Origin of the sequence: Streptomyces flavusporus, assembly GCF_046267975.1 — a bacterium.
GTDB lineage: Bacteria > Actinomycetota > Actinomycetes > Streptomycetales > Streptomycetaceae > Streptomyces > Streptomyces flavusporus.
The window spans coordinates 7,552,325-7,608,100 of record NZ_CP176503.1 but is presented as its reverse complement, the minus strand read 5'-3'; the positions used below and the strand labels follow the sequence as shown (position 1 = coordinate 7,608,100).

Here is a 55,776-nt window from a genome sequence, read left to right as displayed (position 1 = left end):
CCACGTACATGCGGATCCTGTCGTTCAGGTCCCCTGCGGAGCTGGAGGAGCTGGAGAAGCAGACGGAGGAGCGTCCGCAGGCCCGGGCCGCGCAGCGCGCGCTCGCCGAGGAGCTGACGACGTTGGTGCACGGTGCCGACCAGACGGCCGCCGTGATCGCCGCGTCCAAGGCACTCTTCGGCCAGGGCGAACTGACCGGGCTGGACGCCAAGACGCTGGCCGCGGCCCTGTCCGAGGTGCCGCACATCCAGGTCGCCGAGCTGACTCCCGCCGTGGACCTGTTCGCCGGGGTGGGCCTGGCGCCCAGCAAGTCCGCGGCGCGCCGCACGGTCAAGGAGGGCGGCGCCTACGTGAACAACGTGAAGGTCGACTCCGAGGACGCGATCCCCGCCAAGGAGGACCTGTTGCACGGCCGCTGGCTGGTGCTGCGCCGGGGCAAGAAGAACCTGGCGGCGGTCGAGGTCACGGGCGCCTGAGCGGCCCCCTGCGCCGTAGGTCTGTCAGGCCCGCCGTTTGCCGCCCCTCAGCTGCATGTACGCCATGTCGCCGAGGAAGACGATGATGACTGCGGCGACGAGCTGGAAGATATGGCGGCTCCAGTCGATGCCGGGCGTCTCGCCGACACCGAAACCCCGGGCGATGGCGTTGCCGGCGATGGCGCCGAGCATGCCAAGGATGGTGGTCAGCCAGAGAGGGATGTGCTGTTTACCGGGAATGACCGCCTTGGCGATCAGACCCAGCACGAATCCCACGATGATCGCCCACAACCAGCCCATGACTGCCTCCTCGTACGGCTCGACGTGAGCATTACACCCAGTTTCGGCCGGTCCGCCGTACGGCGCATGTCGGGGGGACCGTACGCGCTCCTGCGGATGCCGTTCGCGCAGGCAGGGCGGGTACCCGGTCTCGTAGGCGGCGCAGGCGCGGCGTAACGTGGAGGCTGTCCGGCCCCGGTTCCCGACCGGTGCGGAGCTGGGACGGGCCAGGGAGAGGTCCGATGCGGACGGATGGTGGAATGTGATGCGGAAGCATGGTGACGGCGGTAACGCCCAGGTGTTCCGGATCACCGGAGCCCGGCAGGGCCTCCAGGAGGACGTCCGCGGCCGGCAGCGCCGGTACGTCATCTCGATGTCGGTCCGTACGGTCTCGGTGATCCTGGCCGCCACGCTCTGGAACGTGGAACGGCACGTCGCGATCGTGGCGTTGGTGCTCGGCGCGGTGCTGCCCTATATCGCGGTGGTGATCGCCAACGCCGGGCGGGAGAACGCGCCGTCACTGCCGTCGACGTTCGTGGCCGTGCAGCCCCGGCCGATGCTCGCGCCGCCGCGTGACGAGGACGACGGGTTCACGGAACCCGTCACGGAACCCGCCCCTGAATCCGTCCCTGAAGACGTCGTGGGCGATCCGGCGCGCGGACGGCCCGAATAGGGTCTGCGCCAAGCTCAGTAAAGCTCAGATCAATCATGTTGTTCCAGTGCACGGCAAGCGGTTACCCGTGACATACTTCGTACGCGCTCCGCATCCCCCGTCGGAGCGACGGACCGACGCCGGGCAGCTCCCCCCGTGGCTGCTCGGCGTCGCCTTTTCTGCGCAGTGGTGAGACGAACCTGTGAGTGACGAGACCCCGATCTGTTCCGCCAAGGGCTGCCGTGCGGCTGCCGTATGGGTGTTGGCCTGGAACAACCCGAAGATTCATACGCCGGAGCGGCGGAAGACGTGGCTCGCGTGCGAGGAGCATCGGGAGCATCTTTCGCAGTTTCTCGGGGTTCGGGGTTTTTTGAAGGACGTCGTCAAGTTCGAGGACTGGGAAGCGCCCCCGGGCGCGTAAGGCCCAAGGCCTCAGCCGCCGATGGCCGACATCGGCCGGTCCGGCTGGACGAAGGTCGGGTCGTCCAGGCCCGCGCCCGCCTTCTTGCCCCACATCGCCAGGCGCCAGATGCGGGCGATCTCCTCGTCGGGGGCGCCGGAGCGCAGGGCGGCGCGCAGGTCCGTCTCCTCGCGGGCGAACAGGCAGGTGCGTACCTGGCCGTCGGCCGTCAGGCGGGTGCGGTCGCAGGCCGCGCAGAACGGGCGGGTGACGGAGGCGATGACGCCGACGCGGTGCGGGCCGCCGTTCACCAGCCAGCGTTCGGCCGGGGCCGAGCCGCGCTTCTCGGAGCCCTCCTCGGTCAGCTCGAAGCGGGTCCGCAGCGAGGCCAGGATGTCGCCCGCGGTGATCATGCCGTCGCGCTTCCAGCCGTGCTGGGCGTCCAGCGGCATCTGCTCGATGAAGCGCAGCTCGTAGTCGTGCTCCACCGCCCAGGCGAGCAGGTCCGGGGCTTCGTCCTCGTTCAGCCCCGGCATCAGGACCGAGTTCACCTTCACCGGGGTCAGGCCCGCCTCACGGGCGGCGCGCAGGCCCTCGATGACGTCCCTGTGGCGGTCCCGTCGGGTGAGGGTCTTGAAGACCTCGGGGCGGAGGGTGTCGAGGGAGACGTTCACCCGGTCCAGGCCCGCCGCCTTCAGGGCGGCCGCGGTGCGCCTGAGGCCGATGCCGTTGGTGGTGAGGGACATCTGGGGGCGAGGGTCCAGGGCCGCGACGCGCTCGACGATGCCGACCAGGCCGGGGCGCAGCAGCGGCTCCCCGCCGGTGAAGCGGACCTCCTCGATGCCCAGGGAGGTGACCGCGATGTCGATCAGGCGGACGATCTCGTCGTCCGTGAGCAGGTCGGGCTTGGCCAGCCACTGCAGGCCCTCCTCGGGCATGCAGTACGTGCAGCGCAGGTTGCACCGGTCGGTCAGCGAGACCCTCAGGTCGGTGGCCACCCGGCCGTAGGTGTCGATGAGCACGTGGCCCCTCCCTCGCAGCGGATCACACACAGCGGAGCACATTGTCCGACACCTGTGAGCCTACGCGACGGCAGTGACAACCACAGCGGCCTGATCACACAGGTACGGCGCGGCCGCGTCGTAGGGACCTCCACAGAGGCCTACGACGCGGCCGCGTACCGGGGTGGGATCAGTGGGCGCCGGTGCCGGTCAGGGACCGTACCTCCAGCTCGGCGTACTTGCCGGTGTCGGGCTCCTCCTTGGACAGGACCGTTCCGAGCCAGCCCATCAGGAAGCCGAACGGGATGGAGATGATGCCCGGGTTCTTCAGCGGGAACCAGGCGAAGTCGACGTCGGGGAACATCGCCTTGGGGTCGCCGGAGACGACGGGCGAGAACAGCACCAGGCCGACGGCCACGATCAGGCCGCCGTAGATCGACCACAGGGCACCCTGGGTGGTGAACCGCTTCCAGAACAGGCTGTAGAGGATGGTCGGCAGGTTGGCGGACGCGGCGACCGCGAAGGCCAGGGCGACCAGGCCGGCCACGTTGAGGTCACGGGCGAGGGCGCCGAGGGCGATGGAGACGATGCCGATGAAGACGGTCGCCCAGCGGGCCGCCTTCATCTCCTCCTTCTCGGTGGCCTTCCCCTTGCGGATGACGTTGGCGTAGATGTCGTGCGCGAAGGAGGACGACGAGGCCAGGGTGAGGCCGGCGACCACGGCGAGGATCGTCGCGAAGGCCACCGCCGAGATCGTGGCCAGCAGGATCGCGCCCCAGGCCGAGTCGACGCCGCCCAGGTGCAGGGCGAGCAGCGGGGCGGCCGTGTTGCCGGACGGGTTGGAGGCGATGATCTCGTCCTGGGAGATCAGCGCGGCGGCGCCGAAGCCGAGCGCGATGGTCATCAGGTAGAAGCCGCCGATGATGCCGATCGCCCAGTTCACGGACTTACGGGCGGCCTTGGCGTTGGGCACCGTGTAGAAGCGGATCAGGATGTGCGGCAGACCGGCGGTGCCGAGCACCAGGGCGATGCCCAGGGAGATGAAGTCCAGCTTGGTGGTGCCGGTCGCGCCGTACTGGAGGCCGGGCTCCAGGAAGGCGGCGCCCTTGCCGCTGTTCTCGGCGGCGGTGCCGAGCAGGTCGGAGATGTTGAAGTTGAACTTCAGCAGCACCAGGAACGTAATGAGGATCGTGCCGCCGATCAGCAGCACGGCCTTCACCATCTGCACCCAGGTGGTGCCCTTCATACCGCCGATGGAGACATACACGATCATCAGGACGCCGACGAGGGCGACGATGAGGATCTTGCCGAAGTCCGAGGTGATGCCGAGGAGCAGCGAGACGAGGACGCCCGCGCCCGCCATCTGGGCCAGCAGATAGAAGATCGACACGACGATCGTGGACGTACCGGCCGCCGTGCGGACCGGGCGCTGGCGCATGCGGTACGCGAGCACGTCGCCCATGGTGTAGCGGCCGGAGTTCCTGAGCGGCTCGGCCACCAGGAGCAGGGCGACCAGCCAGGCGACCAGGAAGCCGATGGAGTACAGGAAGCCGTCGTATCCGAAGAGGGCGATCGCGCCCGCGATACCGAGGAACGAGGCGGCCGACATGTAGTCGCCGGAGACCGCGAGGCCGTTCTGGAAGGCGCTGAACTGGCGCCCGCCCGCGTAGAAGTCGGCCGCGTCCTTGGTCTGGCGGCCCGCCCAGACGGTGATGCCGAGCGTCGCCAGGACGAACAGCGCGAACAGGGTGATGATCAGCGGCCGGTGCTCGCTGGCCTCGTTCGCGGCGAGGAAAGTCTGCTGTACGGGGCTCATGCGCCGCCCTCCATCCGGGACTTGATGGCCTCGGCCTTGGGGTCGAGCTTCGCGGCGGCGTGCCGCGAGTACCACCAGGCGATGAGGAACGTGGTGACGAACTGTGCGACGCCGAAGACGAAGGCGATGTTGATGTTGCCGAACAGCTTGGTGCCCATGAAGTCGCCCGCGTAGTTCGACAGCAGGACGTACAGCAGGTACCAGGCGATGAAGGCGACGGTCAGGGGGAAGGCGAAGGAGCGGTAGGAGCGGCGCAGTTCACCGAACTCCGCACTCTCCTGCACCTCGACGAACTCCTCGGTCGAGGGGAGTCGGTGTTCTGACTTCGAGGGGGGCGGTGCGTCGGTTGCCACGGAGTCTCCTCGCCTTGCGGATGCGATGATGAGGGTAGTGATGTGGATCACGTGAACCGGGCGGCGATGTTAGTGCCCTTCGGGCGTGATCCAAAAGGGGGCTCGATCGTGCTCGCGCTCCCTGTTCAACTCACGGCGGCACGCGCGGTCCGGTTCAACCTGTCCGACTTCTTTCGAAAATCGGTACGTCAGGAACACGAAGTCATCGTCGGAAGCCATTGCTGGCCAGCGAGTTCGGGAGATAGCTTCGGCCTGCACACCCGTCATGCACCTGCCCGAGCACCACCTGTGCCTCGGGCCGGTTTCGTTTCCGGATGATGTGGAGACCCCATGGCTCATCTGCGTTCCAGACGTCGGCTGGCGCTCGCCGTGCCCGTCGTGCTGTCGCTGACCGCCTCGATCGGCTTCCTGCCGGCGGCCGCCTCGGCCGCCCCGCGCGTGGAGTCCGGCGCGCAGACGGCGGACGCACCCAACCTGGCGTATGTCGTCAACACCAAGACGGACCGGCGCACGATCGCGTCGGTGGAGAAGGCGATCGCCGCGGCCGGCGGCACCGTCGTGACGACGTACGACAAGATCGGCGTGATAGTCGTCCACTCGGCGAACCCGGACTTCGGCGCGCAGATACGCACGGTCCGCGGGGTGCAGTCGGCCGGTGCCACGCGCACCGCCCCGCTGGTCGCGGCGGGCACGACGGACGAGGGCGCGGCCGACTACCTGACGGACGGGGAGGCCGCCAAGACCGAGGCCGCTGCCACGCCCGGAAGCGAGCCCCTCGAGGCCGACCAGTGGGACCTGCGCGCGATAGGCGCCGACCAGGCCGCACAGATCAACCCGGGCAGCAGCAAGGTCACCGTCGCCGTCATCGACACCGGCGTCGACGACACCCACCCGGACCTCGCCCCGAACTTCTCCGCGAGCCAGTCCGCCAACTGCGTCGGCGGTGTCGCGGACACCAGCGAGGGCGCCTGGCGGCCGTACACCGCGGAGGACTACCACGGCACGCATGTCGCCGGTGAGATAGCCGCGGCCCGCAACGGCGTCGGTGTGGCCGGCGTGGCGCCCGGTGTGAAGGTGGCCGGCATCAAGGTGAGCGACCCGCACAACGGTCTCTTCTACCCGGAGAGCGTCGTGTGCGCGTTCGTGTTCGCCGCCGACCACGGCGTCGAGATCACGAACAACAGCTACTACGTGGACCCGTGGCTGTACAACTGCATGGACGACCCCGACCAGAAGGCGATCGTCGACGCGGTCAACCGGGCCCAGCTGTACGCCCAGAAGAAGGGAACCCTGCACCTGGCGTCCGCGGGCAACTCCAACCACGACCTGGACTCCGACGCCATCGTCGACGACTCCAGCCCCGACGACTCCACCCCGGTCGAGCGCACCATCGACCCGCACGAGTGCTTCGACGTGCCGACGCAGCTCCCGGGGATCGTCACCGTCAGCGCGACGGGTGTGCAGAACCTCAAGTCGTACTACTCCTCGTACGGCAAGGGCGTCGTCGACATCGCGGCGCCGGGCGGCGACCGGCTCTACCAGATCCCGGACACCCCGTCGAAGAACGGCCGCATCCTGTCCACGATGCCGAACAACCAGTACGCCTTCCTGCAGGGCACCTCGATGGCCTCGCCGCACGCCGCGGGCGTCGCCGCGCTGCTGAAGTCCGAGCACCCGTGGGCGGGCCCGGCGCAGCTCCAGGCCCTGCTCAAGGCGCAGGCCGACAACCCGGGCTGCCCCGAGTCGTACGACCAGGACGGCAACGGCACGCAGGACGCGGTGTGCGAGGGCGGCGACCGCGTCAACGGTTTCTACGGCTTCGGCATCGTCAATGCGCTGCGTGCGGTGAAGTAGGCCGCCGTCAGGCTTGCGGCGCGGCCGGTCCGGCCGCGCCGCTCGGACGTCCCGCACGGTCCGTCGTACCGCGAACGAACTGGAGACATCCTCACCATGACAGTGCCTCACCCACGCCACCGCCGCGCCCTGGTGATCCCCGTCGGGATGGCCATGGCGACGGCTGTCGCATTCCTGCCGAACGCCACGGCGTCCGCGGCTCAGCCCGCGCCGACGGCGTCCGCCGACGCGACCTCGTTCAGCTACGTCGTCAACGTCCGCCCCGGGCACGGTCCTTCGGGACATGTGAAGAAGGCGATCGCCGACGCCGGCGGCACGATCGTGATGTCGTACGACCGGATCGGCGTGATCGTCGTGCACTCGTCGAACGCCGACTTCGCCAGGACGATCCGCACGGTGCGCGGGGTGGAGTCGGCCGGTGCCACCCGGACCGCCCCGCTGCCCACGCAGTCCACCACCGACGTGGGGACGCCGAAGGTGCTCAGTGCGCAGGAGGTCGCCGACGCCGAGGCCGCCGAGGGACAGGACCCGCTCCAGGGCCTGCAGTGGGACCTGCCGGCCATCAAGGCGGACAAGGCGCACGAGAAGTCGCTCGGCAGCAGCAAGGTGACCGTCGCCGTGATCGACACCGGCGTCGACGACACGCACCCCGACATCGCCCCGAACTTCGACCGCGAGGCCTCCGTCAACTGCGTGACGGGCAAGCCGGACACCACCGACGGCGCCTGGCGGCCCGGCGCGACGGAGAGCCCGCACGGCACGCACGTGGCCGGGGAGATCGCGGCGGCCAAGAACGGCGTCGGCATGACGGGCGTCGCGCCGGGGGTGAAGGTGTCCGGCATCAAGGTGTCCACCACGGCCGGCTACTTCTACACGGAGGCCGTCGTCTGCGGCTTCGTGTGGGCGGCCGAACACGGCGTCGACGTGACGAACAACAGCTATTACACCGACCCCTGGTACTTCAACTGCAAGAACGATCCCGACCAGAAGGCGCTGGTGGAGGCCATCACCCGGGCCTCGGAGTATGCGGAGAAGAAGGGCGCGGTCAACGTCGCCGCGGCCGGCAACGAGAACTACGACCTCGCGGCCGACGAGATCACCGACCCGGTGTCCCCGAACGACTCCACGCCCACGGAGCGGGTGATCGACCCGTCCGAGTGCTACGACATACCGACCCAGCTGCCGGGCATCGTGACGGTGGCGGCGACCGGTGCGAAGGGCCTGAAGTCGTCCTTCTCCAACCACGGTCTGGGCGTCGTCGACATCGCCGCTCCCGGCGGCGACTCCACGGCGTACCAGAAGCCGGAGCCGCCCGCGACCAGCGGCCTGATCCTGGGCACGCTGCCCGGCGGCAAGTGGGGCTACATGGCCGGTACGTCGATGGCCTCGCCGCATGTCGCGGGCGTGGCCGCCCTGATCAAGTCGACCCACCCGCACGCCACTCCGGGCCTGGTGAAGGCCCTGCTGTACGCCGAGGCGGACGCCACCTCGTGCACGGACCCTTACGACATCAACGGCGACGGCAAGGTCGACGCGGTGTGCGAGGGCCCGAAGAACTACAACGGCTTCTACGGCTGGGGCACGGCGGACGCACTGGACGCGGTGACCAGGTAGGGCTTTTGTGCAGGTGATCCGGGCCGGGCGGGTATCCGTCCGGCCCGGACGCGGCGGCCGACCACCGCAGCCCGTGGCCGCTGGTGAAGCTCTCGAGGTGACGTTGATACGACCCACTCCCGGGGTGGCCGACGCCGACGGGCCGATACGAAGACCCGGTGTCGGCCGGGCGGTCGCCGTGCTCGTCCTGGTGGTGCTCGGCGCGCTGATGCCCGTGCTGGGACCGTCCGCCGCTCTGCACGGCACCGGCGAGGCGGCGGCTCCCGGCGTCGGGGGTGTCGGGCTGCTGCGTGCGGTGCTGTTCGCGGCGCTGTGTGTGCCGGTGGGCGAGCTGTTCGTGAACCGGCTGGGCCGCTCCCTGCCCAGCGCGCCGGACGGGCGGCCGCGCAGTTGGGCGCCGTATGCGGCCTGCGCCGGCTTCGTCGCGGCGCTGGGGCTCGCGTCGGTCGTGGCGACCGGCAACCTCGTGCCGACGAGCCTCGCCCAGATCGACGTCGGCGGCCTCTACGCGTCCCGGGACGGCAGACTCGCGCTGCTGGAGGTCAACGCGTTCGTGGTGGCGGGCCTGTGCGCACTGACGCGCCGGCCGGGGACGCAGGTGTGGCCGCTGGCCGCGGTGGCCGTCGCGGAGGCGCTGCGCGCACATCCCCCGACCGAGCACAGCCCACTCGTCGGCTCCGGTCTGACGCTCGTTCACCTCACCTGCGCCGCATTGTGGATGGGCGGGTTGCTGCACGTGCTGCGGGCGCTTCGCCTGTGGGGTGCCGCTCAGACGGGTGCCGCCCTGCTGGGGCGGTACGCGCGCGTGGCGGCCGTTCTGCTGGCCGTGATCACCGCGACCGGCATCTGGAGCACCCTGCGCCGGATGCCGCCGGACACAGTGCTGGAGCAGTTGACGGCCACGGCGTACGGGCGCGTGCTGCTTGCCAAGGTGCTCCTCGTGGCCGTGGTCGCGCTGCTCGCCCTGTGGGCCAGGATCCGGCTGCGCCGGGCGGCCGACCCGCTGACCGCCTGCTTCCCCGCGCGCATGGAGGTCGTCGGGCTCGGGGTGGCGGTCGCGGTGTCGGGCCTGCTGACGGCGCTGCCGCTGCCGATCCGTTGGTGAAGGGTCACGCCGCCTCGCGCAACGGCATCGTCGGGGCACGTCGGTCCGTGCCGAGGGTGCCCCGGGTCAGCAGGAACTGTGCGGCGATGTACGTGGCCATGATCCAGAAGCCCGGCCTCGGTGGTTGCGGCCAGTCGGCGACGCCGGTCGCGATGAGCGTGTCGGAGAGCATGAAGAGCGCCCCGCCGAGACCGGCGGCCATGCCGAGCCGGATCAGGGCGCCGAACGCCATGGCCGTGAGCAGGGCGCTGTAGGCGGCGACGGGGAGGCGGAGGTCGGCGGGCAGGTCCGACCAGAGCAGGGCGACGGTGCCGGTGAGGGCAATGACGTAGCCGACGGCGAACAGACCGGCACGCGCGCGTGGAACGGCGTTCCGACCGTGCGCCCTGAAGAGGGCGAGGTAGCAGACGTGGCCCACGGCGAAGGAGGCCATCCCGGCGAGGAAGGCGGGCTCGGCGTCCGACAGGAGCAGCGTGTCACCGCCCCAGCCGAACAGCAGGGCGACGACGAGCAGCCGGGGCGCGCCGTGCAGGGCGGCCCAGGCGGCCAGCAAGGGCATCAGGAGGGGCTTGGCCACGGTGTGGCCGGGGCCGAAGCCGACCGCGAGGGACACGAGGTCGGTGACGACGGCCAGGGCGAAGGCGGCGAGCAGGACGCGGGGTGTTCTCACGCGGCCGCGGTCTCCTCGGCCGGTTCCGGCGTCGGCGCGGGCGCGGGCTGCCAGCCCGGCCCGCGGAACACCCGCCCGGCGCGCTCGCGCCAACCGGCTGCCGCCTTCATGTCCTTGGCGATGGCGACGTACTCGTGGGTGGCGACCTTCAGCGGGTTGTAGGTGTCGATGTTCTTGGTCAGCCCGTACACGGGCCGCTCGGTCTCGGCGACGAACGAACCGAAGAGGCGGTCCCAGACGATGAGGATCCCGCCGAAGTTGCGGTCCAGATAGCCGCCCTGGGAGGCGTGGTGCACCCGGTGGTGGCTCGGCGTGTTGAAGACGAACTCGAACCAGCGGGGCATCTTGTCGATCCGCTCGGTGTGGATCCAGAACTGGTAGACGAGGTTCGCGGAGGAGCAGAAGGCCAGCGCGGCCGGGTGCACGCCGAGGGCGATGAGGGGAACGTAGAAGGGCCAGACGGTCAGGGAGGTCCAGGGCTGGCGCAATGCGGTGGTGAGGTTGAACTTACGGCTGGAGTGATGGACGACGTGGCAGGCCCACAGGATGCGGATGACGTGGTGGCCGCGGTGGGACCAGTAGTAGAAGAAGTCCTGGGCGAGCAGCATCAGCGGGACGGTCCACCACAGCACGGGCACGCGCAGCGGCGTGAGTTCGTGGATCGCCGTGTAGATCGCGACGATCGGGATCTTCCAGAGGAAGTCGAAGACGAGACTGCCCAGCCCCATGGTGACGCTGGTGGCGGCGTCCTTCGCCTCGTAGCCCGCCGCGTCCTCGTCGGGATGGAGACGGACGCTGATCATCTCGATCACGGTGAGCAGCACGAAGGCGGGTATCGACCAGACCACGACATCGGGGAGGTTCGGCATGGCTGCACCGTAGGACTGCGGGTCGGCCACGGCTAGACGTTGTTACCGACAAGTATTACCGGGGGTACGCGCTTACTTGTTGGTGATCTCCACCAATGGCGTACGCGCGCGTGCGCCCGTATCCGGTACGGCCTCCCGGACAGGCGGACGGGCGTACCTGACGGACAGCGATGTCAGTCCCGGCCCGTATTCTCAGTGACCATGCTCGAAGACCGCATGACCGCAACGTCCTCCCCCACAGCGTGGCCGGCCGCCTATCCCCACGGATACGCGGTCGTCGACGTGGAGACCACGGGCCTGGCCCGGGACGACCGGATCATCTCCGCGGCCGTCTACCGGCTGGACGGACGCGGCGAGGTCGAGGACCACTGGTACACGCTGGTCAATCCGGAGCGGGACCCCGGGCCCGTGTGGATCCATGGTCTGACGAGCGAGGTGCTCGAAGGGGCACCGCTCTTCCAGGACATCGCCGAGGAGTTCGCGACCCGGCTGGAGGGCCGGGTGCTCGTCGCGCACAACGCCGTGTTCGACTGGCAGATGATCGCCCGGGAGTACGCGCGTGCGAAGAGCGAGGCCCCGGTGCGTCAACGGCTGTGCACCATTGCCCTGTCCAAGGTGCTGGAACTGCCGCTGCCCAACCACAAGCTCGAGTCGCTGGCCGCGCACTTCGGTGTCGTCCAGCAGCGGGCGCACCACGCACTGGACGACGCGCGCGTGCTGGCCGAGGCGTTCCGGCCGAGCCTGAGAGCCGCGGCCGAGAGCGGCGTACGGCTGCCGCTGCACGAGTGCCGGCCGCTGACCGAGTGGTGGGAGCCGCCCGCGCCCCGCCTCGGACAACAGGCGACGGGCGGGTACGGCGGCTACCGGCCGGGCAGTTGGCGGCCCTCCCGCAAAAGACCCGCCTGCCCGTATCCCAACCCGGGTCGGTACGAAGAGGGCAAACGCCTCAAGCAGGGCATGCGGGTCGCCTTCTCGGGGGACACGTCGGTCGAGCGCGAGCTGCTGGAGGACCGTGCGACCGAGGCCGGGCTGCATGTCTCCACGAGCCTGTCCCGGCTGACCAGCCTGCTCGTCACGAACGACCCGGAATCGGGCACGTCGAAGGTCGTCAAGGCCCGACAGTACGGCACGCCGGTGGTCGACGAGGCGGCGTTCGGACAGCTCCTCGGGGACGTGGAACCGGCGTCGGAGCCGTGAACCCGGCAGGCAGCCGTACGGACGGGTGATTGCCGGGCGACTCGCCCGGCGTCCGCTCGCCCGTGCCGCGGAGACGGCTCACCCTGTGGCGCATGGCGACATGTGAAGTTTGCGGCAATAACTACGGAATGACCTTCGAGGTGCACGCACAGGGCGCAGTGCATGTCTTCGACTGCTTCTCCTGTGCGATCCACCGCATGGCACCCATCTGCGAGCACTGCCGAGTCCAGATCATCGGCCAGGGCGTCGAGGCCGAGGGCCACTGGTACTGCGGCGCCCACTGCGCCCGCGCAGAGGGGAAGGTGGGGATCATCGACAAGGTCTGAGACGGTCCAAGCCCCGCCCGAGCCCCACCCAATCCCCCTGCGGCACACCCCAGCGACAGCACCCCGCAGCCCGAGATGTACGGTCGTGGGGTGTACCGCTTCCTGTTGTCCCGGCAGTGGGTGATCCTCACCCTTGTCGCCCTCGCGCTCATCCCCACAATGATCGAGCTGGGCTTCTGGCAGCTTCACCGGCACGAGAACAGGGTCGCGCTGAACAACGTGATCGCCGACTCACTGGCGGCCGAGCCGGTTCCGGCCGAATCGCTGACCTCGCCCGGCGCCGAGGTCGAGGACGCGGACCTGTACCGCCGGGTCACCGCGAAGGGCCGCTTCGACACCGCGCACGAGGTGGTCGTACGCCGCCGGACCAACGCGGACGACGAGGTCGGCTTCCACGTCCTGACGCCCTTCGTCCTCGACGACGGCAAGGTCCTCCTGGTGAACCGGGGCTGGATCCCCGCGGACGGCCCCAGCCAGACGGCGTTCCCGAAGATCCCCGCACCGGCGGAGGGTGAGATCACCGTCACCGGACGGCTGATGCCCGACCAGACGACCGCCGAGAGCGGCATCAAGGACGTCAGTGGGCTGCCGGACCGCCAGGTCATGCTGATCAGCAGTGAGCAGGCGGCCGAGCGTCTCGGCAAGCAGGTCCTCGGCGGCTACATCGAACTGACCTCGCCCGAACCCAAGGGCGACACGCCCGAGCTGATCCCGGCTCCGGACCACGACAGCATCGGCAACCACATGGCCTACGCCATCCAGTGGTGGCTGTTCTCCGCGGGCGTCCCGGTCGGCTGGGTCATCCTCGCCCGCCGCGAGGTCCGGGACCGCGCGGAGGCGGCGAAGCAGGAGCAGACGGAGGCGGAGCCGGCGACGGTGTAACCCCGTCACCCGCCCGGCTCTTGCCCGGATTGCCCCCACGGCCCCCCGGGAACCCGGAATCCGTGTACCCGCCCACCGAGAACCGAGCCGAGAGCAAAGCCGAGAACGGCGCCGGTATCGGCGCCGTGAACCGCATCGAGGACTACGCCATCGTCGGCGACGAACAGACCGCCGCCCTGATCGGCAAGAACGGCTCCGTCGACTGGCTCTGCCTTCCCCGCTTCGACTCGGCCGCCTGCTTCGCCAAGTTGCTCGGCGACCAGGAGAACGGCCACTGGCGGATCGCCCCCAAGGGCGCCGAGGGCCACTGCACCCGCCGCGCCTACCGCCCCGGAACACTGGTCCTCGACACCGAGTGGGACACCCCGGAGGGATCGGTCCGGGTCACCGATCTGATGCCGCAGCGGGACCGCGCACCCGACCTCGTACGCGTCGTGGAGGGCCGCAGCGGCCGGGTGACCGTACGCAGCACGCTCCGTCTGCGCTTCGACCACGGCTCGATCGTGCCGTGGGTGCGCAGGACCGACGGCCACCGGGTGGCCGTCGCGGGCCCGGACTCGGTGTGGCTGCGCAGCGAACCCGCCGTGCGCACCTGGGGCGAGGACTTCGGCACGCACTCGGAGTTCACGGTCGAGAAGGGCGAGAAGGTCGCGTTCGTCCTCACCTGGCACCCGTCCCACGAGCCGCGCCCGCCCCTCGTCAACCCGTACCAGGCACTGCGCAGCAGCGTCACCGACTGGCGGGCGTGGGCGGCCCGCTGCCGTTACCACGGCCCCCACAGGGACACAGTCGTCCGGTCGCTGATCACCCTCAAGGCCCTCACCTACGCGCCGACCGGCGGCATCGTCGCCGCGCCCACCACCTCTCTTCCCGAGGAGATCGGCGGTGTGCGCAACTGGGACTACCGCTACTGCTGGCTGCGCGACTCCACCCTCACCCTGGGCGCGCTGCTGTCGGCGGGCTACCAGGAGGAGGCGGAGGCCTGGCGCAACTGGCTGCTGCGGGCGGTCGCGGGCGGCCCGGCGGACCTGCAGATCATGTACGGGCTGGCGGGTGAACGGCGGCTTCCGGAGTACGAGCTGCCCTGGCTGACCGGTTTCGCCGGTTCCGCACCGGTGCGGATCGGCAACGACGCCGTACGGCAGTTGCAGCTGGACGTGTACGGCGAGGTCATGGACTCCCTGTCGCTGGCCCGGCTTTCGGGCCTGTCCGTCAAGCCGCACGTGTGGCGCCTGCAGTGTGCCCTGATGGAGTTCCTGCGTACGGCGTGGCGGCAGCCGGACGAAGGGCTGTGGGAGGTGCGCGGCGGCCGACGCCAGTTCGTGCACTCGAAGGTGATGGTGTGGGTGGCCGCCGACCGCGCGGTGCGCACGCTGGAACGGCATCCGGAGCTCAAGGGTGACCTGGCGGGCTGGCGGGAGATGCGCGAGGAGGTGCACCGCGAGGTGTGCGAGCGGGGGTACGACCCCGAGCGGAACACCTTCACGCAGTACTACGGTTCGCGCGAGCTGGACGCCGCCCTGCTGCTCATCCCGCGCGTCGGCTTCCTGCCGCCGGACGACCCGCGCGTGAAGGGAACCATCGACGCGGTGCGCGAGGAGCTGTGCCACCAGGGCTTCCTGCGCCGCTACAGCACCGACGGGACAGTCGTCGACGGGCTGCCCGGCAGTGAGGGCACCTTCCTGGTGTGCTCGTTCTGGCTCGCGGACGCACTGCACATGACGGGTCGTACGGACGAGGCCCGCGAGCTGTTCGAACGACTGGTGGGGATGGCGAACGACGTGGGGCTGCTGGCCGAGGAGTACGACCCCGTGACCGGCCGCCAGCTCGGCAACTTCCCGCAGGCGTTCAGCCATATCGGCCTGGTGAACACGGCCCTCGTCCTCTACGGGGCGGACGGGGCAGGATAGGGGCCATGGATCTTGGACTGAAGGACCGGGTGTACGTCGTCACCGGGGCCACTCGCGGGCTGGGCAACGCCTCCGCGCGCGAGCTCGTGGCCGACGGGGCGAAGGTGGTCATCACCGGGCGGGACGAGAAGCGGGTCACCGACGCGGCGGCGGAGCTGGGGCCGAACGCGTACGGGGTGGCCGTGGACAACGGCGATCCGCAGGCGGCGGCCCGCCTGATCGGTGCCGCGCGTGAGCGGTTCGGCGGCTTCGACGGCATCCTCGTCAGCGTCGGCGGGCCGCCCGCCGGGTTCGTCGCCGACAACACCGACGAGCAGTGGCAGTCGGCGTTCGAGTCGGTGTTCCTGGGTGCGGTGCGGCTCGCCCGCGCGGCGGCGGCGGAGCTCGAAGCCGGGGGCGTCATCGGGTTTGTGCTGTCCGGCTCGGTGTACGAGCCGATTCCGGGGCTGACCATCTCCAACGGGCTGCGGCCGGGGCTGGCGGGCTTTGCCAAGTCGCTCTCGGACGAGCTGGGGCCGCGGGGTATCCGCGTCGTCGGGGTGCTTCCCGGTCGTATCGACACGGATCGCGTGCGTGAGCTGGACTCCTTGTCCGCGGATCCGGAGGCGACGCGTGCGGCTGCCGAGTCGCGTATTCCGCTGCGGCGGTACGGGACGCCGGAGGAGTTCGGGCGTACGGCCGCGTTCTTGCTGTCGCCGGCTGCGTCCTATCTGACGGGCGTCATGGTGCCGGTGGACGGCGGAGCGCGGCACGGCTTCTGAGAGGCACGTCAACTGACCCTTTCCGCACGGTGCTTGACACCCCTCAGGCGGACCTCGGCCGGCAACGACGCCAGGCCCGCCGAATCGCGGGCGTGGGCCAGGGCCTGGGCCGTGAGGCGGTGCAGTGCATCCCCGGGGTCCACGTGCGGCTCCACCAGGAGCCGTACCCGAGCCTCCGGCGCGCGGCGTCGCCCCGTGAGCTGGACATGGGCGCGGGCGACGCCGTCCAGGGCGTCCGCCTCGCCGGTGAGTACGCCTTCCAGGGCCCGCCCGCGCAGCAGGGCGCCCTCGCCGTCGCCGGTGTCGACGAGCACCTCGGAGAGCCGACGCCGGCGCAGCACCGCGACCAGCCACCACAGGGCGAGCAGGACGAGGACGGCCAGCGCGGCGAGGACGGCCGGCCACCACCAGCCGGCGTCGCGCCAGCGGACCCGCTCGGCGTCGCCGAGCAGCACGTCGTTCCTGCCGTGATGGATCCACCAGGACGGGGGGTCGACGCCCAGCCCGACGGCGAGCACCGCCCCGCCCAGCACGACCAGCACCAGCCCGATGATCGCGAGCAGCACCCGGTTGACGGTCCTGAGCACCGCGCTCACCCCTTCCGGCCGGGCCGCCGGACGTGCACCGTCAGCGCGGGCCGCCGGGACAGGCCCAGCCCCCTGATCGTGTCGGCGAGCACGCTGTCCAGGTCGGCGCGTACCTCGTCCAGTTCACGGAAGTGCGAGACCGCCCGTACGTCGGCCCGCCTGCGGCGCATCCGGACCCGTACCGACTGCACACCGGACACCTCCATGGCCCGGTCGCGCAGCACGGTCGCGGCGGCGTCGCGGTGCAGTCCGGCGCGTACGTCGGCATGGGTGCGCCGCATCGGCAGGACGGCTCGCAGTCCGGGCGTCGTGGCCAGCACGATCAGCCAGAGGCCGAGGGCGGCGGCGACGCCGGCGCCGACGAGGACCCAGGTGTCGTCGAGGGGGCGTTCGGCGAGTTGGCGGGCGAGTTCCCGGCGCCAGTGCATGGGCGGCCGGTCGGCGCGGACGGCGGCGATGTCGTAGAGGAAGGTGCCCGCGACGACGAGGAGCAGCAGCGCGACGATGCCCGCGGGGATACGGCGGGCCGACCAGAAACGGTGGTCTCCGCCGTTGTCCGCGTCGGCGGCCGGCAGCGGTTCGTAGGCAGCCGACGAGGCGGACTGGCCGAGTTCGGGCTCGGCCGGCTCCTTCTCGATGACCGGCAGTTGCTGTGTGGTGCCGTCGGAGCCCTGGGACTCGCTCATCGCGTCCTCCCCTGCGCCGCGCCGTGCGCCGCTGCCAGATGCAGCCGCTCCACCTGGACGGCGACCTCCGGAACGTCCATTCCCACCAACGCGCCTACCCGTTCGACGACCCGGCGACGCACCTGCCCGCAGCGGGAGCCGATGTCGCTGGGGTAGTCGAGTTCGAGGTGGATGCGGACCCGGGCGGCGTCGTGGTGCACGACGACCGTGGCGTGCGGGCGGGCCGCCTCGGGCGGCAGCGTGCCGAGCGCCTCGCGGGCCGCCTGCGCGGCGATCTTCGCGACCACGCGGTCGGCGATCCAGGTCGCCCCGCGCTCGCCCGGAGGTACGACGGTGACCGGTCTGCGAGGTTCGGCGGCCCCACTGCTCACGGGCGTCACCGCCGGCGTTCGCCACGCGAACGGAAGAAGTCGCCGACCTCCAGGTCCCCCTCCAGGAACCGGCCGACGACGAACCCGACGGCCCCCAGGGCCGCCACCAGCAGGAAGGCACTGAATCCGCCGAAGTATCCGGCGAAGCCCAGGGCCATTCCGGCGATCATGCCGACCAAGGCCATACTCATCGTGCGCTCCTCAGCTTGTCAGCGGCGCGTCAGCCATATGGGTGTTCCGGTCGCTGGGGCGTCACTGGATCCGGGGTTCCCTCTCCTCCTCTTCTTCTTCTTCCTCCGGAAGCTTGACGTCACTCACCGCGATGTTGACCTCGACCACCTCGAGGCCGGTCATCCGCTCCACGGCCGAGACCACGTTCTCCCGCACGACCCGCGCGACGTCGCCGATCGACACGCCGTAGTCGACGACGATCTCCAGATCGATCGCGGTCTGCACCTCTCCGACCTCGGCCTTCACCCCGCGCGTCACGGACTTCGCCTGGCCGGGCACCCGCTCGCGTACGGCCCCGAAGGTGCGGCTCAGTCCGCTGCCCATCGCATGCACGCCGAGGACGTCGCGGGCGGCGAGTCCGGCGATCTTCTCGACGACCCCGTCGGCGATGGTGGTCCTCCCCCGGGTCTCTGGATCGCCGCCGCCACGCCTGGTGGGCTTGCGGGTCTGCACCGGGGGCTGGGTTTCGCTTTCGGGGGCCTGTGTCCGGTTCATATCGGTCATGGCCGTGCGTCCCTTTCGGTCGTCGTCCCCTTCGACCACGGTAAGCGCGGTTACTCGGGTGCGCGCCAGGAATGCGGCAGGCTGGAGCAATGACAGCGGACGGATGGACGCGGGCGGTACGGCAGCAACTGGGGCTCGGCAGACTTCTGCCGCTGGGCGGCCCGCGCGACGGCGCGTGGATCACGGAACGGGCGGCGGAGGCGGTGCTCCGGAGCGCGGCGGGCGCATTGCCCGGCGTGCGCCTGGGTGCGGTCCGGATCACTCTGGCCGATCCGGAGGGCGCCCAGGAGCCCGCCGTACCGCCACCGCCGAGCGCCCTGCCGCCCGGCCCTCTGCGTGTGACCGCCGACTTCGCGGCGACGGCCGCCGAACCGCTGCCGACGGCGGCCTCCCGGCTGCGTACGTCCCTGGCGGCGGCCTCGTCGCAGCGGCTCGGGCTGACGGTGGCGGAGGTCGACCTGCGGGTGACCGCCCTGCTGGACCAGGAGGCGGAACCCGACGCCGTACAACCCCCTCAGCCGCCGCAGGCGCGGGAGTCGACGGACGCCGAGGAAGCCCTGGTGGCCGACGCCGCCCTCGCCGTCCGGGGCGTGAGCCGTCTGACCGGGGCGCTGGGCGGTGTGGGCCGGGCGGTGCACCTCGAGGAGGAGCCGGGCGACCGCGCGCTCCCGCGCCGCCATGTGCGGATCGAACTGGCGGTACGCGCGGACCACCGGGCCGTGGACGTCGCCCGGGAGGTCCGCGCGAAAGTGGGCGAGGCGCTGCCGGATCACCCCACGGTGGCGGTACTGATCACGGCAGTCGGCTGACCGTCCTACTCGCCGATGCCCGCCAGGTCCCGCAACCGGCGTGCCTGAGCGGCGCGTTCGGCGACCCGCTGCTCCTCGTACGTACGCTCTCTCGCACCCCGCAGCAGGGCCTTGGTCTCGATGACCGCGTCCCGCGGCGCGGCAAGGAGCGCCGCCGTCAGGTCCCGTACGGCGCCGTCGAGTTCGGCCGGCGGCACGGCGACGTTCGCCAGCCCCGTACTCACGGCCTCCTCGGCCTGTACGAAGCGCCCGGTCGCACAGATTTCGAGCGCGCGGGCATAGCCGACGAGCCCGACCAGCGGATGGGTGCCGGTCAGGTCCGGCACCAGTCCCAGGCTGGTCTCGCGCATGGCGAACTGCACGTCGTCCGCGACGACGCGCAGGTCACAGGCGAGGGCGAGTTGGAAGCCCGCGCCGATGGCATGCCCCTGCACCGCGGCGATGGACACGATGTCGCTGCGCCGCCACCAGGTGAACGCCTCCTGGTACTCGGCGATGGTCGCGTCCAGCTCGGCGTCACCGCCGCGCGCGAGATCGATGAAGGACGGCTCGCCCTCGAAGCCCTCGGGCGTGAACGCCTGCCGGTCGAGCCCGGCCGAGAAGGACTTGCCCTCGGCGCGCAGCACAACCACGCGGACGGAGCCCGGCAGCAACCGGCCCGCCTCGGCCAGCGCCCGCCACAGAGCGGGGCTCTGCGCGTTGCGCTTGGCCGGATTGGTCAGCGTCACCGTGGCGATGGCGTCGTCGACGGTGAGCCGTACGCCGTCCTTGTCGAGTACCGGGTCGAGCGAAGCCATGGGGCGCCTCCGATGGGTGCGGTCATCGTGAGTGCCGTACGACGGCACTCATAAGTGACTGCACAGTAACCACCCAGCCGATCACCTGACCGACCGGGTGGCCACCATCGAAGTCGAGGGGCCTCGCCCGGGGGTCAGGCCGAAGCGGCCTTCTTGCCCCGTGTCGCCCCGCCACGCCCACGGAGCGTGACGCCCGACTCGCTGAGCATCCGGTGTACGAAGCCATACGAGCGGCCGGTTTCCTCGGCCAGCGCCCGAATGCTCGCACCGGAGTCGTACTTCTTCTTCAGGTCTGCCGCGAGCTTGTCGCGCGCGGCGCCGGTCACCCGGCTGCCCTTCTTCAGAGTCTCGGCCACCCGTGCCTCCTCATGGGAAGTGCGCTCTGGTCCCCTCATGATCACCCCTCCGGGGCTTCATGGCCACCCATTCGGCAAGGTCCGTGGGTGAGGGATTTGACGACAGGAGCACATCCCCACAAGCGGAATCTGCACTTCCACCAGGTGATGTGCATACAGCCGAACGGGTTGTTCCGTGAATCACCAGGTCAGGAACGGGGCACGGTCGACCCCTTGTCGACAAAGGGACCGGCCGCGAAACCGGTGTAGGACACACTGGGGTACGAGGAGATCTCACACAGATGATGGATCACCGATGGGCCGAATGATCCATACGCGTGGATCACGCATTCGATCAAACGGCACTGACCGCTCCCGCCGGCTCAGGCGAGTGCGACCAGATCGGCGTAGTCGGCGCCCCACAGGTCCTCGACGCCGTCCGGCAGCAGGATGATCCGCTCCGGCTGGAGCGCCTCGACGGCGCCCTCGTCGTGGGTGACGAGGACGACGGCGCCCTTGTAGGTGCGCAGCGCGCCGAGGATCTCCTCGCGGCTGGCCGGGTCGAGGTTGTTCGTCGGCTCGTCGAGGAGAAGGACGTTGGCCGACGACACCACGAGGGTGGCGAGGGCGAGGCGGGTCTTCTCGCCGCCGGAGAGGACCCCGGCCGGCTTGTCGACGTCGTCGCCGGAGAACAGGAACGAGCCGAGCACCTTGCGGACCGCGACCAGATCCATGTCGGGCGCGGCCGAGCGCATGTTCTCCAGCACCGTGCGGTCGGGGTCGAGCGTCTCGTGCTCCTGGGCGTAGTAGCCCAGCTTGAGGCCGTGGCCCTCGATCACCGCGCCGGTGTCGGGCTTCTCGACCCCGGCCAGCAGGCGCAGCAGGGTGGTCTTGCCGGCGCCGTTGAGGCCGAGGATGACCACGCGGGAGCCCTTGTCGATGGCCAGGTCGACGTCGGTGAAGATCTCCAGCGAGCCGTACGACTTGGACAGGCCCTCGGCGGTCAGCGGGGTCTTGCCGCAGGGCGCGGGCTCGGGGAAGCGCAGCTTGGCGACCTTGTCCGACTGGCGGACCTCCTCGAGGCCGGACAGCAGCTTCTCCGCGCGGCGGGCCATGTTCTGCGCGGCGACCGTCTTGGTGGCCTTGGCGCGCATCTTGTCGGCCTGCGCGTTGAGTGCGGCGGCCTTCTTCTCCGCGTTGGCCCGCTCCCGCTTGCGGCGCTTCTCATCGGCCTCGCGCTGCTGCTGGTAGAGCTTCCAGCCCATGTTGTAGATGTCGATCTGGGCGCGGTTGGCATCCAGGTAGAACACCTTGTTGACGACCGTCTCGACCAGGTCGACGTCGTGGGAGATCACGATGAAGCCGCCGCGGTACGTCTTGAGGTAGTCCCGCAGCCAGATGATCGAGTCGGCGTCGAGGTGGTTGGTGGGCTCGTCGAGCAGCAGCGTGTCCGCGTCGGAGAACAGGATCCGGGCCAGCTCGATACGGCGGCGCTGACCGCCGGAGAGCGTGTGCAGCGGCTGGCCGAGCACCCGGTCGGGCAGGTTGAGCGCGGCGGCGATGGTGGCGGCCTCCGCCTCGGCGGCGTACCCGCCCTTGGTGAGGAACTCCGTCTCCTGCCGCTCGTACTGCCGGAGCGCCTTCTCGCGGGTGGCGCCCGTGCCACCCGCGATGCGCTGCTCGTTCTCGCGCATCTTGCGGATCAGTACGTCCAGGCCGCGGGCGGAGAGGATGCGGTCGCGGGCGAGGATGTCGAGGTCGCCGGTGCGGGGATCCTGCGGGAGGTAGCCGACCTCACCGGAGCGGGTGACGGCGCCGGCGGCGGGGATGCCCTCGCCGGCCAGGACCTTGGTGAGGGTGGTCTTGCCGGCGCCGTTGCGGCCGACCAGGCCGATGCGGTCGCCCTTGGCGACACGGAAGGTTGCGGATTCGATGAGGACGCGGGCACCGGCGCGCAGCTCGATACCGGAGGCGGAGATCACGGACAGACTCCAGGGCGGGTTGTGAGGCGGGACAGGCGGCTGAGGGACTTCCCGCCGTCTAATGCACGAGGAGAATGGCCATGGACCCAGTCTAACGGGCCACTGCAACCAGTTTTTGCGGGTTCAGATGTTCAGGCCCGCGGCCGAGGACCTCGTTGCCCAGGGGCCTGCGGTGCGGGGCGATCCGGCCCAGGTCGTCGACGGCGACGAGCTGCGCGGTCCACGCGTCCCGGGCGCAGGGCTGGGCGATCAGCAGGGCTCCGCCGCGGCGCAGCGCACGTTCGGGCGCGAACCAGCATCCCTTGCGGGCGGGCAGCACCCAGCGCAGGTCTCCGTCGGCGGTGCGGTACGCGGCGACGCGGCGCGGGGTGAGAACGGCGAGGATGCCACGGCCGAGGGGGCGCAGCACGCCGGTGCCGCCGTGGCCCGCGAGCCAGTCGGCGGATGCGGGCAGGGCGCGGTGCCAGCGCACGGACCTGCCGTCGGTGGCGGTGACGAAGCCGTCGTCCCAGAGCGTGATCGCCTCCCCGCGCGCGGGGAGCACGGTGAGCGGCCGCCGGCCGTCACGGGCGTGACGCCAGCGGACCTCGCCGGTCGTCGGGTCGTACGCCTCGACGGTCCCCTCATGGGTGCGCAGTTCCGTCGGGTGCTGCACGCGCGCGTGGACGGTGAGGCGGTCTCCGTAGGGGGCGGGGCGCGCCTGGTGGGCGGCGAGGAGGAGGGCCGCGAGGAGGAGGGCGGCCGCGGCGGCCACAAGGCGGCGGAGGGTGCGCAGCGGGGCCCTCGAGACCGGGGCGTGGGGGCTCGTCCGCGTCACTTCGACCGGCAGAACGATCACCACGCCCCCTTCGTCCGGAGCCCACTGCTCGCCGCTTCCCACGCGGACAGGCGCAGAGCGTAGCCACGCGCGGGCCGGGGCGCGGGGTGCGCCGTCGGGACACGACGCGGGGGCGGGGGCGGGTCCCCCGTTCGGACGCCCGCCCGGCGCCGGCTTCCTCTCGGTCGGGGGGGCGTTGTCAGTGGCGGGTGCAAGACTGAGCAACAGGCAGCATTTCCGGCTTGTTTCCGGGATTTCCGGACTGGGGTTCCTGGCATTTCGGGCAGCGATACACAAGGGAGTGATCGGCGTGGCAGGCACCGGCGGTGGGCGTCCGAGCATCTTTCCGACGCTGCTGTACTCGGACGCGAAGGCGGCGATCCGGCAGCTGACGGAGGCCTTCGGCTTCACGGAACTGTCCGTGTACGAGAGCGAGGACGGCACGGTGATGCATGCCGAGCTGGTCCAGGGCAACGGCGCGGTGATGCTCGGTTCGAAGGGCCGCGGCGGCCGCTTCGACGAGGCGATGAAGGGCGCGGGCCCGACGGGGGTGTACGTCGTCGTGGACGACGTCGACGCACACCACCAGCGGGCCGTGGACCACGGCGCGGAGATCCTGATGCCCCCGACGGACCAGGACTACGGCTCGCGGGACTACATGGCCGTGGACCTCGAGGGCAACATCTGGAGCTTCGGGACGTACGGCCCTCAGATAGAAGCCTGAGCCGGATCAGCTGCCCCCGGTGTGCACCTGGAAGGCCGCGCGGCGCACGGCCTTGGCCAGGGCGGGGTCGGGGTGGGCCGCGGCGAGCGCGACCAGGACCTGGACGGTGCGGGGATGGCCGACCGCGCGCACCTCGTCGAGCAGCGCGGGCACCGTCGGCTGCACGGCGGACTCCAGATGCCGGACGAGCAGGGGCGCCTCACCGTGGTCGGCGACGGCGGCCGCCGTGTCGACCCACAGCCAGGTGGCCTCCTCCCGGGTGAGCACCTCGTGGGCGTCCTCCGGGTCGGCTCCGTCGTGTTCGGCGAGCCACAGCAGGGCGTACGGCCGCAGGGTCGGCTCGCCGAGCGCGGTGCGTACGTCGGGCTCGGCGGGGGCGCCGACGACGCGCAGTGCCTCGAAGGCGAGGCCGCGCAGCAGGGCGTCCTCGCCGCGGGCGGCGTCGAGTAGTTCGGTGACGGCGCTGCCGACGGGGCGGGCGGCGAGCCAGGCGCGGTACTCGGCGCGGGCCGCGTTCGGGCGCAGCTGGGCGCAGCCGCGGAGCATGTCCTCGGCGGCCGCCTCGATGTTCCCGGCGGGGCTCTGCGCGGCGACGCAGATCTGCTCCAGCTTGACCCAGACCGCCCAGCTGCCCAGCGGGGTGAGGGTGGCCTGGCCGTCGCCGTAGGTGAGTGCGCCGACGGAGGCGAGGGCGTGCAGGGCCCAGTCGAGGAGAGGGGCCAGTTCGGCGTCGTGCCCGGGTGGCTGCTCGGGATGCGCCGGACCGGCGTCGGTGGGGGGCGCGGGGGCCGGGATGCGCGTGGGTTCACGTGGCGGGCCGTAGGGGACTTCGCAGCGCTCGGTGCGCAGTTCCCTGACGCGTTGTGCCAGCAGGTCGAGGAGCTGCTCGACCGGGACCGGTCCGGCGGACAGCTGGAGGAAGGAGAGCACCTGAGGCATGGCCGAGACGACCTCGGCGACGGCGGCGGGCTGGTGGTCGGCGGGCTCCGGATGGGCGAGCGACCAGGCGTCGAACAGGGCGACCCAGCCGCGCAGAACGGCGGTGTCGTCACGGTCCCAGGCCCGCAGCCGCCAGCCGGGGCGGGCGCTGTCGCCGTGCACCTCGACGAGGCCGGCGAGGCGGGCGGTGTCCCAGTCGGCGCGGACCTGGGCCGGCGTCAGACCCAGCTCACCGGCCGCCCGTTCGGCGGTCGTGTCGGCCAGGGAGGCCTTGCCGCCGGAGGTCGCGTTGCCCCTGCCGGGGCCGAGTGCGGTGTCGGCCCAGCGGGCGACGCGGGCCGCGCCGGCCAGCCTGGAACGTGCCATTCCAGCCAGCTCCGAGGGGGCAGGTGTGCCCTCCGGCGGGCGGGGCGCGGGGCGGCGCGAGCGCCGCTGGTTCATCGCTCGGGGGGCGGCGGCCAGGGGTCGCGGGCGGACGAGTCGAAGCCTGGAGTCGCGCGGGATACGGGACGTCACGGGTGCAGTCTTCCGGTTGACGGTCCGAAAACCCAAACGGAATGTCACGGGCGGCAACGGGACTGGCCAACGCAAGGCTCTTCCGGCGGCTGTGGGCCGAGATCCGGACAGTGGTACGGCGTTAAACGGAACCGGCGCGGCCGGGACTCACATCAGCGGTGTCAGGAAGCGGCGCAGGGCTTCCTCGTATGCCGACGGGTCGGCGTTCCACAGGGCGCTGTGCGGGGCCTGCCGGACGGTGTGGAGGGCGACCAGGTCGGGGCGGCGTTCGGCCAGTCGGCGGGAGTGGGCCCAGGGGGCCACCGTGTCGTCGGGGCCGTGGAAGATCAGGGTCGGGATCTTGAGCCGTTCGGGGTGGGCGGCCTCGTCGATGCGGTCGCCGTACAGACCGATGCGGCCCTGGGCGGCGCGCACGGCCAGCGGCAGCAGGGGTGCGGGCGTCCGCCGGGCCGCGGCCAGGGCGCGCAGCGTCGCCTCCCAGTTGAGGACCGGGGAGTCGAGCACGAGGCCGCGGATGCGGTCGCGGTCGGCGGAGTGTGCGGCGGCGCGCAGGGCCATGGTGGCGCCGGTCGACCAGCCGTACAGCACGACCCGCTCGGCGCCGTACCGCACGGCGTAGCGGATCGCCGCGTCCAGGTCGCGCCACTCGGTCTCGCCGAGATGGTTCAGGCCGTCGGGCGGGCGGGGTGCGCCGAGGTCGCCGCGGTAGGCGAGGTCGAGCACGGGGAAGCGGAGGCCGTGCAGGAACTCCATGACGTTCATGGGGTGTTCCCTCGTCGTGCCCAGACCGTGCACGGTGATCACCCAGATGTCCCTGGCGGCAGGCACGAACCAGGCGGGCAGGACGCCGAGTTCACCGAGCACGTCGACGTCGGTGTGGTCGAGACCGAGGGCGGCGCCGGGGTCGCCGATGTGCAGGTTGGGAGTGAGCCACACCTTGTCGCCCGGCTCCAGACTGCCGTGCGTGACGCGCTCCAGGCGGCGGACGACGGCGTCGGCGGGGTGCGGGACGCTGTCCAGGACGGGGCCGACGACCGCGTGGGATCCGTCGCCGGAGAGGCCGTAGGTGCCGGGGCGCTGGGAGGCCAGGGCGCGGGTGAGGGTGACGCGGCCCGCGGCCGTGCCGTGCACGGTGAGCCGGGGTTCGGTGGGCAGGGGCCGGCCCGGCGGCGCCTTCAGTGCGGCGCCGCTGGCGAACCGGCCGGCGGCCACGGCGGCGGCGCCGGCCGCGGTCATCGCGGTGACGGCGGCGGCCGCCGCTTTGACAGTGCGCACGGATCCAGTGTCCTGGCGGACGTCGGCGGGGGCCAGTGGGAGGGTGGCTCGAGGTGATGCGGCTTGGGGTGTTGAGGGGGTGCGGGTGGGGGCGGGATCGCTCACCGGCGCGTGCGGGGTGCCGCTGCGCCTTCGTCACCCCCGCTGCCCGTACCCCTGCAACCGCTCCCCCGCCGTCCTCAGCTGGTCGTCGGACAGGAGGGTCGGGGTCAGGCCGGGGACCGAGGAGGCGGTCAGCCAGAGGTGGCACATCCACTCCAGCTGGGCGGTGCGGTCGTAGGCCTGGTCGAGGGTGGCGCCGTAGGTGAGGGTGCCGTGGTTCTGGAGGAGGCAGCCGGAGCGGTCGGCGAGGGCGTGCAGCATGTTCTCGGCCAACTCCTCGGTGCCGTACGTCGCATAGGGGGCAACCCGGACGGGCCCGCCGAGCGCGCCGGCCATGTAGTGGATCGCGGGGAGCTCGCGGACGAGCGTCGAGACGGCGGTGGCGTGCACGGCGTGGGTGTGGACGACAGCTCGGGCGTCGGTGGTGCGGTACACGGCGAGATGCATGGGCAGTTCGCTCGTCGGGACGAGCGTGCCGCGCACCTGCCGTCCGTCGAGGTCGACGGCGGTCAGGTCGTCCGGCGTCAGCCGGTCGTAGGGGACGCCCGACGGTGTGACCAGGACCGTGTCCCGGACGCGCACGGACACATTGCCGGACGTACCGACGACCAGTCCGTCGGCCACGGTCCGGCGAGCCGTCGCCACGAGCGCCTGCCAGGCCCGGAACTCCTCGTCCCGCACACCGCTCATCCGCTGCTCCCCCACTTCCTGTGCGCCCTCCCGGCCGCCCCGGACGTCCCGCTGGTCCCGCCGCTTTTCCGCCATGTCGTGATCCTGCCAGGGAGGCCGTCGGGCGGTTGCCGCGTCGGGGCACTGTAGGGCGGAAGCGGCACGTCCGGAAGGGTGCATATCAGCACAGATCCCCCTTCACCCCTACTTGGCCGGAGATCGATGAGCATTCAACGATCTTCCCGTACTCTCTGGGGGGATTTGTCATGCACGTTGCCATTCCGGGGGGAAACATGGCCCGTGACCGCAAACCGTTCCGCCATCGCAGCCGCCTCGTCGCGGCGTCGGTGGCGGCCCTCGCGATCGGGGGGACCGCACTGGCCGAGATTCCGGCCAGTGCGGCGAGCAAGCCGAAGGGGCACGACGTCTCGTCCCATCAGAAGAACGTCAACTGGCAGAGCGCGAAGTCGAAGGGCGCCCGGTTCGTCTACGTCAAGGCGACCGAGTCCACCACGTACCGCAACCCGTACTTCAGCCAGCAGTACAACGGCGCGCGGAACGCAGGCCTGATACGCGGTGCGTACCACTTCGCACTGCCGAACAAGTCGTCGGGCAAGGCCCAGGCGGCGCACTTCGTCCGCAACGGCGGCGCCTGGCGCGGGGACGGCTGGACGCTGCCCCCCGCGCTCGACATCGAGTACAACCCGTACGACAAGAAGCACAAGTGCTACGGCCTGAGCAAGACGAAGATGGTCAGCTGGATCAAGGCCTTCAGCGACGAGGTGAAGCGGCTCACCGGCCGCCGCCCCGTGATCTACACCACCACCCACTGGTGGAACACCTGCACGGGCAGCAGTCGCGCCTTCGCTGGCAATCACGCACTGTGGATAGCGCGCTACGACTCCGCGAGCGCGGGAACACTCCCGGCCGGGTGGTCGTTCTGGACGCTCTGGCAGTACGACAACAGTGGCAGCCTGCCGGGTGACCAGAATCTCTTCAACGGCTCGACGACCCAGTTGAGGAAGTTCGCAAAGGGCTCGTAACCGGGCACCACGGGGCCGTCGATCCCTGACCGGACGGCGGCCCCCACCTTGAGACACCAGGGAGCCCCCCTCAGTTCACCTTTCGTTCACTTGGGTTACGTACGTTCGTCCAGCCAATGACCTCGAACGATTGCCTGGGTAAATGGAAGGCATCTCGCTGATCCTCGCGATTGTGGTGGTAACCGCACTCGCGTTCGATTTCACGAACGGTTTCCACGACACCGCGAACGCGATGGCAACCACCATCTCCACCGGTGCCCTCAGACCCAAGGTCGCGGTGGCCATGTCCGCCGTCCTCAACCTGGTCGGCGCCTTCCTCTCGGTGGAAGTCGCCAACACGATCTCCAAGGGGCTGGTCGACGAGAGCGGCATACGTCCCGAGGTCATCTTCGCCGCACTCGTCGGCGCGATCCTGTGGAACCTGGCGACCTGGCTCGTAGGCCTCCCGTCGTCCTCCTCGCACGCCCTCATGGGCGGTCTGATCGGCGCCACCGTCGCCTCGGCCGGCGTGGGCGCCGTGCACGGCGATGTCCTCGTCACCAAGGTGCTGATACCGGCGGTCGCCGCCCCGCTGGTCGCGGGCATCGCGGCCATGCTCGCCACCCGGCTGACGTACACGCTCGGCAGGAAGGCCGACGGCAAGGCCGCCGCGAAGGGTTACCGCGCCGGCCAGATCGCCTCCGCCGGCCTCGTCTCCCTCGCCCACGGCACCAACGACGCGCAGAAGACCATGGGCATCATCACCCTCGCCCTGGTCGCGGGCGGCTCCCTCGCCCCCGACTCCGACCCGCCGATGTGGGTCATCCTCTCGGCGGGCCTGGCCATCGCGCTCGGCACCTACCTCGGCGGCTGGCGCATCATCCGCACCATGGGCAAGGGCCTGACCGACCTCCAGCCGCAGCAGGGCTTCGCCGCGCAGACCAGCGCCGCGACGGTCATCCTGGCCTCCTCCCACCTGGGCTTCTCGCTGTCCACCACGCACTCGGTCTCCGGTGCGGTGATGGGTGCGGGTCTCGGCCGCAAGGGTGGGGTCGTGCGCTGGTCCACCGCCACCCGCATGTTCGTCGCCTGGGGCCTGACCCTGCCGGCCGCCGCGCTGGTCGCTGCCGTCGCGGAGTGGGTGACCGGCTTCGGCTCGTGGGGCACCGCGCTCGTCGCCGTCTTCCTGGTCGCCTCCAGCGCCGCGATCTGGAAGCTCTCCCGGCGCGAGGTCGTCGACCACACGAACGTCAACGACACGGCGGAGGAACCGGCCGATGTCGTGACGACCGCGATGGCCGCCGTGGCCACTCCCCCGCCCGGCGCGGCCGAGGGCCTGACGGCCACGATCCCCGCGCAGCCCACATCCGCGGACCAGGCGCCTTCCCGGGCCGCCGTCTGACCCCCCAGGTACGAAGGAAGCAGAAGCAGCATGAAGATCGACTGGGCGGCCCTCGGCTCCGTCTTCGGCGTCAGCCTCGTGGCCACCGTGGCCCTCGTGGGCCTGTTCACCCTCGGCATCGCGGGCCTGTCCCGCCGGGAGCGCGCGGCGGCGCAGGGCGACTCGGCCGCGCTCGCCGTCGCGGGGGCGTACGCCGCCTTCGCGGCATGTGCGGCGGCGGTGGCGTACGGGATCTATCTGATCGTGGCCTGAGCCCGACTTGACCGACGCGCCGGGCGGTACGGGAAATCCCGTACCGCCCGGCGCGTCGGTGTGTGGGCCTCAGCACACTCCAGCACCGCAGGTCACAGGCAAGTTGACGCCCCTTCCGGCCCCGTGGTGGACTTCCGGGGCCATGTACGGCGGCAGGAGAGGAAGCCCGGTGTGAATCCGGCGCGGTCCCGCCACTGTGACCGGGGAAGGAACTCCCCGGGAGCCAGGAACTCTCACCGCCGGTCTCGTCGAACCAGGGCGTGGACACCCTGAGTGAGGACATATCGCGATGCTCGGCTGCCGTTCGAGGTTGAGGTTCAGTACCCGGGTTCTGCCCGACCCCGCGATCGGCTGAGCCGATGCGTGCCGATCGCGTCTTCGCGTACGGCGCCGCTCTCGGTCTCCTCGGCGATCTCCTCCTCGGTGATCCGCGCCGGGGGCATCCGGTCGCCGCGTTCGGGCGGGCCGCCGGTGGGGTCGAGCGGGTGCTGTGGCGGGATCACCGCGGGTGGGGTGCGCTGCATGCCGTCGTGTGTGCGGGCTCGGCGGTGGCGCTCGGGACCGCGGCCTCGCGTCTCGTACGGTCGTCTCCCGCCGCCTCCGTGGCCCTCACCGGCGTCGCCACCTGGGCGGTCGTGGGCGGGACGTCGCTGGCTCGCGAGGCCCGGGCCATCGGCCGTGCCCTGCAGGCCGGTGATGTGGAGGGTGCGCGGGCGCGGCTGCCGCATCTGTGCGGGCGGGATCCGCAGGCGCTCGACGCGGACGGGATCGCCCGGGCGGTCGTGGAGTCGGTGGCCGAGAACACCTCCGACGCGGTCGTCGGGGCGCTGGTGTGGGGGGCCGTCGGCGGGGTGCCGGGGCTGCTCGGGTTCCGGGCCGTGAACACCCTCGACGCCATGGTCGGGCACAGGTCGCCCAAGTACCTGCGGTACGGGTGGGCTTCCGCACGCCTCGACGACCTCGCCGGGTGGCCGGGCGCCCGGCTGACCGCCGTACTCGCCGCGGTGGCCGGTCCCGATCCGCGGGGAGCCGTGCGGGCCTGGCGCGCGGACGCCGACCGGCATCCGAGCCCCAACGCCGGGCCGGTGGAGGCCTCGTTCGCGGGGGCGCTCGGGGTACGGCTGGGCGGGACCCTGTCCTACGGGGGCCGGGTCGAGCGCCGGCCCGTGCTCAACGCGTCGGCGGGGCGCGCCGTCCGGGTCACCGACGTGGAGCGGGCGGTACGGCTGTCCCGGCGCGTCGGACTGCTCGCACTCGGCGTCTGTGTCGCCGGGCGGCTGCTGACAAGGGGGCGTATGTCATGAGTGGTGGGGGTCTGCTGGTCGCCGGCACCACCTCCGACGCCGGCAAGAGCGTCGTCACCGCCGGGATCTGCCGGTGGCTGGTGCGCCAAGGCGTGAAGGTGGCGCCCTTCAAGGCGCAGAACATGTCGCTGAACTCGTTCGTCACGCGCGAGGGTGCCGAGATCGGGCGGGCGCAGGCCATGCAGGCGCAGGCGTGCCGCGTGGAGCCGACCGCGCTGATGAATCCCGTGCTGCTCAAGCCGGGCAGTGACCGCAGCAGTCAGGTCGTCCTCATGGGCAGGCCCGTGGGCGAGATGAGTGCGCGCGGCTACCACGGCGGGCGGCAGGAGCGGCTGCTCGGGACGGTGCTGGAGTGCCTCGCCGAGTTGCGGGGCACGTATGACGCGGTGATCTGTGAGGGGGCGGGCAGTCCCGCCGAGATCAATCTGCGCCGGACCGACATCGTGAACATGGGGATCGCCCGGAACGCGCGACTGCCCGTGCTCGTCGTCGGCGACATCGACCGCGGGGGCGTCTTCGCCTCGTTCTTCGGCACGGTCGCGCTGCTCTCGCGCGAGGACCAGGAGTTGGTCGCCGGCTTCCTCGTCAACAAGTTCCGCGGCGATGTGTCGCTGCTCGAGCCGGGGCTGGAGATGCTCCACGGGCTCACCGGGCGACGTACGTACGGTGTCCTGCCGTACCGGCACGGCCTCGGTATCGATGAGGAGGACGGGATGGGGGTCCCCCCGCTCGAGCGAAGCCGAGAGTGGGGGAGGGTGTCGCTGCGGGGTTCCGTCCGGGAGTCCGAGGTGTCCTCCCCCGTCGGCGAGGACATCCTCCGGGTCGCCGTCTGCGCCGTCCCGTTGATGTCCAACTTCACGGACGTGGACGCACTGGCGGCCGAACCGGGGGTCGTGGTGCGGTTCGTGGACCGGGCGGAGGAACTCGCGGACGCGGACCTCGTCGTGGTGCCCGGCACCCGGGGGACGGTCCGGGCCCTGGAGTGGCTGCGGGAGCGCGGCCTCGCGGACGCCCTCGCCCGCAGGGCCGTGGAAGGACGGCCCGTCCTCGGAATCTGCGGCGGTTTCCAGATCCTCGGTGAGCACATCGAGGACGAGGTCGAGTCGCGCGTGGGCCATGTGGACGGGCTCGGACTGCTGCCCGTGCGCGTGCGGTTCGCACGGGAGAAGACCCTCACCCGGCCCGTCGGCGAGGCGCTCGGCGAGCCCGTCGAGGGATACGAGATCCACCACGGGGTCGCCGACGTCGTAGGCGGAGAGCCCTTCCTGGACGGCTGCCGGGTCGGGCAGATCTGGGGCACGCACTGGCACGGCTCGCTGGAGTCGGACGGTTTCCGGCGGGCGTTCCTGCGCGAGGTGGCCGCCGCCGCGGGCCGCCGTTTCGTGCCGGCGCCCGACACCTCGTTCGCCGCGCTGCGCGAGGAGCAACTCGACCGGCTGGGCGACCTGATCGAACAGCACGCGGACACGGACGCGCTGTGGCGGCTCATCGAGTCGGGCGCGCCGCAAGGACTGCCTTTCATTCCACCGGGAGCGCCCACATGAGCACTGTGTTGTTGTTGTCGACCGCCGACACCGATCTGCTGGCGGCGCGTGCCTCCGAAGCCGCCTACCGGATCGGCAACCCGACCCGGGTGGATGTCCGGGAGGAGCTGCCGGGGCTGGTCGAGGGCGCCGACATCGCCGTCGTACGACTGCTGGGTGGCAAGCGCGCCTGGGAGGAGGGCCTGGCCGCGCTGAAGGCGTCCGGGATCCCGACCGTCCTGCTCGGCGGTGAGGCCGTGCCGGACGCCGAGCTGATGGCCGAGTCGTCGGTGCCGGCCGGTGTCGTGGCTCAGGCGCTGCGCTACCTCGTCGAGGGCGGGCCCGCCAACCTGACCGAGCTGGCGCGGTTCCTGTCCGACACCGTTCTGCTCACGGGTGAGGGCTTCGTCGAGCCGCAGAAGATGCCGGAGTACGGGGTTCATGGCTCGCGCGCGGTCCTGGACGGCCGTCCGACCGTCGGTGTGCTCTTCTACCGGGCCCACGAACTGAGCGGCAACACCGCTTTCGTGGACACGCTGTGCGAGGCGATCGAGGCGAAGGGGGCCAACGCCCTTCCGGTGTACTGCGGTTCGCTGCGCGGCGCGGACGCCGGGTTGTACGAGCTGCTCGGCCGGGCCGACGCCCTGGTCGCCACCGTCCTCGCCGCCGGCGGTACGCATGCCTCCCAGGCGTCGGCGGGGGGCGACGAGGAGGCGTGGGACATCGGGGCGCTGGCCGATCTCAACGTCCCTGTGCTGCAAGGACTTTGCCTGACGTCGTCCAGGAGTGCCTGGGAGGAGTCGGATGCCGCCCTGTCCCCCATGGACGCGGCGATGCAGGTGGCGATCCCGGAGTTCGACGGGCGGCTGATCACCGTGCCGTTCTCCTTCAAGGAGCAGGGGCCGGACGACGTGCCGGTGTACGTCGCCGACCCGGAGCGGGCGGCGCGGGTCGCGGGTGTCGCCGTACGGCATGCGCAGTTGAAGCACAAGGCCAACGCGGACAAGAAGCTCGCGCTCGTCTTCACCGCGTATCCGACCAAGCACTCGCGCGTGGGGAACGCGGTCGGCCTGGACACGCCCGCATCCGCCGTACGAGTCCTGGACGCCCTCAAGGCTGCCGGCTACCGCCTCACCGAATACCCGGACAACGGCGACGAGCTGATCCACCGGCTCATCGAGGCAGGCGGCCATGACGTCGAGTGGCTGACCGAGGATCAGCTGGCCGCCGCGCCCGCGCGCGTGCCGCTCGCCGACTACCGGGCGTGGTTCGACAAGCTCGACCCGGAGCTCAGGGACGGGATGCTGGAGGCGTGGGGCGAGCCGCCGGGTTCGCTGTACGTCGACGGGGACGACATCGTCCTCGCCTCGCTCCGGTTCGGGAACGTCGTCGTCATGATCCAGCCGCCGCGCGGCTTCGGCGAGAACCCGATCGCGATCTACCACGACCCGGACATGCCGCCGTCCCACCACTACATGGCGGCCTACCGCTGGCTGGAGAACACCTTCCAGGCCGACGCGATCGTGCACATGGGCAAGCACGGCACGATGGAGTGGCTGCCGGGCAAGGGGCTCGGGCTCAGCGGCAGGTGCGCGCCGGACGCGGTCCTCGGGGATCTGCCGTTGATCTACCCGTTCATCGTCAACGACCCCGGCGAGGGCACCCAGGCCAAGCGCCGCGGCCACGCCACCGTCGTCGACCACCTCGTGCCGCCGATGGCGCGCGCCGACACGTACGGCGACCTGGCCAAGCTGGAGCAGCTGCTCGACGAGTACGCGCTCGTCTCCGACCTGGACCCGGCCAAGGCCCCGGCCGTACGCGCCCAGATCTGGACGCTGGTCAAGGCGGCCGAGCTGCACCACGACCTGCATGTCGACGAGCAGCCGGACGACGAAGAGTTCGACGAGTTCGTCATGCACATCGACGGCTATCTGTGCGAGATCAAGGACGTGCAGATCCGGGACGGACTGCACATCCTCGGCGGCGGCCCGGTCGGTGAGCCGCGGGTGAACCTCGTGCTGGCCGTGCTGCGCGCCTCGCAGGTGTGGGGCGGGCAGGCGAACGCGCTGCCGGGGCTGCGGGCCTCGCTCGCGCTCCACTTCGGCCTGGTCGAGAAGGAGTTGCTCGCCGAGCCGGGGGCTCCGGTGAAGGTGCCGGTCGAACTGACGGATCTGGTGGAGGGGCCGTCCCGTACGGCCGCCGACGCGATCGACCTGCTGGAGCAGCTGTGCCGGCGGATCGCGGAGGGGATGGAGTCCCGCGGCTGGGCGGCTTCCGAGAGCACCGCTCTCGTACGGGAGGTGCTCGGCACCGAACTCCCGGACGCCGTCTCGGTGCTGGAGTTCGCCTGTACCGAGGTCGTCCCCCGGCTCGCCCGTACCACCGACGAGATCGGTCACATCCTCAAGGCCCTCGACGGCGGTTACGTCCCGGCGGGCCCGTCGGGCTCCCCCACCCGCGGGCTCGTCAACGTCCTGCCGACCGGCCGCAACTTCTACTCCGTCGACCCCAAGGCCATTCCCTCCAGGCTCAGCTGGGAGGTCGGCCAGTCGCTCGCCGACTCGCTCGTGCAGCGGTATCTGCAGGACACCGGCGAGTACCCGAAGTCCGTCGGCCTGACGGTGTGGGGCACGTCCGCGATGCGCACCCAGGGCGACGACATCGCCGAGATCCTCGCGCTGCTGGGCTGCCGCCCGGTGTGGGACGACGCGTCGAGGCGCGTCACCGGCTTCGAGATCGTCCCGCTCGCCGAACTCGGCCGCCCCCGCATCGACGTCACGGTCCGCATCTCCGGCTTCTTCCGGGACGCGTTCCCGCATGTCGTCGGGCTCATCGACGACGCGGTACGGGCGGTGGCCGAGCTGGACGAGCCCGCCGACCGGAACTACGTCCGCGCCCACGCCGACGAGGACACCGCCGAGCACGGTGACCGGCGGCGCGCGACCGCCCGTGTCTTCGGGTCGAAGCCGGGGGCCTATGGGGCGGGGTTGCTCCCCCTCATCGACGCCCGCAACTGGCGATCCGACGCCGACCTCGCCGAGGTGTACGCGGTGTGGGGCGGCTACGCCTACGGGCGCGGGCTCGACGGGCGGGCGGCGCGCGGGGACATGGAGACGGCGTTCAGGCGGATCGCGGTGGCGGCGAAGAACGTCGACACGCGTGAGCACGACCTCGTCGACGCCGACGACTACTTCCAGTACCACGGCGGCATGGTCGCCATGGTCCGGCACCTGACGGGCGCGAGCCCCGAGGCGTACGTCGGCGACTCCGCCACCCCCGACCAGGTGAAGACACGCACCCTGGGCGAGGAGACCCACCGCGTCTTCCGGGCCCGGGTGGTCAACCCGCGCTGGATGGCGGCGATGCGGCGGCACGGCTACAAGGGCGCCTTCGAGATGGCGGCGACCGTCGACTACCTCTTCGGCTACGACGCCACCGCCGGGGTCGTCGACGACTGGATGTACGAGAAGCTCAGCGCCGAGTACGTCTTCGACCCGGAGAACCGGGACTTCATGAAGAAGTCCAACCCGTGGGCGCTGCGCGGCATCACCGAGCGGCTGCTGGAGGCCGCCGACCGTGGGCTGTGGGCCGAGCCGGACGCGGACACCCTGGAGCGGCTGCGCGCCACCTACCTGGAACTCGAAGGCGACCTGGAGGGCGAGGACAAGTGACCACCCCGTTTCCGTTCACGGCCGTCGTCGGCCAGGACGATCTGCGGCTCGCACTGCTGCTGAACGCCGTGTCCCCGGCGGTCGGCGGCGTGCTCGTGCGCGGCGAGAAGGGCACCGCCAAGTCGACGGCGGTGCGCGCGCTGTCGGCGCTGCTGCCTCAGGTGCCCGTGGTCGCCGGGTGCCGTTTCTCCTGCGACCCCGCGGCTGCCGACCCGTCGTGCCCGGACGGGCCGCACGAGTCCGGGCCGGGCGTGTCGCGGCCGGCGCGCATGGTCGAACTGCCCGTCGGCGCCTCCGAGGACCGGCTGGTCGGCGCCCTGGACATCGAGCGGGCGCTCGCCGAGGGCGTGAAGGCCTTCGAGCCCGGCCTGCTCGCCGACGCACACCGCGGGATCCTGTACGTCGACGAGGTCAACCTGCTCCACGACCACCTCGTCGACCTGCTGCTGGACGCGGCGGCGATGGGTGCGTCGTACGTCGAGCGCGAGGGTGTCTCCGTACGGCATGCCGCACGGTTCCTGCTCGTCGGCACCATGAACCCCGAAGAGGGCGAGCTGCGGCCGCAGTTGCTCGACCGGTTCGGGCTGACCGTCGAGGTCGCGGCCTCACGGGAGCCGGACCAGCGAGTGGAGGTCGTCAGGCGGCGGCTCGCCTACGACGACGATCCGGCCGGTTTCGCCGCCCGATGGGCGGACGAGGAGGCCGCCGTACGGACACGGATCGTGGCCGCGCGTGAGCTGCTGCCCTCCGTGCGGCTCGGCGACGGGGCGCTGCGGCAGATCGCGGCGACCTGTGCCGCCTTCGAGGTGGACGGCATGCGGGCCGACATCGTGATGGCGCGGACCGCTACCGCGCTGGCGGCGTGGGCCGGGCGGACCGATGTGCTCGCGGAGGACGTGCGGCAGGCGGCGCTGCTCGCGCTGCCGCACCGGCGCAGGCGAAATCCCTTCGATGCGCCGGGGCTCGACGAGGACAAGCTCGACGAGACGCTGGAGGAGTTCTCCGGCGACGACGACTCCGATCCCGATGACAGCGGGCCGGGCGGGGGCGGCGGCGGGCAGCCGGCTCCGGACGCCGGTCCGCAGGGCGGTGACACGGGCGCCCGGCCGGAGTCCGGTGAGGGCGGCGGGCCGTCGGGCGGTGGCGAGCAGTCCGCCGTACGGGCCGCCGAACCGTTCCGTACCAAGGTGCTGAGTGTGCCCGGGATCGGCGAAGGGGCCGCCGGGCGGCGCTCGCGGGCGCGGACCGAGCACGGGCGGACCACGGGGGCCCGACGACCGCGCGGGGCGCTCACCAAGCTGCATCTGGCGGCGACGGTGCAGGCCGCGGCGCCGTATCAGCGGGCGCGGGGGCGGTCCGGGCCGGGGCTCGTGGTGCGCCGGGACGATCTGCGGCAGGCGACGCGGGAGGGGCGTGAGGGGAACCTCGTGCTGTTCGTGGTCGACGCCTCCGGGTCGATGGCGGCGCGGCAGCGGATGGGCGCCGTGAAGGGGGCCGTGCTGTCGCTGCTCCTCGATGCCTACCAGCGGCGGGACAAGGTGGGGCTGGTGACCTTCCGGGGGTCGGCGGCCGACCTCGCGCTGCCGCCGACCTCGTCGGTGGACGCGGCGGCGGCCCGGCTCGAGTCGCTGCCGACGGGTGGGCGTACGCCGCTCGCGGCCGGGTTGCTCAAGGCGCACGAGGTGCTGCGGGTGGAGCGGCTGCGGGATCCGGCGCGGCGGGCCCTCGTCGTGGTGGTGACCGACGGGCGGGCGACCGGTGGCCCCGAACCGCTGGCGTTGGCGTCGCGTGCGGCCGGGCTGTTCGCGGCCGAGCAGGTCGCGTCGGTCGTCGTGGACTGCGAGTCGGGGCCCGTGCGGCTGGGGCTCGCCGGGCGGCTCGCGGGTGAGCTGGGCGGTACGGCGGTGACGCTGGACGAGCTGCGGGCGGACTCGATCGCCGGACTGGTCAGGGAAGTTCAGGGCAACAGGAGGGCCGCGTAATGCCGCAGGGACAGCCGAGTGTCGTACCGGACGACGGGCTGACGACTCGTCAGCGGCGGAACCGGCCGCTCGTCGTCGTGCACACGGGCGTGGGGAAGGGCAAGTCCACCGCCGCTTTCGGGCTGGCGCTGCGCGCCTGGAACCAGGGGTGGCCGATCGGGGTGTTCCAGTTCGTGAAGTCGGCCAAGTGGAAGGTCGGCGAGGAGCGGGCGCTGCGGGTGCTCGGGGACTCCGGGGAAGGCGGGTCCGTCGCCTGGCACAAGATGGGCGAGGGCTGGTCGTGGGTGCAGCGCGACGACCAGATGGACAACGAGGAGAAGGCCCGGGAGGGCTGGGAGCAGGTCAAGCGGGACCTGGCCGCCGAGACGTACCGGCTGTACGTGCTGGACGAGTTCGCGTATCCGATGCACTGGGGCTGGGTCGACACCGACGAGGTCGTGTCCGTGCTGCGGGACCGGCCGGGCACCCAGCATGTCGTCATCACCGGGCGGAACGCGCCCGAGAAGCTGGTCGACATCGCCGACCTCGTCACCGACATGTCCAAGGTCAAGCACCCCATGGACGTCGGGCAGAAGGGGCAGAGGGGCATCGAGTGGTGACTTCTGTGCCCCGGTTGGTCATCGCCGCGCCGTCTTCCGGCAGCGGCAAGACCACCGTCGCCACGGGGTTGATGGCCGCGTTCGCCGCGCGGGGGCTCGCCGTGTCCCCGCACAAGGTGGGGCCGGACTACATCGACCCCGGGTATCACGCGCTCGCGACCGGGCGGGTGGGGCGGAATCTCGACGCGTATCTGTGCGGGCCGGAGTTGATCGGCCCGTTGTTCCTGCATGGGGCGCGTGGGTGTGACGTCGCCGTCGTGGAGGGGGTGATGGGGTTGTACGACGGGGCCGCGGGGGAGGGTGAACTGGCGTCCACCGCTCATGTGGCGAAGCTGTTGCGAGCGCCGGTGGTGCTCGTGGTCGACGCCTCGTCGCAGTCCCGGTCCGTCGCGGCGCTGGTGCACGGGTTCGCTTCCTGGGATCCGGAGGTGCGGGTCGGGGGTGTGATTCTGAACAAGGTCGGCTCCGATCGGCACGAGCTGCTGCTGCGGGAGGCGTTGGAGTCGGCCGGGGTGCCGGTGCTCGGCGTGCTGCGGCGGGCCGCTCAGGTGGACACGCCGTCGCGGCATCTGGGGCTGGTGCCGGTCGCCGAGCGGCGGGGGGCGGCCGTGGAGGCGGTGGCCGCCATGGCCGCGCAGGTGACGGCCGGGTGTGATCTGGAGGCTTTGGTCGGGCTGGCGCGGAGTGCGGGTGCGTTGTCGGGTGCGGGTTGGGATGCGGCTGAGGCCTTGGGTTCCTCGCCCCCGCCGCCCCTTCCCGTTCCCGACCCTGGGGGCTCCGCCCCCAGACCCCCCTTTCGGCCCGAAGGGCCTCGTCCTCAAACTCCCCCAGACGGGCTGGTTGTTGCTGTCGCCGGTGGGGAGGCCTTCACGTTTTCCTATGCCGAGCACAGTGAGCTGCTGGCCGCTGCCGGGGCAGAAGTCGTCCCGTTTGATCCGCTTCGCGATGAGGAACTGCCCGAAGATACACGCGGGTTGGTCATCGGGGGTGGGTTTCCCGAGGTGTACGCCTCCGAGTTGTCCGCCAACGAGCCGCTCCGTAAAGCCATCGGTGAGCTTGCGCTCGCGGGCGCGCCTGTTGCTGCCGAGTGTGCCGGGCTGCTGTATCTGTGCCGGGAGTTGGACGGACTGCCCATGTGCGGCGTGCTCGATGCGGAGGCGCGGATGTCGGAGCGGCTCACGCTCGGCTACCGGGACGCCGTGGCCGTCAGTGACAGCGTGCTCGCCGGGGCCGGGACACGGATGCGTGGGCACGAGTTTCATCGGACCGTGGTCGAGCCCGGGTCCGGTACCGCCCCTGCCTGGGGCATGCGGGCGCCCGAGCGGCGCGTCGAAGGCTTCGTACAGCGCGGTGTGCACGCGAGTTATCTGCACACGCACTGGGCGTCCGCGCCCGGTGCGGCCCGTCGGTTCGTGGAGAGGTGCCGGACGTCATGAGCAGCAGGCTGATCGGAGTCGGGGTCGGTCCCGGCGACCCGGAGCTGGTGACCGTCAAGGGCGTCAACGCGCTGCGCGCCGCCGACGTGGTCGTCGTCCCGGTCATAGACACCGGTGAGCGCGGGCGCGCCGAGGCGACCGTGCTGCACTACGTGCCCGAGGAGAAGGTGCTGCGGGTGGTGTTCGCGCTGAACGAGCGGAGCGACCGGGCGCGGCGCGAGGCCGCCTGGGACGCGGCGGGTGAGCGGGTCGCCGGGTTGCTCACCCGGCATGCCTCCGTGGCCTTCGCGACGATCGGTGACCCGAACGTGTACTCCACGTTCACCTATCTCGCGCAGACCATCGCCGAGCTGGTCCCGGGGACCGTCGTCGAGACCGTGCCCGGCATCACCGCCATGCAGGACCTCGCGGCGCGGTCGGGTGCCGTGCTGACGGAGGGGACCGAGCCGCTGACGCTGGTGCCGGTGACCGCCGGGGCCGCCGTGCTCAAGGAGGCGCTGAACGGGCCCGGGACCGTCGTCGCCTACAAGTTCGGGCGGCAGGCGGCCGAGGTCGCGGAGGCGTTGCGGGAGAGCGGCCGGCTCGACGGGGCGGTGTGGGGGTCGGCGCTGGGGCTGCCGGAGGAGTCCGTCCGGCCGGCCGGCGAGCTGGACGGGACTGCGCTGCCGTATCTCTCGACGCTCATCGCGCCCGCGCGGCGCGACGGCGGGCGGGGCGGCAAGTTGTGAAGCTCGAGGGCTCACTCCGCGATGCCCACCACCAGCCAGATGAACGCCGCCCCCGCGACCGTGCACAGCAGCGTGGAGCGGGCGGGGTGTTCGTGGTGGGCCTCGGGCAGGATCTCGGCCGCGGCGAGGTAGAGCAGTGCGCCGCCGAAGAAGCCGAGGTAGGCGCCGAGCAGCGGCTCCGGGATGGCGAAGAGCAGGGTCGAGGCCGCGCCGGCGACCGGGGCGGCCGCGGCGGCGAACAGTATCGTCAGCGCCCTGCGGCGGGTGTTTCCGTACAGGCGGGTGAGCGTGTACGTGTTGAAGCCGTCCGCGAAGTCGTGGGCGATCACCGCGAGCGCCACGGCCACGCCCATGCCGCCGCCGACCTGGAAGGCGGCGCCGATCGCCACGCCGTCCATCGCGCTGTGCCCGATCAGCGCGGCCGCCGCCGTCAGGCCCACCTCCGGGGTACGGTCGGCGCGGCGGGCGGCGAGCAGGCGTTGCACCAGATGGGCCAGCAGGAAGCCGGCCACGAAGAGGAGCAGCGCGGCCGGTACCCCGTAGAGCTCGGTGTCCGCCGCCGCCAGTGCCTCCGGCAGCACGTCCAGGCCGACGACGCCCAGCATCAGGCCGCCGGCCAGGCCCAGCACCAGGTGCCGGCGGTCGGTGACGCGCAGGGCCGTCCAGCCGCCCGCCAGCGTCATCAGGAACGCGCCGAGCGCGACGAAGACAGCCATGCGCCCTTGCTATCGGATCGACGGGTGTGTGCGCACTCCCCTCGCGCGAGGGGACCCCGATGGCGTCACCAGCCGCAGTACTCGTAGGACTTGTAGGAGAGGACCGATTTCCCATGGCCGATGCCCCCACCGGCAAGGTGACCTTCGTCGGTGCCGGCCCCGGCGCCGCCGATCTGCTGACATTCCGTGCCGCGCGCGCCATCGCCGAGGCCGATGTCGTGATCTGGGCGGCGAGCCTGGTGCAGGCGGAGGTCCTCGAGCACGCCCGCGAGGGCGCGGAGATCCTCGACTCGGCGACGATGTCGCTGGAGGACGTGGTCGCCGTGTACGAGCGCGCGCACGCCGAGGGTCTGCGGGTGGCCCGCATCCACTCCGGCGACCCGGCGCTGTGGGGCGGCACGCAGGAGCAGCTCGACCGGTGCGCCGAGGTCGGCATCGCGACCGAGGTCGTGCCCGGTGTGTCGTCGTTCTCGGCGGTGGCCGCGCTCGCGCAGCGGGAGCTGACCATCCCGGAGGTGGCGCAGTCGGTCGTCCTCACCCGGCTCGGCGGCGGCAAGACGCCGATGCCGCCCGGGGAGGAGGTACGCGAGTTCGCCAAGCACGGCACGACCATGGCGGTCTTCCTGTCGGCGGCCCGCAGCGGGCAGCTGGTGCGGGAGCTGCTGGAGGGCGGCTATCCCACGACCACCCCGGTCGTCGTCGCCTACCAGGCGACGTGGCCGGAGGAGCTGGTCGTGAAGTGCACGATCGGCACGCTGGAGGAGACGGTCAAGGAGCACAAGCTCTGGAAGCACACCCTGTTCCTGGTCGGTCCGGCCCTCGACGCGCACGGCACCCGCTCGCACCTGTACCACCCGGGGCACTTCCACGGGTACCGCAAGGCCGACCCGGAGGCCCGCAAGGCGCTGCGCGCGCGGGGTGCCCGGACATGATCAGCGTGGTCGGCACGGGTACCGGGGCGCCCGTGCCGGAGGAGTGGCTGGCCGGGGCCGAGCTGGTGGTCGGCGGGCGGCGGCACCTGGACGCGGGACGGCTGCCGGAGGGGGCCGAGCGGATCGTGCTCGGGCCGCTGGCGCCCGCGCTGGACGCCATCGGGGAGTACGTCGCGAAGGACCGGCCCGTCGCCGTGCTGGCCTCCGGCGACCCCGGGTTCCTGGGGATCGTGCGGACGCTGGCCGAGCGGTTCGGGTCCGAGCGGCTGCGGGTGCACGCCGGGGTGTCGTCGGTGGCCGCCGCGTTCGCGCGGGTCGGGCTGCCGTGGGACGACGCGGTGGTGGTCAGCGCGCACGGGCGCGCGCCCCGTACGGCCGTCAACGTGTGCCGGGCGCACCCCAAGGTGGCGGTGCTGACCGGGCCGGGCGCCGGACCGGCCGAGCTTGGGGCTGCGCTGCGGCACACCGGGCGGGTGCTCGTCGTCGCGTCCGCGCTGGGCGATCCGGTGCGGGAGCGCGTGGAGCGGGTGACGCCCGCCGAGGCGGCGGACCGGGACTGGGGCACGGCGGTCAGCGTCGTGCTGTCCCTCGACCCCGAGCGGGCCCTGGGTCCGGTGCGCACAGTGGCCGGTCCGCCGCCGGGGCCCGCCGGATGGGCCCTGGAGGAGGCCGCGTTCGCGCACCGCGACTCGATGATCACCAAGTTCGAGGTGCGGGCGCTGGCGCTGGCCCGGCTGGGTCCCCGCCTCGGCGACCTGGTGTGGGACGTGGGCGCGGGCTCCGGCTCGGTGGCCGTGGAGTGCGCGCGGCTCGGCGCGGCGGCCGCCGCCGTGGAGAAGGCGGCGGACGGGGTGGAGCGGATCCGCGCCAACGCCGCCGCGCACGGCGTGGACGTGCACGTGGTGCACGGGTCGGCGCCGGACGCGCTGGCGGACCTCGCCGACGACCCCGACGCGGTGTTCGTCGGCGGCGGGGGGCGCGAACTGCCCGCCGTCGTCACCGCGTGCGCCCGGCGCGCCCGGCGCACCGTGGTCGTCGCCGTGGCCGCGCTGGACCGGGTGCCGGCCGCGCGCGAGGCGCTGACGAGCGCCGGGTTCTCCTGCGACGGGGTGCTGTTGCAGTCGTCCCGGCTCGCGCCGCTGCCGGGGGACGTGACCCGGCTCGCGGCGACCAACCCCGTATTTCTGCTGTGGGGCGTGCGGCGTCCCGCCTGTTCTGAAGGAGTTACCCAGTGATCGGCCTCATTTCCGCCACCGCGGCGGGGGCGGCGGCGCGGGACCGGCTGGCCGCGGCGTGGCCGGACCGTACGCGTGTGTACGACGGACCTGCGGGGGACGCCGTGCGGCGGGCGTTCGCCGAGTGCGGGCAGTTGGTGTGCTTCCTGGCGACCGGGGCGGTCGTCCGGCTGGTCGCGCCGCTGCTGGGCGACAAGACGTCCGACCCGGGCGTGGTCTGCGTCGACGAGGGCGGGCGGTACGCCGTGTCGCTGGTCGGCGGGCACGGCGGCGGCGCCAACGAGCTGGCCCGCGAGGTGGGTTCGGTGCTCGGTGCCGAGCCGGTGGTGACGACGGCGACCGACGCCGTCGGGATCGCGGGCCTGGACACGCTCGGGCTGCCGGTGGAGGGCGATGTCGCCGCCGTGTCGCGGGCGCTCCTCGACGGGGAGCCGGTGGCGCTGCGGGCGGAGGTGGCGTGGCCGCTGCCGCCGCTGCCGGTTGCCGAGGACGGGCCGTACGCGATCCGGGTGACGGACCGTTCGGTGGAGCCCGCCGCGCGGGAGGTCGTGCTGCGTCCGCCGACGCTGGTGGTGGGCGTCGGCGCGTCCAAGGGGGCGCCCGTGGCGGAAGTGCTTGACGTGATCGAGGGCGCTCTGCGGGACGCGGAGCTGTCGGTGGCGAGCGTCGCCGAGCTGGCCACCGTGGACGCCAAGGCGGAGGAGCCCGGCATCGTCGAGGCCGCCGCCCGGCTGGGGGTGCCGCTGGTGACGTACGGCGCGGAGGAGCTGGCCCGTGTCGAGGTCCCCAACCCGTCCGACGCGCCGCTCGCCGCGGTGGGCACGCCGTCGGTGGCGGAGGCGGCCGCGCTGGTCGGCGGGGGCGAACTGCTCGTACCGAAGCGGAAGTCGGCGGGCCGGCCCGCCATGGCGACCTGTGCCGTCGTACGGCGGCCAGGGCGCGGCCGGCTCGCGGTGGTCGGGCTCGGGCCGGGCGCCCGGGACCTGCTGACCCCGCGCGCCAAGGCGGAGCTGGAGCGGGCGTCGGTGCTGGTCGGGCTCGACCAGTACGTCGGTCAGATCCGCGATCTGCTGCGGCCCGGCACCCGGATCCTGGAGTCCGGTCTTGGCGCGGAGGAGAAGCGGGCGCGCACGGCGGTCGCCGAGGCCCGCAAGGGGCAGGCGGTGGCGCTGATCGGCAGCGGGGACGCGGGCGTGTACGCCATGGCCTCCCCCGCGCTCGCCGAGGCGTCCGACGACATCGACGTGGTCGGCGTGCCGGGCGTGACGGCGGCGCTGGCGGCCGGGGCGATCCTCGGGGCGCCGCTCGGCCACGACCACGTCTCGATCAGTCTGTCCGATCTGCACACGCCGTGGGAGGTCATCGAGCGGCGGGTGCGGGCTGCGGCCGAGGCGGACATCGTCGTGACGTTCTACAACCCGCGCAGCCGGGGCCGCGACTGGCAGCTGCCGAAGGCGCTCGGCATCCTCGCCGAGCACCGGGAGCCGACGACGCCGGTCGGTGTCGTACGCAACGCGTCGCGGGCGGACGAGTCGAGCCGGCTGACCACGCTGGGCGCGCTGGACCCGGCGACGGTCGACATGATGACGGTCGTGACGGTGGGCAACACAGCGACCCGCGAGATCGCAGGCCGCATGGTGACGCCGCGCGGCTACCGCTGGCAGGCATCACAGGAGGGTGCCCAGTGAACCGTGTGGTCCATCCCATCGAGCAGGAGTCCTTCCGGCGGCTGCGCGCCCGTCTGGACACCTCGCACTTCCCGCCGCTGACCCGGGCGGTGGTGGAGCGGGTCATCCACTCCGCCGCCGACCTCGACTACGCGACCGACCTCGTCATGGACGAGGCCGCGTTGGAGACGGCGTACGCCGCGCTGCACGCCGGCGCGCCCGTCGTCGTGGACGTCGAGATGGTCGCCGCCGGCATCACCCGCCGGGAGACCGTCTGCCAGCTGAAGGACGCGAAGGCCGGTCCCGGGCTGACCCGTTCCGCGCACGCCATGCGGCTGGCGTACGAGCAGGTCGGGCCCGGCGCGCTGTGGGTGATCGGCTGTGCGCCGACCGCCCTGGAGGAGCTGCTGACGCTGGACGCCGATCCGGCGCTCGTCATCGGCCTGCCCGTCGGTTTCGTCGGGGCGGCCGAGTCCAAGGCCGCGTTGCGCGAGAGCGGGCTGCCCGCCGTGAGCAACGTGTCCGAGAAGGGCGGGTCGGCGGTCGCCGCCGCCGCGCTCAACGCCCTGCTGTACCACCGTTCCTAAAGACTGAACGGGAGTGAGTCCTGTTGCCAGAGCTCATGCTCAGCCGCGTGCCCCGAACGGTTGTGGGCACACTGGTCCCCCGCTTTCGCTCCGCATCCAGCGCCGACGGATCGTGTCCGCGGTCCGGGAATGCGGGGGCGGGCTTCCTCACGCCCCGGGACACTCGATGCGGCCTGGACGGTCCGATGCCCCACAGCATCACTCTGGTGCTGTGGGGGCGGTGCCGTCCGTCGCCGGATCGGGTACCCCAGGGCGCGCCTTCCGATCGCCACGGCGGCGGTGTCGTGGCGGGTGGTCTTGCGTGTCTCCGTGGTCAGGGGGTGCTTCCAGTGCTGGGCGCCCCAGCGGGACGTGTAGGCCGGATCGACGGCCACGACAGTGATGCCGAGCTCCGCGGCCATGGACACCAGTCTGCTACGCAGCTTTGCAGTGGGCAGACCGGAGACCAGTCGGCGGAACCGCTTTTGCCGCCCGTGCTTCTCGCGGGTGTTGTCCGCGGTGAAGTCCAGGTTCTCGATCGCGATGGACAGGCCGTGGCGCTTGGCCCAGTGCAACAGGCGGATGAGGGCATGCCGCACCTGGGCGTCGCGATGCGGTGCCTCGCCGGTCAGGTCGTAGTCGAACCTGCGAGGTTCGCCGACCGGGTTGCCGTGGGCGTCCAGGCGCCAGGCGGCGAGATGGTCGGCGTTGGTGTCCACGCCGATCAGCCCGGCAGTCCTGGCAGCCTCCAACGTCACGATCCTCACCGACGGGGTCTGCCAGGAAGCCGTCAGGTACCAGCGGTCAAGACCCACGTCGTAGTGAATGCGGTAAGCCACGGCGCGGTTCACGGTGATGCGGTCAATCCACTGCTCGCCCCGGTGCCGGAAGCCGACCCGGCAGGCAAGCACGTACCGGCCGTTGGGCGCATTCGCCAGGGCGGCCAGCTGCGCCGGAAGCTTGATGGTCACCTCACCATCCGGGGTGACACGGATCGTCTCGTTCCCGAACCGCCTCCCCGACTCGCCGTCCGCCTGAAGGAATCGGCGCTCGGCCTGCCACTGGCGCCGCCACTGTTCCTCGGTCAACTGGGCGGCTTCCAGATGGTGCCGCGTGCGCAGCAGCTTCTTGCCGCCGTGTGCCACCCGCACGCGTCCGGCCTCGTAATCGGCCCGTTCCTGCTTCAGCCGGTCCTCCAGCAGGTGCAGGCGCCGGGATTTGGTAAACCACTCCGCCTGGGAGCGATAACCGCCAGGCAAACCCTGGGAGCCCTTGGCTCCGATCGGCAGCGACAGCCGACGCCTGACCATGTCGACACCTGCCTGCAGCATCTGGATGCGGGCCAGCTGGCTGCGCCTGGCCAATGCCCATTGGTCGTGCGTCGCTTTGGTAATGCTCCCTGCCCAGCGGGAAGAGGACTCCTCGGTCAATACCCGCTTGCGCCGCGCCCACTGGTCATTGTCATGGTCGAGTCCGGCCGCGCAGCGGTCCTTCAGGTCCCGGGAGGCCAGGGAGCCGAGCAGGTCACCGACCAGGCACAGGGCCTTCTCGTCCTGCCCGGACAGGCCCTTGAGGCCGGCACGGATCGTAACCCCGGACGGGCCGGGCACCACGAACGGCGCCGCCACCTCGCGCAGCCCACCCATGTCCCATCCCCCGCAGGATCCCGAAAATGCCGTCACCACACCCCAACGAGCCCTTCCCGCAGAGGTCACGCATTCGACACAAGAACTCTCGTTCCCTCCAAGGCCCGCGCACCGTCGTCGACGGGCTCACCTACGCACACCAGAACACGCCCGAGACCTGTCAGCCGACGGCAGATCATGCCCACTCCGAAGGAGACCCTGTGACCACCCCGCCGCCCGCCCTGCTCATCGCCGGTCACGGCACCCGGGACGACGCCGGGGCCGAGGCGTTCCGCGACTTCGTACGGGAGCTGGGCCGCCGCCACCCCGACCTGCCCGTCGCGGGCGGCTTCATCGAGCTGTCCCCGCCCCCGCTGGGCGATGCCGTGACCGAACTGGTGGAGCGCGGTGTACGGCGGTTCGCCGCCGTTCCGCTGATGCTGGTGTCCGCCGGCCACGCCAAGGGGGACATCCCGGCGGCGCTGGCCCGCGAGAAGGAACGGCACCCGGGGATCTCGTACTCCTACGGGCGTCCGCTGGGCCCGCACCCGGCGCTGCTGAGCGTCCTGGAGCGGCGGCTGGACGAGGCGCTGGGGACCTCGGGGCGCAGCCCGCGGGACCGGGCCGACGTGACCGTGCTGCTGGTCGGCCGGGGGTCGACGGACCCGGACGCGAACGCCGAGGTGCACAAGGCGGCGCGGCTGCTGTGGGAGGGGCGCGGGTACGCCGGGGTCGAGACGGCGTTCGTGTCGCTGGCGGCGCCGGACGTGCCGAGCGGGCTGGACCGGTGTGTGCGGCTGGGGGCGAGGCGGATCGTCGTGCTGCCGTACTTCCTGTTCACCGGCATCCTGCCGGACCGGGTGCAGATGCAGACGGAGGGCTGGGCGGCCGCGCACCCGGAGGTCGAGGTGCGCTCGGCGGATGTCATCGGGCCGGAGCCGGAGCTGCTGGACCTGGTGATGGAGCGGTACGAGGAGGCGGTGCAGGGGGATCTGCGGATGAACTGCGACTCGTGCGTGTACCGGATCGCGCTGCCCGGCTTCGAGGACAAGGTGGGGCTGCCGCAGCAGCCGCACTACCACCCCGACGACGACGGTCACCACCATCACGGCCACCACCACGGCGGGCACGCCCACTCCCATGCGCACTGAGGGCGACGGGCACGACCTGCGGCACCACGGGGACGCCGAGGTCCGGGACGACGGACGGTCACTGGTCGACCTGGCGGTCAACGTGCGCGCCGGCACACCGCCCACCTGGCTGCGGGAGGTGATCGCCGGGTCGCTCGGCGGGCTGGCGGCCTACCCGGACGGGCGCTCCGCACGGGCTGCGGTGGCGGCCCGGCACGCGGTCTCACCGGACCGGGTGCTACTGACGGCGGGCGCGGCGGAGGCCTTCGTGCTGCTCGCTCGGGCCCTGAAGGTCCGCCGACCGGTCGTCGTGCACCCGCAGTTCACGGAGCCGGAGGCGGCGCTGCGGGACGCGGGTCACACCGTCGACCGGGTGCTGCTGCGCGAGGAGGACGGCTTCCGGCTGGGTCCGGGGGCGGTGCCCGAGGACGCCGACCTGGTCGTGATCGGCAACCCGACCAACCCGACGTCGGTGCTGCACCCGGCCGGCGCCATCGCCCGACTGGCCCGTCCCGGGCGGACGTTGGTGGTCGACGAGGCGTTCATGGACGCCGTGCCGGGTGAGCGGGAGGCGCTGGCCGGGCGGACGGATGTTCCCGGGCTCGTAGTCCTGCGCAGCCTGACGAAGACCTGGGGGCTGGCCGGGCTGCGCATCGGATACGTGCTGGCGTCCCCGGAGACCATCGCCGCCCTCGAACGCGCCCAGCCGCTGTGGCCCGTGTCCACGCCGGCGCTGGCCGCCGCAGAGGCGTGCGTGGGACCGCAGGCCCTGGCGGAGGCGGCACACGCCGCGCACCGCATCGCCGCGGACCGGGCCCACCTCGTGGCGGGGCTCTCCGGGCTCTCCGGACTGCAGGTCGTGGAGCCCGCCGAGGGGCCCTTCGTCCTCGTACGGCTGCCGCGGGCCGCCGTCGTACGCCGGCACCTGCGCGATCTCGGGTACGCGGTGCGGCGCGGGGACACCTTCCCCGGGCTGGGCGAGGAGTGGCTGCGGCTGGCGGTCCGGGACCGGGCGACGGTCAGCTCGTTCCTCCGGGCGCTGGAGCAGGCGGTGACATTGGCGCATCGCTGAGGCCAGGACTCTGCTACCCCCGGCTGACCAATGGACGGTTCGCCGAGCCCGTACCAGCCGAGGATCAGAAGGGCACCCCCGCCCGCTTGGCGAGTCGGGCCAGCCTCGGGTTGCTACGGCGGTGAAGTGAGGTCAGCACGCGCATCAGTTCCTGACTTGTGGGGTGTACCCGGGCCATCTCGGGCGCGATGTCCCACGCTTCTTCGAGAGACTCCAGGGCGGAGTCCCGGTCGCCGAGAGCCAGGTGCGACCGGCCGAGGTTCATGTACAGGGGGCCGACCCTCGTCGCGGGCAGCGTCAGCCCGCTCCGGATGAGGTCGTCGGCGGTGTCCAGCGCCGTGCGGTGCCGTTCCATGTCGGACGAGGTCGAGATCACGTGCATGGCCGTGTTCTCCGGTCCGAAGTGGATGCCGTGCTCGTCGATGTCCTCGGGGAACTCGTCGGCCGTCCGCCATGCTGCCTCGATATGACGGGCGGCGGCAGCCTTGTCCTTGATCCGTCCGGCCAGGGTCAGCCCGCGCAGGTGCAGGATGCCCAGGCCGAACGCCCGGTCACGCCCGCTCAGCGTCGACTCTGCCTGGCCGATCGCCCGATCGACGATGGCCAGCCCGCCGTCGAAGTCACCGGAGTTGAGGAACGCCCCGGCCTCGTCCCTTGCTGCCGTGACAGCGGAGATCGGGCGCCCTCGCTCGGCGGCCACCCGCTGCTTCATGATGGCCAGTTCAGCGAGGTGCATCCAGCGGTGCCGGGCAGCCAGCCAGTAAACCACGCTGTAGACGTCGGCAACGCGGGTCCAGGCGTCGGGCGACTGAGTGGCGTGTGCGTAGTTCGTCGTCTTCGTCAGGACGTCCGGCAGCTTCCGCAGCACAGCCGACAGCTCGGTCCTGTAGCGGTGCTCGTTCAGCTCGGCCAGCTCGCGCGGCAGGTCCTCAGGGTGCGGCGGAGACGCGTCCGGGATGTCGAACCGTCGGATGGCGTAGTTCAACGCGGTCAGGCTGTTCTCGTCCGTACGGGCGACCGGTGCCGTGCCGAGCAACTCGTCCAGGGTCAGCCCCATCGCGTGGGCGAGTGAGGCGGCGATGCCCTGGGTCAGTGCACGGTCGCCCACCTCGATCTTGCTGAGGAGCGAGACCGAAATGCCCGCCCGCCGGGCGAGAGCCACCTGGCTCAGGCCGCGCTTCTTGCGGCAGACAGCAACGTTCGTACCGGGTCCGGGAATCCTGGTCGCGCTCATAGTGTGCGTCTTCCCCACTCGACTTCCGTTACGTCCCATGCTCTCACCCCCACCCCTCGTGTGCCCGGCGGCTGTGCAAGAGCTGTGCAAGTTCGGTTCGCCCGGCGGAAGTTCTCTTGAGTGACCGACGTATGCGCAGGTGGGACGAGGAGTCATGAACAAGACGGAGAAGCCACCGACGATGCTGAGCCACGGCTCGCTTCCCTACCCGAGAGGCACGCTCGTCGAAGACACGGCCTCGGGACTCACGGGAGAACTCCAAGGCGTCATCGAGGAACGGCTGAAGGAGACCGGGCGGGTCATCAACCGACAGGCGTTCGTGCGGCCGAGAGGGGACGGGATCGAGTGGGACGCCCCTTTGAAGCGCATCCGGCGCGTCGAGAACGATTAAGCGTTCCGACCAAGCTCGCGGCCCTGATCACCCCTGGCGACGTGATCGGCTACGAAGGGGAATGGCGCACGGTCAAGGCGGCGCAGACCGACCGCGGGCCGATGGGCGGGGTGGCCGTGGTGGTCACCTGGGTTGAGGGCGGCACTGCCCGATTCCCGGCAGGTGATGAACTGCTGTTGGGCGAGCCGCAGCCACCCTCACTCCCGGCGTAGACGCGTCCTGGCTCTCCCCGGACACAGAGGCGTCACCGGTGTCTCGCCGCGCGAAGCCCCGGAAAAGTCGGCGGATTCCACGGGTCGTTGCAACACGTGGTCGGTTGATCATGACGCGAGGCGGTTTATGTAGACGCTCGGCTGGGGTTTCCCAGCCGAGCGTTTCGCGTGGGCGGCTGTTGAGTTCGGCGGCGACGGCGGCCAGGTGTTGGGGGCCGTGGGTGAACAGGTCAGTGCCTTTGGGATGTACTGCCGCGACAGGAGGGCTAGGTGTTCTGTCCAGGGATGTTGTGGACGGGTGATACAGGTCTCGGCTGAGGGATCTTGAAATGGGTGAGGGCCTTCTGGCTCGGTGTGGATTGCGACATCTACGCCGTACGACAGAAAGGCCCTCGTGCCCCACCGTAATGCACCCCTGACCGAGACCGGCCGCCTGCGTCTGGCCCGCTGCGTGGTCGACGACGGATGGCCTCTGCGGCGGGCCGCCGAACGTTTTCAGGTCTCGCCGACCACGGCCCAGCGGTGGGCCAATCGCTACCGGCAATACGGTGAGGCGGGCATGGCCGACCGTTCCAGCCGTCCGAACCGCAGCCCGCGGCGGACCCCGGCCCGCACCGAGCGGCGCATCGTCAAGGTCCGTGTGCTGCGGCGTTGGGGACCGGCCCGCATCGCACACATGCTGCACCTGAACCCGGCCACCGTGCACCGCGTCCTTGCCCGCTACGGCCTGGCCCGCCTCACCCACCTGGACCGGGCCACCGGCCGCGTCATACGCCGCTACGAACGCGACAAGCCCGGCGAACTGGTCCACGTGGACATCAAGAAGCTCGGCAACATCCCCGACGGCGGCGGACACAAGGTCCTGGGCCGGCAAGCAGGCCGCAAGACCCGTTCGAACGCCGGCTACAGCTACCTGCACACCGCCGTCGACGACCACTCCCGCCTGGCCTACAGCGAGATCCACTCGGACGAGAAGAAGGAGACCGCCACCGGCTTCTGGACCCGGGCCCACGCTTTCTTCGCCCAGGCCGGGATCACCGTCGAGCGGGTGCTGACCGACAACGGTTCCTGCTACCGCTCACGCGACTGGCGCGACCTGCTGGCGGCAGCAGGGCTCGCCCACAAGCGCACCCGGCCCTACCGGCCCCAGACCAACGGCAAGGTCGAACGCTTCAACCGCACCCTGCTGGACGAATGGGCCTACGCCCGCCCCTACCGCAGCGAACAGGAACGACGCGACGCCTTCCCACGCTGGCTGCACACCTACAATCACCACCGCGGACACACCGCGCTCAAGGGCCAACCACCCGCCAGCCGCGTCCCCAACCTCACGGGTCAGTACAACTAGGGCGGTCAGCGCGGTCTTCTCGGCGCTCTGCGGCGCCTGCACCTCGTTGAGGGAGACGGCGAGCGGGACGTTCACGGTCTTGTTGAGCAGGGACACATCGAGCCCGGTGCCCAGGACGACGGCGCTCGCGCGCCCCTGCTCGTCGGTAGCGTGCGCGGAACCCGCGCCGGCCAGCGCCGCGGGACCGGCGGCGAGGACGGCGGCAGCCGCCACGGCGGCCGAACGGCGGGCAGATCTGCGGAAGTTGACGCTGTTCAAGGGTGAGACTCCCGTGAGAGGCGAGCTTGGGACCCGGCGAGAATTAAGCGCCGAGAGTGAACCGTCAGCCACCAGAGGTGACTTCACCCCAACGTGTGGTTTTCGTGTGCTGTTTCGAATCTCCGCGCCGACAGGCGGCGGGGCACGAGCGCTCCTATGGTGGTGGTACAGGGCCTTGCGGCCCAGGTCGCGGGCCTCTCCTGATGTGCCTGGAGTCAGCCCATGACGCGCTCGTACAGACGCCTGCGCAGGGGGGCCGTCACCGCCGCGGCGGTGTGCATACTCGTGGTGCCGCTCGGGGGCGGAACCGCCTTCGGTGCGCCGTCGCTCGCGCCCACCACCGCCACCGGCATGGAACAGCCGTCACCCTCACCCTCGCCCACGGACGACTTCCGCGCGCTCACCCCCGAGGTGAAACAGCAAGTCGACGAGGCCGTCCAGCGGGTCATGCGCGAGGCGAACGTGCCCGGGGTGACCGTGGGGCTGTGGACGCCGGACAAGGGGAATCACGTGAGGTCGTTCGGTGTCGCCGACAAGGACAGCGGCCGGAGGATGTCGCCGGATCTGTACATGCGTATCGGCAGCGAGACCGAGACCTTCACCGTGACGGCGCTGCTGAAGCTGGTCGACGACGGCAAGGTCGAACTGGACGACACGATCGGCGAGTACGTCGACGGTGTGCCGGGCGGGGACCGGATCACCCTGCGCCAGCTGGCCGGGATGCGCAGCGGGCTCTTCAACTACACCGAGGACCCGGACTTCTTCAAGGCGCTGACGTCCGATCCTCAGCGGTCCTTCACGCCGCAGCAGCTGCTCGACTACGCGTTCAAGCACCCCGTGCTGTTCCAGCCGGGCGAGAAGTTCTCCTACTGCAACACCAACCTCATCCTGCTCGGCCTGGTCGTCGAGGAGGTCGGCGGACAGCCGGTCGGCGAGTACATCGAGGAGCACATTCTCGAACCGGCCGGCATGGACCGCACCCTGTTCCCGACCGACGCGGCGTTCCCGAGTCCGCACGCGCAGGGATACACGAACCAGACCGCGGACGGAAAGGTCGCCAACAGCACCGACTGGAACCCCTCCTGGGGCTGGGCGGCCGGCGCGATGATCTCCACGCTGGAGGATCTGCGGACCTGGGCCCCCACCGTGGCGACCGGCGTCCTGCCGGACGGCGACACCCTGATCAGCCCCGCCACCCAGGAGCAGCGGCTCGACACGCCGCGCACCGGCATCCCGGGCGCCGGGTACGGCCTCGGCATCTTCAACGTCGACGGCTGGATCGGACACAACGGCTCGCTGCCGGGCTACGAGTCCCTGACCATCTACCTGCCGTCGGCCCGGGCCACCATCGTCGTACTGCTGAACACCGACATCGACCACGACGACACGGAGCCCAGCACACTCCTGGGCGATGCGATCACGAAGATCGTCAGTCCGCAGCACGTCTTCAACCTGCCCGCGCAGCCCGCGGCTCGCTGACCGCCCTACCCGACGACCCGCCCATTCAGCACGACCCGCCGAGGCGCCGCCAGGACGCGTACGTCCGCTCGCGGGTCGGACGCGTACACCACCAGGTCCGCCGCCGCCCCCTCCTCCAGGCCGGGGCGGCCGAGCCACTTGTGGGCCGCCCAGGTCGTCGCCGAGAGCGCCTCGACCGGTGGGATACCGGCCGTGACCAGTTCCGCGACCTCGGCCGCCACCAGGCCGTGGGGCAGGGTGCCGCCCGCGTCCGTGCCGACGAAGACCGGGATGCCGGCGTCGTAGGCGGAGCGGACCGTGTCGTAGCGGCGTTCGTGGAGGCGGCGCATATGGGCCGACCAGCGGGGGAACCTGGACTCGCCTCCGTCGGCCAGCTTCGGGAAGGTCCCGATGTTGACCAGGGTCGGGACGATCGCCACGCCTCGCGAGGCGAAGAGGGGGATCAGGTCCTCCGTCAGGCCCGTCGCGTGCTCGATGCAGTCG

Annotated in this window: 55 protein-coding genes, 2 pseudogenes and 1 riboswitch (2 of these 58 only partly in view); of the genes and pseudogenes, 33 read left to right on the top strand and 24 right to left on the bottom strand. The window is 71.5% G+C overall.

The features are described 5' to 3' along the window. Positions 1–476 carry the end of a tyrosine--tRNA ligase gene (gene tyrS / locus ACKTSN_RS35875; protein ID WP_409472919.1) on the top strand. It extends 793 nt beyond the left edge of the window, so the window shows 476 of its 1,269 coding nt (coding positions 794–1,269); the start codon falls outside the window, past its left edge; it ends in the stop codon at positions 474–476. Between the two features lie 24 nt (positions 477–500). Here the strand turns inward: tyrS and ACKTSN_RS35870 are convergent, their stop codons facing one another. After that, positions 501–776 (bottom strand): GlsB/YeaQ/YmgE family stress response membrane protein, encoded by a 276-nt coding sequence (locus tag ACKTSN_RS35870; protein ID WP_409472918.1) that lies wholly within the window; start codon positions 774–776, stop codon positions 501–503. 244 nt (positions 777–1,020) lie between these two features. Between ACKTSN_RS35870 and ACKTSN_RS35865 the strand changes: the two genes are divergently transcribed. After that, positions 1,021–1,428 (top strand): DUF3099 domain-containing protein, encoded by a 408-nt coding sequence (locus ACKTSN_RS35865; protein ID WP_409472917.1) that lies wholly within the window; start codon positions 1,021–1,023, stop codon positions 1,426–1,428. 181 nt (positions 1,429–1,609) lie between these two features. Continuing rightward, positions 1,610–1,828, top strand: a complete 219-nt coding sequence (locus ACKTSN_RS35860) for a hypothetical protein (protein WP_224736330.1) — start codon at positions 1,610–1,612, stop codon at positions 1,826–1,828. Between the two features lie 11 nt (positions 1,829–1,839). Here the strand turns inward: ACKTSN_RS35860 and moaA are convergent, their stop codons facing one another. The 3 genes from moaA to ACKTSN_RS35845 form a co-directional block, all read right to left on the bottom strand. Further along, positions 1,840–2,829, bottom strand: a complete 990-nt coding sequence (gene moaA, locus ACKTSN_RS35855; RefSeq protein ID WP_409472916.1) for a GTP 3',8-cyclase MoaA — start codon at positions 2,827–2,829, stop codon at positions 1,840–1,842. A 169-nt stretch (positions 2,830–2,998) separates the two neighbouring features. Continuing rightward, entirely contained in the window at positions 2,999–4,624 is a 1,626-nt protein-coding gene (locus ACKTSN_RS35850) for a solute symporter family protein (protein WP_409472915.1), read from the bottom strand. Then, a complete protein-coding gene (locus ACKTSN_RS35845; protein WP_409472914.1) occupies positions 4,621–4,977 on the bottom strand; it encodes a DUF485 domain-containing protein in 357 nt (118 codons plus the stop codon). Before ACKTSN_RS35845 ends, ACKTSN_RS35850 begins: the two co-directional genes overlap by 4 nt. Before the next feature lie 330 nt (positions 4,978–5,307). Between ACKTSN_RS35845 and ACKTSN_RS35840 the strand changes: the two genes are divergently transcribed. From ACKTSN_RS35840 to ACKTSN_RS35830, 3 genes are all read left to right on the top strand, one after another. After that, positions 5,308–6,831, top strand: coding sequence for a S8 family serine peptidase (locus ACKTSN_RS35840; RefSeq protein WP_409472913.1), 1,524 nt, complete (start codon positions 5,308–5,310; stop codon positions 6,829–6,831). Between the two features lie 96 nt (positions 6,832–6,927). Next, positions 6,928–8,445 carry a S8 family peptidase gene (locus ACKTSN_RS35835; RefSeq protein WP_409472912.1) on the top strand — a complete coding sequence of 506 codons (1,518 nt, stop codon included), beginning with the start codon at positions 6,928–6,930 and terminating at the stop codon, positions 8,443–8,445. 97 nt (positions 8,446–8,542) lie between these two features. Then, positions 8,543–9,550: a CopD family protein gene (locus tag ACKTSN_RS35830; protein WP_409472911.1), complete on the top strand. Its 1,008-nt coding sequence runs from the start codon at positions 8,543–8,545 to the stop codon at positions 9,548–9,550. A gap of 4 nt (positions 9,551–9,554) precedes the next feature. Here ACKTSN_RS35830 and ACKTSN_RS35825 read toward each other — a convergent pair whose 3' ends face one another. Together ACKTSN_RS35825 and ACKTSN_RS35820 are read right to left on the bottom strand one after the other, a co-directional pair. After that, entirely contained in the window at positions 9,555–10,220 is a 666-nt protein-coding gene (locus ACKTSN_RS35825) for a lysoplasmalogenase (protein ID WP_409472910.1), read from the bottom strand. Beyond that, positions 10,217–11,089, bottom strand: coding sequence for a sterol desaturase family protein (locus ACKTSN_RS35820; RefSeq protein ID WP_385515861.1), 873 nt, complete (start codon positions 11,087–11,089; stop codon positions 10,217–10,219). Before ACKTSN_RS35820 ends, ACKTSN_RS35825 begins: the two co-directional genes overlap by 4 nt. A 201-nt stretch (positions 11,090–11,290) precedes the next feature. On the opposite strand from ACKTSN_RS35820, the gene ACKTSN_RS35815 reads away from it, so the two are divergent. The 5 genes from ACKTSN_RS35815 to ACKTSN_RS35795 all read left to right on the top strand — a co-directional run bounded on the left by ACKTSN_RS35815 (position 11,291) and on the right by ACKTSN_RS35795 (position 16,165). Further along, the gene (locus ACKTSN_RS35815; RefSeq protein ID WP_409472909.1) at positions 11,291–12,286 is read left to right on the top strand and encodes a DEDDh family exonuclease; all 996 of its coding nucleotides are present in this window, start codon (positions 11,291–11,293) and stop codon (positions 12,284–12,286) included. Positions 12,287–12,378: 92 nt separating this feature from the next. Then, positions 12,379–12,612: a hypothetical protein gene (locus ACKTSN_RS35810; protein ID WP_409472908.1), complete on the top strand. Its 234-nt coding sequence runs from the start codon at positions 12,379–12,381 to the stop codon at positions 12,610–12,612. Positions 12,613–12,702: 90 nt separating this feature from the next. Continuing rightward, complete coding sequence (locus ACKTSN_RS35805; RefSeq protein ID WP_409472907.1) at positions 12,703–13,494, top strand: SURF1 family cytochrome oxidase biogenesis protein; 792 nt, start codon at positions 12,703–12,705, stop codon at positions 13,492–13,494. A gap of 125 nt (positions 13,495–13,619) precedes the next feature. Further along, positions 13,620–15,404 carry a glycoside hydrolase family 15 protein gene (locus ACKTSN_RS35800; RefSeq protein WP_409475004.1) on the top strand — a complete coding sequence of 595 codons (1,785 nt, stop codon included), beginning with the start codon at positions 13,620–13,622 and terminating at the stop codon, positions 15,402–15,404. A 5-nt stretch (positions 15,405–15,409) separates the two neighbouring features. After that, the gene (locus ACKTSN_RS35795) at positions 15,410–16,165 is read left to right on the top strand and encodes an SDR family oxidoreductase (RefSeq protein ID WP_409472906.1); all 756 of its coding nucleotides are present in this window, start codon (positions 15,410–15,412) and stop codon (positions 16,163–16,165) included. Between the two features lie 8 nt (positions 16,166–16,173). Here ACKTSN_RS35795 and amaP read toward each other — a convergent pair whose 3' ends face one another. The 5 genes from amaP to ACKTSN_RS35770 form a co-directional block, all read right to left on the bottom strand. Continuing rightward, on the bottom strand, positions 16,174–16,761 hold the full coding sequence (gene amaP / locus ACKTSN_RS35790) for an alkaline shock response membrane anchor protein AmaP (protein WP_409472905.1): 588 nt from the start codon (positions 16,759–16,761) through the stop codon (positions 16,174–16,176). Then, on the bottom strand, positions 16,758–17,438 hold the full coding sequence (locus ACKTSN_RS35785; RefSeq protein ID WP_409472904.1) for a DUF6286 domain-containing protein: 681 nt from the start codon (positions 17,436–17,438) through the stop codon (positions 16,758–16,760). Before ACKTSN_RS35785 ends, amaP begins: the two co-directional genes overlap by 4 nt. Beyond that, complete coding sequence (locus ACKTSN_RS35780; RefSeq protein ID WP_409472903.1) at positions 17,435–17,818, bottom strand: hypothetical protein; 384 nt, start codon at positions 17,816–17,818, stop codon at positions 17,435–17,437. Before ACKTSN_RS35780 ends, ACKTSN_RS35785 begins: the two co-directional genes overlap by 4 nt. Continuing rightward, positions 17,815–18,000 (bottom strand): hypothetical protein, encoded by a 186-nt coding sequence (locus ACKTSN_RS35775; RefSeq protein WP_409472902.1) that lies wholly within the window; start codon positions 17,998–18,000, stop codon positions 17,815–17,817. Before ACKTSN_RS35775 ends, ACKTSN_RS35780 begins: the two co-directional genes overlap by 4 nt. A gap of 61 nt (positions 18,001–18,061) precedes the next feature. Then, positions 18,062–18,544, bottom strand: a complete 483-nt coding sequence (locus tag ACKTSN_RS35770; RefSeq protein ID WP_409472901.1) for an Asp23/Gls24 family envelope stress response protein — start codon at positions 18,542–18,544, stop codon at positions 18,062–18,064. Between the two features lie 89 nt (positions 18,545–18,633). Between ACKTSN_RS35770 and ACKTSN_RS35765 the strand changes: the two genes are divergently transcribed. After that, positions 18,634–19,353, top strand: a complete 720-nt coding sequence (locus ACKTSN_RS35765) for a nucleopolyhedrovirus P10 family protein (RefSeq protein ID WP_409472900.1) — start codon at positions 18,634–18,636, stop codon at positions 19,351–19,353. Between the two features lie 5 nt (positions 19,354–19,358). On the opposite strand, the gene ACKTSN_RS35760 is transcribed toward ACKTSN_RS35765, so the two are convergent. The 4 genes from ACKTSN_RS35760 to ACKTSN_RS35745 form a co-directional block, all read right to left on the bottom strand. Next, a complete protein-coding gene (locus tag ACKTSN_RS35760; protein ID WP_409472899.1) occupies positions 19,359–20,150 on the bottom strand; it encodes an enoyl-CoA hydratase/isomerase family protein in 792 nt (263 codons plus the stop codon). 134 nt (positions 20,151–20,284) lie between these two features. Continuing rightward, positions 20,285–20,506: a helix-turn-helix domain-containing protein gene (locus ACKTSN_RS35755; RefSeq protein WP_006123601.1), complete on the bottom strand. Its 222-nt coding sequence runs from the start codon at positions 20,504–20,506 to the stop codon at positions 20,285–20,287. A 362-nt stretch (positions 20,507–20,868) separates the two neighbouring features. After that, positions 20,869–22,467, bottom strand: a complete 1,599-nt coding sequence (locus ACKTSN_RS35750; RefSeq protein ID WP_409472898.1) for an ABC-F family ATP-binding cassette domain-containing protein — start codon at positions 22,465–22,467, stop codon at positions 20,869–20,871. Between the two features lie 91 nt (positions 22,468–22,558). Beyond that, positions 22,559–23,305 (bottom strand): hypothetical protein, encoded by a 747-nt coding sequence (locus ACKTSN_RS35745; protein WP_409472897.1) that lies wholly within the window; start codon positions 23,303–23,305, stop codon positions 22,559–22,561. 280 nt (positions 23,306–23,585) lie between these two features. On the opposite strand from ACKTSN_RS35745, the gene ACKTSN_RS35740 reads away from it, so the two are divergent. Then, positions 23,586–24,008, top strand: coding sequence for a VOC family protein (locus ACKTSN_RS35740; protein ID WP_409472896.1), 423 nt, complete (start codon positions 23,586–23,588; stop codon positions 24,006–24,008). A gap of 6 nt (positions 24,009–24,014) precedes the next feature. Here the strand turns inward: ACKTSN_RS35740 and ACKTSN_RS35735 are convergent, their stop codons facing one another. The 3 genes from ACKTSN_RS35735 to ACKTSN_RS35725 all read right to left on the bottom strand — a co-directional run bounded on the left by ACKTSN_RS35735 (position 24,015) and on the right by ACKTSN_RS35725 (position 27,605). Then, the gene (locus ACKTSN_RS35735) at positions 24,015–25,463 is read right to left on the bottom strand and encodes a hypothetical protein (RefSeq protein ID WP_409472895.1); all 1,449 of its coding nucleotides are present in this window, start codon (positions 25,461–25,463) and stop codon (positions 24,015–24,017) included. A gap of 147 nt (positions 25,464–25,610) precedes the next feature. After that, positions 25,611–26,738: an alpha/beta hydrolase family protein gene (locus ACKTSN_RS35730; protein WP_409472894.1), complete on the bottom strand. Its 1,128-nt coding sequence runs from the start codon at positions 26,736–26,738 to the stop codon at positions 25,611–25,613. A gap of 135 nt (positions 26,739–26,873) precedes the next feature. Further along, positions 26,874–27,605 (bottom strand): class II aldolase/adducin family protein, encoded by a 732-nt coding sequence (locus ACKTSN_RS35725; RefSeq protein ID WP_409472893.1) that lies wholly within the window; start codon positions 27,603–27,605, stop codon positions 26,874–26,876. 197 nt (positions 27,606–27,802) lie between these two features. On the opposite strand from ACKTSN_RS35725, the gene ACKTSN_RS35720 reads away from it, so the two are divergent. The 10 genes from ACKTSN_RS35720 to cobI all read left to right on the top strand — a co-directional run bounded on the left by ACKTSN_RS35720 (position 27,803) and on the right by cobI (position 41,428). Next, the gene (locus tag ACKTSN_RS35720; protein ID WP_409475003.1) at positions 27,803–28,552 is read left to right on the top strand and encodes a lysozyme; all 750 of its coding nucleotides are present in this window, start codon (positions 27,803–27,805) and stop codon (positions 28,550–28,552) included. Between the two features lie 142 nt (positions 28,553–28,694). Then, entirely contained in the window at positions 28,695–29,933 is a 1,239-nt protein-coding gene (locus ACKTSN_RS35715) for an inorganic phosphate transporter (RefSeq protein ID WP_409472892.1), read from the top strand. A gap of 30 nt (positions 29,934–29,963) precedes the next feature. Continuing rightward, positions 29,964–30,185 carry a hypothetical protein gene (locus tag ACKTSN_RS35710; protein WP_224735878.1) on the top strand — a complete coding sequence of 74 codons (222 nt, stop codon included), beginning with the start codon at positions 29,964–29,966 and terminating at the stop codon, positions 30,183–30,185. Between the two features lie 110 nt (positions 30,186–30,295). Beyond that, positions 30,296–30,437: riboswitch (cobalamin riboswitch) on the top strand. Positions 30,438–30,544: 107 nt separating this feature from the next. After that, positions 30,545–31,489: a cobalamin biosynthesis protein gene (locus ACKTSN_RS35705; RefSeq protein WP_409472891.1), complete on the top strand. Its 945-nt coding sequence runs from the start codon at positions 30,545–30,547 to the stop codon at positions 31,487–31,489. Beyond that, on the top strand, positions 31,486–33,033 hold the full coding sequence (locus ACKTSN_RS35700) for a cobyric acid synthase (RefSeq protein ID WP_409472890.1): 1,548 nt from the start codon (positions 31,486–31,488) through the stop codon (positions 33,031–33,033). The genes ACKTSN_RS35705 and ACKTSN_RS35700 overlap by 4 nt, the downstream gene beginning before the upstream one ends. Further along, on the top strand, positions 33,030–36,683 hold the full coding sequence (gene cobN / locus ACKTSN_RS35695; protein ID WP_409472889.1) for a cobaltochelatase subunit CobN: 3,654 nt from the start codon (positions 33,030–33,032) through the stop codon (positions 36,681–36,683). Before ACKTSN_RS35700 ends, cobN begins: the two co-directional genes overlap by 4 nt. Beyond that, entirely contained in the window at positions 36,680–38,665 is a 1,986-nt protein-coding gene (locus ACKTSN_RS35690) for a putative cobaltochelatase (protein ID WP_409472888.1), read from the top strand. The genes cobN and ACKTSN_RS35690 overlap by 4 nt, the downstream gene beginning before the upstream one ends. Continuing rightward, the gene (gene cobO / locus ACKTSN_RS35685) at positions 38,665–39,264 is read left to right on the top strand and encodes a cob(I)yrinic acid a,c-diamide adenosyltransferase (RefSeq protein ID WP_409472887.1); all 600 of its coding nucleotides are present in this window, start codon (positions 38,665–38,667) and stop codon (positions 39,262–39,264) included. The genes ACKTSN_RS35690 and cobO overlap by 1 nt, the downstream gene beginning before the upstream one ends. Continuing rightward, entirely contained in the window at positions 39,258–40,700 is a 1,443-nt protein-coding gene (locus tag ACKTSN_RS35680; protein WP_409472886.1) for a cobyrinate a,c-diamide synthase, read from the top strand. Before cobO ends, ACKTSN_RS35680 begins: the two co-directional genes overlap by 7 nt. Then, positions 40,697–41,428: a precorrin-2 C(20)-methyltransferase gene (gene cobI, locus ACKTSN_RS35675; RefSeq protein WP_409472885.1), complete on the top strand. Its 732-nt coding sequence runs from the start codon at positions 40,697–40,699 to the stop codon at positions 41,426–41,428. The genes ACKTSN_RS35680 and cobI overlap by 4 nt, the downstream gene beginning before the upstream one ends. A gap of 11 nt (positions 41,429–41,439) precedes the next feature. On the opposite strand, the gene ACKTSN_RS35670 is transcribed toward cobI, so the two are convergent. Then, positions 41,440–42,144 (bottom strand): ZIP family metal transporter, encoded by a 705-nt coding sequence (locus tag ACKTSN_RS35670; RefSeq protein ID WP_409472884.1) that lies wholly within the window; start codon positions 42,142–42,144, stop codon positions 41,440–41,442. Between the two features lie 113 nt (positions 42,145–42,257). Here ACKTSN_RS35670 and cobM point away from each other — a divergent pair, with 113 nt between their 5' ends. Genes cobM through ACKTSN_RS35650 form a run of 4 tightly spaced genes read left to right on the top strand, consistent with a single transcriptional unit; the run spans position 42,258 to position 46,565 of the window. Then, the gene (gene cobM / locus ACKTSN_RS35665) at positions 42,258–43,076 is read left to right on the top strand and encodes a precorrin-4 C(11)-methyltransferase (protein ID WP_409472883.1); all 819 of its coding nucleotides are present in this window, start codon (positions 42,258–42,260) and stop codon (positions 43,074–43,076) included. Beyond that, positions 43,073–44,311 carry a precorrin-6y C5,15-methyltransferase (decarboxylating) subunit CbiE gene (cbiE, locus tag ACKTSN_RS35660; RefSeq protein ID WP_409472882.1) on the top strand — a complete coding sequence of 413 codons (1,239 nt, stop codon included), beginning with the start codon at positions 43,073–43,075 and terminating at the stop codon, positions 44,309–44,311. Before cobM ends, cbiE begins: the two co-directional genes overlap by 4 nt. Then, positions 44,308–45,999: a precorrin-3B C(17)-methyltransferase gene (gene cobJ, locus ACKTSN_RS35655; protein WP_409472881.1), complete on the top strand. Its 1,692-nt coding sequence runs from the start codon at positions 44,308–44,310 to the stop codon at positions 45,997–45,999. The genes cbiE and cobJ overlap by 4 nt, the downstream gene beginning before the upstream one ends. Beyond that, the gene (locus ACKTSN_RS35650; RefSeq protein ID WP_385509095.1) at positions 45,996–46,565 is read left to right on the top strand and encodes a precorrin-8X methylmutase; all 570 of its coding nucleotides are present in this window, start codon (positions 45,996–45,998) and stop codon (positions 46,563–46,565) included. The genes cobJ and ACKTSN_RS35650 overlap by 4 nt, the downstream gene beginning before the upstream one ends. Here the strand turns inward: ACKTSN_RS35650 and ACKTSN_RS35645 are convergent. Next, entirely contained in the window at positions 46,562–48,190 is a 1,629-nt protein-coding gene (locus ACKTSN_RS35645; RefSeq protein WP_409472880.1) for an IS200/IS605 family accessory protein TnpB-related protein, read from the bottom strand. The genes ACKTSN_RS35650 and ACKTSN_RS35645 overlap by 4 nt on opposite strands. A 200-nt stretch (positions 48,191–48,390) precedes the next feature. On the opposite strand from ACKTSN_RS35645, the gene ACKTSN_RS35640 reads away from it, so the two are divergent. Both ACKTSN_RS35640 and cobC read left to right on the top strand, forming a co-directional pair. After that, entirely contained in the window at positions 48,391–49,320 is a 930-nt protein-coding gene (locus ACKTSN_RS35640; RefSeq protein WP_129797183.1) for a sirohydrochlorin chelatase, read from the top strand. Continuing rightward, a complete protein-coding gene (cobC, locus tag ACKTSN_RS35635; protein WP_409472879.1) occupies positions 49,310–50,371 on the top strand; it encodes an Rv2231c family pyridoxal phosphate-dependent protein CobC in 1,062 nt (353 codons plus the stop codon). Before ACKTSN_RS35640 ends, cobC begins: the two co-directional genes overlap by 11 nt. A gap of 64 nt (positions 50,372–50,435) precedes the next feature. Here cobC and ACKTSN_RS35630 read toward each other — a convergent pair whose 3' ends face one another. Next, complete coding sequence (locus tag ACKTSN_RS35630) at positions 50,436–51,605, bottom strand: helix-turn-helix domain-containing protein (RefSeq protein WP_409472878.1); 1,170 nt, start codon at positions 51,603–51,605, stop codon at positions 50,436–50,438. Positions 51,606–51,759: 154 nt separating this feature from the next. Between ACKTSN_RS35630 and ACKTSN_RS35625 the strand changes: the two genes are divergently transcribed. After that, a complete protein-coding gene (locus ACKTSN_RS35625) occupies positions 51,760–51,996 on the top strand; it encodes a hypothetical protein (protein ID WP_409472877.1) in 237 nt (78 codons plus the stop codon). A 41-nt stretch (positions 51,997–52,037) separates the two neighbouring features. Next, positions 52,038–52,208 (top strand): hypothetical protein, encoded by a 171-nt coding sequence (locus ACKTSN_RS35620; RefSeq protein WP_409472876.1) that lies wholly within the window; start codon positions 52,038–52,040, stop codon positions 52,206–52,208. A gap of 124 nt (positions 52,209–52,332) precedes the next feature. On the opposite strand, the pseudogene ACKTSN_RS35615 reads toward ACKTSN_RS35620, so the two are convergent. Then, a pseudogene (locus ACKTSN_RS35615) lies at positions 52,333–52,469 on the bottom strand (IS30 family transposase); the annotation flags it as partial. A gap of 133 nt (positions 52,470–52,602) precedes the next feature. On the opposite strand from ACKTSN_RS35615, the gene ACKTSN_RS35610 reads away from it, so the two are divergent. Next, a complete protein-coding gene (locus ACKTSN_RS35610) occupies positions 52,603–53,556 on the top strand; it encodes an IS481 family transposase (protein ID WP_409472875.1) in 954 nt (317 codons plus the stop codon). Here the strand turns inward: ACKTSN_RS35610 and ACKTSN_RS35605 are convergent. Further along, positions 53,557–53,814 (bottom strand): annotated as a pseudogene (locus tag ACKTSN_RS35605) (SCO1860 family LAETG-anchored protein); the annotation flags it as partial. Positions 53,815–54,036: 222 nt separating this feature from the next. Between ACKTSN_RS35605 and ACKTSN_RS35600 the strand changes: the two are divergent. Continuing rightward, positions 54,037–55,293, top strand: a complete 1,257-nt coding sequence (locus ACKTSN_RS35600; protein WP_409472874.1) for a serine hydrolase domain-containing protein — start codon at positions 54,037–54,039, stop codon at positions 55,291–55,293. 5 nt (positions 55,294–55,298) lie between these two features. On the opposite strand, the gene ACKTSN_RS35595 is transcribed toward ACKTSN_RS35600, so the two are convergent. Further along, a protein-coding gene (locus ACKTSN_RS35595; protein WP_409472873.1) for an amidohydrolase family protein crosses the window boundary here: on the bottom strand, positions 55,299–55,776 show its 3' end. 614 nt of this gene lie beyond the right edge of the window; only the last 478 of its 1,092 coding nucleotides appear in the window; its start codon lies off the right edge, out of view; the stop codon is at positions 55,299–55,301.

Excerpts from the sequence above, each read along its gene's own strand:
- ACKTSN_RS35850 (WP_409472915.1), bottom strand. The coding sequence starts at position 4,624 with ATGAGCCCCGTACAGCAGACTTTCCTCGCCGCGAACGAGGCCAGCGAG.
- ACKTSN_RS35785 (WP_409472904.1), bottom strand. The coding sequence starts at position 17,438 with ATGAGCGAGTCCCAGGGCTCCGACGGCACCACACAGCAACTGCCGGTC.
- ACKTSN_RS35795 (WP_409472906.1), top strand. The coding sequence starts at position 15,410 with ATGGATCTTGGACTGAAGGACCGGGTGTACGTCGTCACCGGGGCCACT.
- ACKTSN_RS35770 (WP_409472901.1), bottom strand. The coding sequence starts at position 18,544 with ATGACCGATATGAACCGGACACAGGCCCCCGAAAGCGAAACCCAGCCC.
- cobN (WP_409472889.1), top strand. The coding sequence starts at position 33,030 with ATGAGCACTGTGTTGTTGTTGTCGACCGCCGACACCGATCTGCTGGCG.
- ACKTSN_RS35625 (WP_409472877.1), top strand. The coding sequence starts at position 51,760 with ATGAACAAGACGGAGAAGCCACCGACGATGCTGAGCCACGGCTCGCTT.
- ACKTSN_RS35645 (WP_409472880.1), bottom strand. The coding sequence starts at position 48,190 with ATGGGTGGGCTGCGCGAGGTGGCGGCGCCGTTCGTGGTGCCCGGCCCG.
- ACKTSN_RS35710 (WP_224735878.1), top strand. The coding sequence starts at position 29,964 with ATGAAGATCGACTGGGCGGCCCTCGGCTCCGTCTTCGGCGTCAGCCTC.
- ACKTSN_RS35810 (WP_409472908.1), top strand. The coding sequence starts at position 12,379 with ATGGCGACATGTGAAGTTTGCGGCAATAACTACGGAATGACCTTCGAG.
- ACKTSN_RS35840 (WP_409472913.1), top strand. The coding sequence starts at position 5,308 with ATGGCTCATCTGCGTTCCAGACGTCGGCTGGCGCTCGCCGTGCCCGTC.
- cobO (WP_409472887.1), top strand. The coding sequence starts at position 38,665 with ATGCCGCAGGGACAGCCGAGTGTCGTACCGGACGACGGGCTGACGACT.
- ACKTSN_RS35765 (WP_409472900.1), top strand. The coding sequence starts at position 18,634 with ATGACAGCGGACGGATGGACGCGGGCGGTACGGCAGCAACTGGGGCTC.
- ACKTSN_RS35700 (WP_409472890.1), top strand. The coding sequence starts at position 31,486 with ATGAGTGGTGGGGGTCTGCTGGTCGCCGGCACCACCTCCGACGCCGGC.
- ACKTSN_RS35820 (WP_385515861.1), bottom strand. The coding sequence starts at position 11,089 with ATGCCGAACCTCCCCGATGTCGTGGTCTGGTCGATACCCGCCTTCGTG.
- ACKTSN_RS35720 (WP_409475003.1), top strand. The coding sequence starts at position 27,803 with ATGGCCCGTGACCGCAAACCGTTCCGCCATCGCAGCCGCCTCGTCGCG.
- ACKTSN_RS35600 (WP_409472874.1), top strand. The coding sequence starts at position 54,037 with ATGACGCGCTCGTACAGACGCCTGCGCAGGGGGGCCGTCACCGCCGCG.
- ACKTSN_RS35670 (WP_409472884.1), bottom strand. The coding sequence starts at position 42,144 with ATGGCTGTCTTCGTCGCGCTCGGCGCGTTCCTGATGACGCTGGCGGGC.
- ACKTSN_RS35775 (WP_409472902.1), bottom strand. The coding sequence starts at position 18,000 with ATGAGTATGGCCTTGGTCGGCATGATCGCCGGAATGGCCCTGGGCTTC.
- cobM (WP_409472883.1), top strand. The coding sequence starts at position 42,258 with ATGGCCGATGCCCCCACCGGCAAGGTGACCTTCGTCGGTGCCGGCCCC.
- cobI (WP_409472885.1), top strand. The coding sequence starts at position 40,697 with ATGAGCAGCAGGCTGATCGGAGTCGGGGTCGGTCCCGGCGACCCGGAG.
- ACKTSN_RS35760 (WP_409472899.1), bottom strand. The coding sequence starts at position 20,150 with ATGGCTTCGCTCGACCCGGTACTCGACAAGGACGGCGTACGGCTCACC.
- ACKTSN_RS35865 (WP_409472917.1), top strand. The coding sequence starts at position 1,021 with ATGCGGAAGCATGGTGACGGCGGTAACGCCCAGGTGTTCCGGATCACC.
- cbiE (WP_409472882.1), top strand. The coding sequence starts at position 43,073 with ATGATCAGCGTGGTCGGCACGGGTACCGGGGCGCCCGTGCCGGAGGAG.
- cobC (WP_409472879.1), top strand. The coding sequence starts at position 49,310 with ATGCGCACTGAGGGCGACGGGCACGACCTGCGGCACCACGGGGACGCC.
- ACKTSN_RS35705 (WP_409472891.1), top strand. The coding sequence starts at position 30,545 with ATGCGTGCCGATCGCGTCTTCGCGTACGGCGCCGCTCTCGGTCTCCTC.
- ACKTSN_RS35870 (WP_409472918.1), bottom strand. The coding sequence starts at position 776 with ATGGGCTGGTTGTGGGCGATCATCGTGGGATTCGTGCTGGGTCTGATC.
- ACKTSN_RS35835 (WP_409472912.1), top strand. The coding sequence starts at position 6,928 with ATGACAGTGCCTCACCCACGCCACCGCCGCGCCCTGGTGATCCCCGTC.
- ACKTSN_RS35725 (WP_409472893.1), bottom strand. The coding sequence starts at position 27,605 with ATGGCGGAAAAGCGGCGGGACCAGCGGGACGTCCGGGGCGGCCGGGAG.
- ACKTSN_RS35630 (WP_409472878.1), bottom strand. The coding sequence starts at position 51,605 with ATGAGCGCGACCAGGATTCCCGGACCCGGTACGAACGTTGCTGTCTGC.
- ACKTSN_RS35815 (WP_409472909.1), top strand. The coding sequence starts at position 11,291 with ATGCTCGAAGACCGCATGACCGCAACGTCCTCCCCCACAGCGTGGCCG.
- ACKTSN_RS35715 (WP_409472892.1), top strand. The coding sequence starts at position 28,695 with ATGGAAGGCATCTCGCTGATCCTCGCGATTGTGGTGGTAACCGCACTC.